This is a genomic window from Nostoc sp. NMS8 (assembly GCF_017115045.1).
GTDB lineage: Bacteria > Cyanobacteriota > Cyanobacteriia > Cyanobacteriales > Nostocaceae > Nostoc.
The window spans coordinates 1-57671 of record NZ_JABXKK010000119.1 but is presented as its reverse complement, the minus strand read 5'-3'; the positions used below and the strand labels follow the sequence as shown (position 1 = coordinate 57671).

The following is a 57671-nucleotide window of genomic DNA, read 5'->3' as shown; positions in this document are numbered from 1 at the left end:
TTTATGAGAAATTACAGACTGATATCAAACTAGTATTTAAATGTTCTAGCAAAGAAGTTGAGACTCAATTAGAGACTATTAAATGTTTAATTGGTAGATATAGTTTAAAAGAAGGACAGTTGGTAGATCAACCAGAAGTTCAAATAACTGAAAAAAATTCCAATTTTGAAATAAAGAGAAAACATTCAATGAAAACGATTGCAATCTACCACAATAAAGGCGGCGTTGGTAAAACTACTGTTGCAGTAAACCTGGCGGCAGCATTACGTAAAAAAGGTAAAAAAGTACTTCTGATTGATATAGATTCTCAGGCAAATACTACTTTTGCGACAGGATTAATAAAATTTCAATTTGATGAAGATGATGATTTACGCGAACAAAATGTATCTTGTTTATTAGAATCATCAGATTTCAATTTTATACCAGAAATTATGCGTCAGTCTCATTATTTTAATAATCCAGAAATAGATGTGGTTCCATCACACATTAACTTGATTGATAAGCAAGATACACTAAATAAAATAGCCGTAAGCAAAAGTAGGCTGATTTCCAAACTCAAAACAGTAGAAACTGATTATGATATTGTAATTATTGATACTCCCCCATCAAGAGATTATTATGCTGAAGTTGCCCTTATTGCTTCTGATTATTTAATAATTCCTTCAGATTTAAAACCATTTGCAAATCAAGGTTTACCAACAGTCAAAAACTTTCTAAAGCAAATTAATGAATTCAGAGTACTTATTGGGAAGCAACCCATTAACATAATAGGAGTTCTATCTTCTAAAATTTCTACTAACGCTAAATTTTTGCAGTACACTTTTCCGAGACAAAGAAGTGTTATATCTGATCGGTATGACTTACCTTTAATGGAAGCAGTTATTTATGATAGAACCTCTCTGTCAGAATGTATGAATAATACTATAACAATAGGAGATTTAGAATATCCAGATCCAAAATCAGTTATAAAATATGCAGAATCGAAAGCTAATGCTCAACAATCTGCTATGGAATTTGAGATGTTAGCCAAAGAAGTTTTAGAAGAAATAGGAGTTAGTTAATAATGAAATTTTATACTGTAGATGTAAAAAATATTACTTGTGATATACCTGCATCCAATTTCTCCGATGATGCTTTAAATAGCCTCGCTGATATGATTATAGAAAGTGGGGGAATTATCAGACCATTAGTTTTGAAAACTACAGGTTTAGAGACTTATGCAGTAATTGATGGATACTTTGAATATTATGCTGCTGTTAGAGCAAGAGAAAAAAAACCTCGTCAATGCGAAATGGTCAATGCCTTTGTAATTTCTCCTAAGAGTGAAGATGAAATATTTAAGCAAGTAGCTGCATTTAGGGGATTGGATTTTGATGAGAGATCAGAAATTAAAACTTCAATTAAAACAAATCATTCAGAATCGATTTCAAAAAATAATGAATTTAATTTGTTGGAAAAGCAAATTAATGATTTAAGGTCAGAATTGGCACAAGAGAGACAGAAACTATACGAAACTCTGAAATTGATTGAAAGTCAGATACCCAAACAAATTACACCACTAGATGCATTTAATAGTCTAAGTTTACTAGAACTGACTTTCAGATTAAGAAGCGCTGGTTTTACTGATAAAAAAGCTATTCAGGTTGCTGAAGGTGTGGAAAAAGAGCGTAAAAATAAAAACTTTGAATCTTTGAAAGATGTATTAACAAGAGTAAAAATTGCCAGTGGCAAAAAACAGATTAAAGGTATAAGTAGCGATAAAATGGTAGATATTGTTGATAGCTGGACACGGCTATTGTTCATTTAAAATTTAGTTACATCTTAATTGCAAGAATAATTCGGGGCTAATATGGATAGTCTGGAATCTAAAATTTTTGAAATTTTGAAACGTGGCACTCCCTTAAGGGCAGTAAAAATTGCTGATATATTGGGAGTTGAAAAACGGGAAGTCAACCATTACTTGTATTCTTCATTAAAAAATATGGTTGTCCAAGATAGCGATTATAAATGGTCATTGAAGAAAAATGAAATAGGTAATAATCAGCGTATCCCAACTCAACCACAAATACCTCAAAATCAATCATCAAAACCCATAACGCAAAATAACGTCTACAGTTTTACCAAAAAAGAAATTCGACAAGATACTCCGATTCAACCACCAATTAGACCAAATCAATCCTCTGAACCTGTTAAGCATGAAAAACTGGATCAATTTCGTCAGCAACATTTTCAACCAAACTCTCAAGCTCCATCCTCACAACCTATAAAGCAAAGTAATCCTTACGAAGTTGTCAAGAGAGAAGTTGCTCAATTATCTTCCGAGGAAAAGGTAAAAATTATAGAAAATGCTTTTAAACAAGATAGATATGCAGAGCTAGAAGATGAGCAGATAAATGCTTTGCAATCAATTTTAGAAGAAGCTAGGCGGGAAGTGAATATAACCAATACAGCTTATACACAAGGAAAACTAAGCTTTTGGAAGACTAACTCTTTAGCGATCGCACTTGTATCCATAGCTTTAACTCTTGGTACATTATTCTTAATTACTCAACTTACATCCAACTTAACTTACCAACTTACCCCAACTATTCCACAAAATAGGTAGATTTGCAAATCCCTTTGCGATTTCGGCCTCTTCTTCTCCACAGGGAGCATCCCACTTTTGCAAATTGACTAAGATAACAGATTGTCATTGCGAATGAAGCGAAGCGGAATGAAGCAATCGCAAGGTCTAGGTGTTGCGATTGCTTCGCTCCATTTCATTACGCTCGTAATGACAAAATATGTTTTTACACATTTGGGATGCTCCCTTTCCACATGACGTAAAAGTCAGTTGCACAATTATGTCAATCTCTAACCCCGCACCTGTCGCAGTGCATTAAACGCCTTACCTCGCAACCCAATAGGTAACAACGATAAACCTAAACCAGTCCAAGCTTTAGGAGTTGAAAAAGACTGTCCTGCTAAAACTAGCTCTCTGCCTTTTTGCGTTTCACCCTTTTCAATTAAACGTAAACCTAATAATAATTTTGTTTCAGTTAGACGATTTTTCCTGATTGTCTCTATTTTTTCAGACTCAAACTTATAATTTTCTAAATACCGGATTTTATCAAATAAATAAGGAATAGCTCGATTGATACCTTGCTGCTCTGCATGGTAGCGATATTCCATCAATAATTCTGGTAAATAATAGCCCTTTTTTCCAGCTAAAGCCAGACGCACAAATAAATCATTATCCTCACAATTTTGCAGATTTGCCTGCATATATCCTAATTCTTGCAATGTTTTACGGCGAAATAATGTTGCCCCAACTTGAAAGCTTTGCTGAATAAATACCACTTCCAACAAATTATTTACAATCCCTGCGGGTAAATTATTCCTACCCCAGCGATGAGAATTTTCTTGAGTTTTTGCCTCATCTCGTACATTGTTAATATCAATTATCCAATGGTCTGTACCAACGAAATCAATGCTAGAGTCTTGAGTAAGAATAACTGCGGTACTTGCGAGAAAATTGGGTGTTAGCCGATCGTCATCATCAAATTTAATAAAATATTCACCGCTGGCTGCATCAAAGCCAGAGCGCATATTATTACTTTTACCAATATTTTGCAGATGACGGATATATTTAATCCGCTCATCTGTGTACTGTGACATCAACTCAGGTGTGCCATCCTTAGAACCGTCATCACAAACAATTAGCTCAAAGTCTTGCTCAGACTGATTAAGTACACTGTCAATAGCATAAGGAAGGAGATGAACACGATTAAAAGTAGGAATGCAAACAGTAATTTTAGCCATACTATCTACTAATAACTGGGTGAAGATGAAGCTATTTTAGTTATGGATGATACTAATATTAATATTACGCGCTGTTTGTCTGCATTGGTAAAACTCGTGCTGTGGTATAGCTTCTCCCAAAAATGCCCCGTGTCCTTGAGATTTCGACTAAAACACATGGCAAGGTAGATAAATAACAACAGACTATCAAAAAATCATATCTCAACCCCCGATATCGAAGCTAAAATTGCAATTTTAGAACTGAGGTTGCTTCCCTCAATCAGCAACTTCCCGTTTCTCCTATTACTTGGTGGAAAACCATTCTAGAGGCAAAAATTTCATAATATTTGTTACTTTCTTTAAAGTTTTTAATTCTGGTATATCTGGTTTTAATTTTTCTGCGATCGCTAAATTTGGTTCAGCTTGTAAAGGTTGAAAATTATATAAATAAACAAAAGCTAAATAAAGATATGTGTAAGGATTTTCAGCATCATATTTAGTTAATTCTATTAAATTTTGGATTAGTTCTGGAACTTGCCGCCGTAAAAGTTGTGATAACACTAGAGTGTAACGCCAATTTAAATTATTTGGCTCTTTTTGTAGATGATAATTACCTGCAAATTCAATTTGTTTTAAATAATCTTGAGTAGGATCGTATTGATTGAAATTACTTATCTGTACAAATAGATTATCTAATTTTCCCTGTTGTAACTCTTGTGCTAGTTGTGAACTCCGGGTAACTAAATCTAAAGGTGGCGATTTTTCTACTGTTCCTACATTTGTCACATTTACAGTAATATCTGGAATATTTAAAGATGTGATTTTATTGTTTCTCCTATCTAAATAGAGTGCTGATAGTTGATATTTTCCTAGTGGTAGTGTTTTGGGAATAAATGTGGCTAAGTCCTCTTTTACCCGGAAACTTCCTTCTGGGTGACATTTGATGCCACAGTATAAATTACCCAAGCCAATGGCATGATCGTGATACCAATATGATTGGTCATTTTGCCATTTTAACAGTAATAGTCCATTTTGCAAATCATCCCATGAACCTGTTATTTGATAGGTTACAGGGTTATTTTTATCTAAAATTACTTGCTGAGAAATTTCAACTTTTTCTAGATTAATTCCAGACTCAGTATTACTTATTTTTTGAACAACCACATAAGGATTTTTGCGGTGATATAATCGCAATTTATCTCTACCAGGTAATATCCAATCACCCTGTAATTTCAAATCAGTAGAAGATTCCACTAAAGATTTTAATTTCTGTTTAGTTTCTCCACTTTCTCCCGGCTCATTTGGTTCATTCTCTCTGGTGACATACCAAGAGAAATATTGTAAATCTTGCTCTAGGCGAGATAAGTTTGTTGTTAATTTTCTGCCATATACGCGAAAGTCTGCTAATGTCCCAAAATAATCTAAAGTAAACTCATTTATCTGAGGTGCTGAAACGGGAATTATCCCTAAATTTGACCTTAAATATACATCTGTTTCGTTGATTTTATTTATTAGTTTATCCAGGGGATATTTCCTAGCATCATCATTAGGTAAATGTTTACCACCCCATGTTTGAATTAGGGGTAATGGAAACAAATTATTGAGTAAAATTATGCCACTTAACACAATGGCAATTAATCTTAATATATCAAAATATATATTTTCAATTAAGTTGAATAAATCAGCAAATATTAAACTAATTATCGGAAAGCATGGCAGAATAAATCTAATATCTTTATTTGTGCCCAAAGTACAAATTATATAGCTACTGAGTAAGGTAACTAATAACCAAATTCGAGCCGATTTATGAAGATTTCCTGAAATTAAATCAGTATTAAATCGATATTTAATCAGATAAACCAATAAAATACCAATACTCACAGACAATATTGGTAAACCAACGCTTTCTGGAATCATCTGTGGATAGTATAACCATCCAGCAATAGTTGTAGCAGAAGGATCGCCCTCCCCTTTTCCGACTTTGTTAGCGTTTAATGCCGATGTAATAATCGTTAACCAATTTACGCCATACCAAAAATGACAAATTAACCAAGCTATCATCAAAGATAAGCAAGTTTGAATTAGCTTGGTTAATTTACGTTTTCTAATAAAACTAATTAATGTCCAAATACTAGGAACTAAAATAAAAATAATCCCTGTAGGTTTAGCCAACATGATTAAACCTATTCCTATGCCCAATACAATAGTTAAACTCCATGATGGAAACCGAATATAACTATCTTTCCAAATCGTCAGAACTGTGAAAGTTAGGATAACAATTGCTGTCAAACCATAATCTATTAAATAATCTGTCCGCATAATTCCCAAAATAGGAAATAACAGACAAAATATGCTGGCGGTTATGCTAGTTTTTCGGTTTTTAAATAAGAAATTCCCTAAATGATACACTGAAAGTATAATCATCGCAGTGTACAATAAATTGACCAAACTTGCTTGGTCAGATCCCCGTCCAAACAACATCAAAAATGGTACTGTGCAAATATATACGAAAGGAGCGCGATAACTTGGAGTTAATTGCCACAGAGATAACCACCAATCTCCTGAGAAAATATTGAAGTTTTGAAAAACTTTATAATGATACAGTGCTACCGTTAAATGTGCGCTTTGATCGTAGGCTGGAATCGATTCATCTAAGAAAAACCAAGTTCTATCTATAGCTAATGCTATCAGCCAAATTATTAAGAGGATGATATAGTCTTTTCGTTGCTGATAATGGTTAAAATAGCTCATATTTATTCACTCAAAAACAAATACCAATTATATATCTGTCATGTATCGCCGTTTAACTAACGATTGCCACAGATAACAGAAAGGCTTCTAGCACTGGGCATCAGTAAGGGCGATAGATCGAGTTTCCAGTAATTTGGTTTGCGCTTATCGTAGGCGATCGCACTCACACAACTTGACTGCGCTGCACCAGTCCAAAATAGGCGGCGAAAGAAGCGATCGCAAATATAGCCATCACACTAGACATGGCGATCGCTGTATGACCATCATAAAGAAATGCTACTAATCCACTAGCGACAGCACCAGCCAACATCTGCATAAATCCGACTACAGCAGCAGCAACCCCAGCACTTTCTGGGACTGGCTGAATTGCACCGTGCATCGCATTGGGTGAAATAATCCCCCGACAGAAGGTATTAATTACTAATAATGGCATCAGTGTTATTACTTGAGCAACACCACTCACTGACACAATTACCAGGGCGATCGCTGATGCTGTAGCAGTCACTAATCCCACAGTCAACAAACGTGAAGGTAACACACCTTGAATACTCAACCGTCCATTTAAGAAAGAGCCTGCCATAATACCGAAGGCGGTGGAGGCGAACAACCAACCGTAAGTTGCGGTGGAAACATCAAAAACGTTGAGCATCACCAGGGGAGAGCCAGCAACATAAGCAAACATACAGCCAAAGTTAAAAGCATTAACAAGGGCGTAACCAAGACAGATTGGGTTGGTGAGAATGCGCCCGTAATTTTTAATTAAGCGAACTGGTTGGATAGCATCTACATCACGATGCCCTATAGATTCACTTAGTCCTAGAGCAATAGATAACACTAGCAATAAACCTGCGATCGCAAGTGTCCCATAAATAGCCCGCCAATTAGCCACCATCAGCACTCTACCGCCGATTGTCGGTGCAATCATTGGTGCTACACTCATCACCAAGTTGACATAAGAGAGTTGGGCGCGTGCAGTTGCACCCTCAAATAAATCGCGGACAATCGCCAATGTCATCACCATACCAGCACCAGCACCAGCACCTTGAACCAAACGCCAAGCGATGAGACTACCGATTGATGGTGCAACAGCACAGGCTGCTCCTGCTAGCGTGAAGAGTCCACAGCCAAATAGCAAAACTGGTTTGCGTCCAAAACGATCTGAGAGGGGGCCAAAGACAAGTTGGGCAAGGGCAAAGCCAAGCATGAATAAACTCAGCGTTAACCCTACAGACCCAGAAGATGCCCTTAATGCCTCGCTAATTGTCGGGAAAGCTGGTAATCCCATATCGATTGATAGGGGTGGTAGAGCCGAGAGTGCCCCTAAAAATACAGTGAAGCTCAAGGTGTTAGGTCGAATTCGCATTCTTTTAATTGAAAATAGCTGTAATACCTTGAATGATGACAGAGGGATGCTGTTTCTGGTTATCTGGCTACACTACTATAGCAATGCAGATATCACTCTGGGCAAAGATAAGTAGATAAACAAAATTAATTGCGAATGCAGTGTACCCCTACAGGGATCTTGCTATGCGGTAGTGTCTCCAAGAGTTGCGAAATGTACTCCTTTCGGAGAACTTACATTTTAAGTCAGGTGAAGCCCTACAAAGTATCCGAGCATCTGTATTGATCGTTCTCTTAGCAATCGCTAGCTATGCCCTTCTTCCACATAACAGGCTCCTTACCTCTAATCGGAATCTGCCAAATTTAAACACTCTCTCTACATTATCAGCAGCAATATGTCAAGTGTTCGGTAAAAAAATCCGATAGGATTCGCTGTCCATCAAAATTCTGAAACCCAGCCACATCAGCACAAAGGGGAAAATCTTGCTAGCATAACGGCTGAGTACCAAAGCGATACCAGGTAGACGAGTTAGATTATAAGACATAAACAGCCAGCAAAAAACAATGAAATAGCAAACTGGTACGATTACACTGAGATTTTGGATTGAGCTAGTGGCAAACAGAGGGATATAGATCCCAAGATTGTTGCCGCCGTTGGAAATAGTTACCGCAGAGACGCGATAGGTCTGGGGATCGCGAACTACGTCCCAGAGCGATCGCTTTCTAGAATCAAATCCATGAAATTTAGAGTTTCTTTTCAGATTGGCTGACTTATCTTCGGCTGAATCATCCTTATTTAGGTTGAGCAAATTGTTCAAGCCAATGAGTATCGGCAAAATCCCCAGTAGACCAGTCCAAGTTGACGGAATTGCTAGACCTACCAAGAACCCAATGAAACTTACTATCACTAAAGCCGTGAACCCCAGAATCTCACCAACTACAACATGCTGAGGACGAAAAGTCCGATTAACCTCGCTAAAAAAAGCAGTCAGATAAATATTGTCGTCAAACGTTGTTGCCACAGCCGTAGCTAGCCCGATCTTAATTGTTGCAATTAACCAATCCATCACCAATCCTCACTCAACACCTATCTGATAACCGAAACTAGCGATCGCTCAACCTTTGTAGAGAATTACCACAATATCGATATGATAATGTGAGTATCGCATATTAGGTGTAACTCAGAGCAAATCTGGTAGCTTATACATATCAAGCGGTGCTTTGACTTTATCCCCCATCTCCAATTCATCCAACAATTGCCATCACCTATATTTATCTATTTATTAAAGGAGTCATTATGATTAGCCGTTTGATTGACCTTCTGCCTAGATGCACAGGTCAAAACATCTTACGGTCGTTCAGATCAACCACTCGTAGATCGGCTACCTATAGGTTTGCAGTTCTATTTTCCATCGGACTTGTCTCGATTTTGGTCTTACCTCTAGTTTTTGACGGTCATGCTATTGCTGCTTCTGAATCTGGTAATCAGTTCCAACTATCCAAAAGCTCCACAATCCAATTGCTGGAAACCGTGGGACTGTTTACGGGGGGGATAATTTTCTGTATAGTTTTGGATCGCTGGTTTTCTCAGCGTTCTGCTCAATCTAGCAACACGCCCTTAGCAGAGCAAGCGCGGCGGCTCAAGCAACTCAAAATTGGATATCCAGAGGGAATGACAAATCTGGAAGTTCTCCGCGATCAAGGCTTGCTGGAAAACCGTTTGCGACCTTATGGGCTGATTATTACCTGGACAAGTTTTTTATCAGCCTCTTCTCTGATAGAAGCACTAAGCAATGGGACAATTGATTTCTGCGGCGGCGGTGCCACAGCCAGCATCTTCTCTCAAGCGGCAGATCATGTATTTGTGCGGGTGGCTAAAGAAAAATATACTGCTCCCAAAGGTCAAGCAATTTTAGTGCCGGAAGATTCACCAATTCAGACACTAGCAGACCTGAAGGGTAAAAAGATCGCTTTTGACAAAGGCTCAAGCGCACATTATATACTTGTGCGATCGCTGGCAAAAGTCGGCCTCGATTTTAACGATATCGAGCCAGTTTATCTTACACAACCGGAGGCGCTGCCGCGATTCCGTCGGGGTGAACTCGATGCTTGGGTGATTTGGGTTCCCTACACAGCAACCCAAGCCCGAAGCGCTTATCCAGGGCGATCGATTGCAGACCTAGAAAGCATATTTGGTGACAAAGCCTCCGTGGAAGTTCCCACCTATTACTATGCAATTCCCGAATTGGTACGCGACTATCCCGACTTACTCAAGGTGATTTTAGAAGAGGTAAACGAAGCTGGAACTTGGGCTAATAAACAGGAATTAGAAGCTGTTCAACGATTGGCAAAACACCATGAAATCGATCCATCTATTGTAGAACTTTTACAGAAACATAGTGGCGAACGCGCTATCATTCCGATTGACGACCAATCGCTCAATGCTTTACAACATCAGGCAAATATATTTAGAGATTTAAATCTAATTCCTGAGCGGGTGAATGTGAAAGATGGAACCTATAGTTTGCAGACTAAGCAAAACTGGACTTATTAATCTGATTTTCATACCTTAACCTCGTCCATTTTGAAACCTGGAGTTCTTAGGGAGAGTACATTATTTGTTCATGCCTTGAGTTATGAGCTTTAACTAATTCCAAAAAACTATGGTTTTCAAGGTAGACGCGGTTTAATTTAACTGACACGATCAGCTGTTCCATATTTAAATTGCATCAGATGGGCACTCATGTTGCCCACCCCACAAGAGTTATGTTTAATTCGATTATGCAAATTAGATGTTTTTAGCTTATTAAATGCGAAGTAATAAAAGACCACTTCTTAAAACTTCATTCCACAGAGACAATTTTTGAACTTCTAGCAAAGAAAGAGGCTGATTTATAGATAAAGGTAGCTCTTTTTGCAGATATAGTTGCCACCAGCCGACATCATGCCATTCACTAAATTTATATCCAACTCTGCGAAATACACCTACAGGTGAAAAACCGACAGCTTCATGCACAGCAACACTTGCTGGATTAGGTAAAGCGATCGCAGCAAAAACATTATAAAATCCTTGGAGTTGCAGCAACCCAAAAAGGGAAGTATACAAAGCTTTAGCAACTCCTTTTCTGCGATGTTCAGCATTTACGTACACGGATGATTCTACAGACCATTGATAGGCAGCACGAGTCCGGTAGGGAGTAGCATAGGCATAACCTAAAAGCTCACCGTTAATTTCACACACTAGCCAAGGCATCTGCTGTTGATAGTTATTAATGCGTCCTTCAAATTCCGTTTGCCTGGGAGGCTCTATTTCAAAAGAAATTGCAGTTTCCCGCACAACTGGCGCATAAATTGCCAGCATTTTTAAGGCATCACTTTCATGAGCTAGTCTAATTAGAGCCTTCACAGCAGATCCTTTTTGGGTTTTAATTATTATGGAATAGGGAATAGGGAATAGGGAATGGAAGAATTAGCCCCGCATCTTGATTTAAAAAGGATTGTTTGAACTTTGCCAATGCTGCTAGAATGCATCGATGTCAAAAAAGCAACATTTATTAAATAAAAAACCCGGCTGGTCTTTGGATGAGCGAGATCCAAAGTTCATAGAATCTCTGATGCCTGTGTTTGGCTTTTTCTATCACCACTATTTCCGAGTTAAAACTAGTGGCTGGGATAATATTCCACCCCAACAAAAAGTTCTATTTGTCGGTTCGCACAATGGGGGACTCGCAGCACCCGACATGGCAATGGTGATGTATGACTGGTTCCGACGATTTGGTGTAGATCAACCCGTTTATGGTTTGATGCATCCCAAGGCTTGGCAGGTTAGCACGCCACTAGCGCAACTAGCCGCCAAGGCTGGAGCAATTATCGCCCATCCGAAAATGGCTTATACTGCCTTACACTCTGGAGCTAGTGTACTAGTATATCCTGGTGGAGCCGAAGATGTCTTCCGACCGTTTTATTTACGTAACAAAATCTATTTTGCGGGACGGCAAGGATTTATCAAGTTAGCGTTACGGGAAAATGTGCCGATTGTGCCTGTGATTTCCTGGGGCGCTCACGATACACTCATTATCATCGCTGACTGCTACAAAGTTGTGCAGCAACTCCACGAGTGGGGGATGCCTTGGCTATTAGGTATCGACCCAGAAGTTTTTCCAATCTATCTCGGACTGCCTTGGGGATTAGCAATTGGCCCATTACCCAATATTCCATTGCCAGTGCCCATATATACGCGGGTTTGTCCGCCAATTATATTTGAACGCTACGGTCGTGAAGCAGCTAGCGATCGCTATTATGTCAATGAATGTTATGAATTAGTTGTTAGTCAGATGCAGCAAGAGTTAGACCGCTTAGTGGAACTAACTGCTAATGCCAATTCTCTTTGAGTAGTTATTACTTAGAGAACTCATAACTCATAACTGTTTTCCTAACCACCGCTAACTGGTGGAATCAGCACAACTTCATCCCCATCTTGTAGTAGTGTATCTGGTTCGACAAATATCAGATTAATCCCAAACCGAGTTATATCGCGCCATTGGGAGAGTTCAGGGTGTTCAGCTATGAGGTGATCGCATACTGATTTAACTGGCATACTATTAGGAAATTCCAGCACCAACTCCGAAACCCTAAAGGCTTCTTGATAAGCAGCGAACAACTTGACGGTAACGGTGATTGCAGATTTAGACATAGAACATACTTTGGCAGTACGAGCAAGTTTTTCAATACTTGACAAGCACCCTGAACTGTTGGGGTTAATTATACATTACTAACTGCATGATTTCATATCATAATCAAGTGCGGTGAATCACTTATGATTACCGTATCTGTGCAAAAATCCCAAAAGCCTCTTTCCCCCTGCTCCCCGCCCCCTGCGCTTTAAATGATAAGTCTTTAGCCGGACATGATATCATGTCCATTTCAGTCCGGCTTGAGCCAGAATTAACCCACGCGCAACGGCGTGGGATTGAAGCAAGACCGACAATTAATTGTTCCCCTTTTCCTCTTCCATGACTATTCAGCATTGAGGATTTTTGGTACTTTGAAAAATTCGCCTTCCTGTTCAGGCGCACCATTGAGAATACTTTGTCTGTCAGGGTAGGGTTGCAACTCATCCTCTCGTGTGATATTACTAACATCAATTGCCCGTGTTGTTGGGGCCACGTTAGTGACATCAAGTTCATTCAGTTGTTCAATATAGTCCAGAATACTTCCCAACTGAGTAGTGAATTGTTCTTCTTCTTGTGGAGTCAACTCTAAACGAGCAAGATTAGCTACCTTGTGAACTTGTTCTTGGTCAATCATATTTTTTAGTGGGGAGTGGGGAGTGCAGAGTTAGGAGTAGATGATTTATAATTCCTAACTCATCACTTTTAGAAGAATACGTCAATTTGCGATCGCCCGGTGGTTTTCAGCCAGTTTTGGGCTTCGATGTAGTTATTGGGAGCCATGCGAATAGCACGAATCCAATAGTCTGCGGCTTGGTCAAAAAGTGCTTCGCCAGCCTCGTTATCTCCAGCTTCTTTTTCCTTTTCGCCTTGGTAGTGATAAATCACGGCGATATTGTTCAAAGCTTGGGGTAGGCGTGGGTTTAACTCAATTGCCTTGTGATATAGTTCTAAAGCCTTTTGGTGGTCGCCATTGCTGGCATAGATTAGCCCCATATTGTAGAAAATATAGCCGCGATCGTTAGTATCTTCCTCTAGTGTTAGAGCTTCTTCATAGTATTCCAATGCCTCAGCATATTCCCCTTCCGCCTGGGCCGACATACCATCTCGATAATAAACAAACGCTTCTTTAGCTTTTTTGTTAGTTGGCAGGATCTTCAAAATGATATCCGCCATCACTGTAAAGGATTTGTCAACAAAATTATCGTTTTTCTGTGTTCTTGGCATATTTGTCTCTGGGTATTGCGTATTGCGTACTGGGGCATTGGGCATTGGGCATTGGGCATTGGTTATTTTCCTTGTCTCCCCAATTCCATAATTCACTCAATAGCTAATTTAACTGATTTGCGGGGGCATTCTCCTGACTGAGGGGTACGATACATTCTGAACTATTATGCCGAGAGTTGTTTACCAAGGTGCTAACTGGATATGCAGTCATTGCTGGCGCTGGATAGGGACGCAATAGCTGCTGTAGGGTTTGGGGCGTTTGCACTTGGGAATCTAGCCATAAATCGTAATCTTGTGGCTCCAGAATCACTGGCATCCGCTCATGAATGGGTTGGAGTAATTCGTTAGCTGCCGTTGTCAAAATTGTACAAGAGATTATTTCTTCGTTAGCAGGGGTTTTCCATCTCTCCCACAAACCGGCAAAGCCGAAAGGTTGCCCATCTTGGAGACGAAAATAAAATGGCTGTTTCTTACCTGGTTGGCGTTGCCACTCATAAAAGCCATCAGCTAGCACTAAACAGCGTCTATGCTTGAAAGCCGAACGAAAAGATGGTTTTTCGGCAACGGTTTCTGCTCTGGCGTTAATCAGCTTTGCCCCGATTCCCGCATCTTTCGCCCATGACGGAATTAACCCCCAATGCAACTGCTTAAATTCACGCTTTTCGCTTTCGGGATTTTGTAACACTGTTGCCACCATTTGCGTAGGTGCGATGTTATATTCAGCTGCTAAATCTGGAACTGACTCCACATGGAAAACTTGAGATAATCCTGCTGCCAACTGGTTTAGCGTAAATCTTCCACACATACTTTTATTCTCGACCACTGACTAAATTAAACATCTCAATCTAGAAATAAATAATACTTTTTTTTATTTTCTCAGATAATTTTATGTAGTACGTTCAGATGCTAAATACAAAAAAAATATCCGGTTTTGGGAAAATCTTTTGGTAAGATATTGTATTTTGAACCTTTACTTATTAGCATTTTCCTAACTGTATTTTAACATGGAACTACTGCGTCTGTACGATTTTTTACCTTCTGGCAATGGTTATAAGATACGTCTTTTATTGACACAACTAGGTATGCCTTTTGAGAGAATAGAGCTTAATATCTTGAAAGGTGATACTCGCACACCAGAATTTTTAAGTAAAAATCCCAATGGGAAGATACCTATTTTAGAAATCGAGCCAGAGAAATATTTGGCAGAATCAAATGCCATATTGGTGTATCTGAGTGAAGGCACAGAATTTTTACCTTATGACCGCTTTTTACGAGCGCAAGTGCTGCAATGGTTATGTTTTGAACAATATAGTCATGAGCCTTTTATTGCTACATCAAGATTTTGGATTTCTATTTTAGGTAAAACTGAAGAATATAGTCAAGCTATCAAGCAAAAACGTGAACCAGGTTATACAGCACTTAACTTGATGGATAAACATTTAACTTCTCACACTTTTTTTGTGGGCGAGCGCTACACAATTGCTGATATTGCCTTATTCGCTTACACTCATGTAGCTGATGAAGGCGGGTTTGATTTAACACAATTTCCTGCAATCAAAGCTTGGATAGAAAGAGTCAAATCCCAACCAAGCTATATCAGTATTACACAAGCGTAAAAATTCGATTTTGCAAGTTTTTGTCTCTCGTTTCTTGGCCCTAGTAGAGGATTTACTGGGTGAGATATAGCCTCACATTCAGGAGGAAGTAGAGTCTTCTAAAAAGGTATTGTTAAACAGCAGTTAAGTATCTGTATCAATTTCTATCAGCTTTTGCCGAGAAGACAAACCTGATTTAATTCTGATATGAGATTTGGGTATATCAAATTTATCTGCTAATAGTTTAATTAATTCTTCATTAGCCTTACCATCGACTGGGGGCGATTTTAAATACACAGTTAGACTACCATCAGATTGTTCTTCAATCTTTTGCTGTTTTGAATTAGGCTTAACCTTGATTCTTTTTTGCATAACCTATTCTGTATAATTGTTGCAGCCACAACCAACCTAAAACAGAACCAAATAAATAATGAGGAAAATCCCACCAAACAAAGGTTGTACCAAGTAACAATTTACCTATCAAAGTAGCGCGAATTTCCTCTAATAGTGGCGGATGCCAAAGTTGCAAGAATTCTAGTATACAGGTGATGACAAAAACCCATATAGGAATTTGGATTACAGCCGCTCGACTTCTGAGAAACCAAAACGCGAACAGACACCAAAATATTTCGTAAAATACAGCCGCTCCGTAGTCGTTAAACCAGTGATGGGCAGGCCCATTATAATACTTAAACAAAAAGCCCATCGGTACAACGATGAGTACAGAAATAATAAGAAATATTGTTTGGTTACGATATCGAAGCATTTTCTATAGGCTAGAGACTAAGCAAAATTTTAACAGCCCGAACAACTAGAAGTCTTGACTACACAAACTTAGGTATAACTTTACTCTTAAGCAACGCTTAGGTGAATGTAAATTTTAGTCTATAAATTCCTCTTTAAGCTCTTATAGCGGTTCCCACTCAAATGCGGTACAAAATTACATCGCAAGGTGTAGGGGCAATGCATGTAGCATTGGTGTCAACTTAACGTGAAACCGCTTGTCCGCCGGGAATTTCAATTCCCGTCTCATAGCTAAAGTCATCTAAAGATGACTAAATACAGCGCTTCCCGCTATTATGCAATACAATTTTCTCCTTGTCCCTCTCTTAGCATAGCTTTCAGCTTTGAGAATGTACCTCATAGCTGCCGTAAGTGCTGTATCGCCAAAAATTTCCAGTGGACTGAAGTAGACTTAAGCCTAAAAGCCAAAGAAATTTATTTCCGGGCGGGCATGGAAGCCAACAGTTAAGCTATTTCCAACTTAAGTTGACACCAATGTGCATGTAGACGCAAAGCGGCTTCCCGCAGATTTCCCCTACGGGTGTACCTCACGTGAACGAGAACTGCTATATGTCTATTTTCTTTGTGCCTCTTATCTCTAAAAGTAATTTATTTAACCGCAGAGGCACAGAGAACGCTGAGAAAAAAACAAAGATTTTACGAACTTGTTAACACACCTTGTTTTTTGCTTCTGACTGTGTGATACTTTCGTTTAAATTCACAAAATACTGTATCTCTATTAACTTACAGTATTTTTAAAAATATTATGCAGTTGAAAATAATTATAAATTGCTTAGACTGGGCGCTCATTTTGCCCACCCCACAAGAGTTATATTTAATTAAATTATGCAAATTAGATGTTTTTTAGCTGATTACTCAGGAATTTTAAATGCAAGAACGAAGTTTATTAAAGCAGCGAGGAGAGGCATAAAATAATGAAATTCAAGCAATTTCACTCTTGGAGTTTATTGATTGGATTAGCACTGCTAACCTTTGTATTCGTGGCTTGCACTTCTAGTAATCAAATAGCTTCAAAAGTTCCAGAAAAAGTAACACTTGCCTATCAACCAGGAATCAACTATGCAAATTTACTAATTGTCAAACAGCAGCAAATTTTAGAACAGCAATTTCCACAGACAAAGTTTGAATGGAAAGAATTATCGAATGGTGCAGCAATTCGGGATGGAATTCTTGCAAATCAACTACAAGTTGGTGCAGGTGGCGTTGGGCCATTTCTTGTTGGTTGGGACAAAGGTGTAGGATGGAAAATTTTAGCTTCACTTAATCATAGTGAGTTTTGGTTGGTCGTCAAGAACTCGAACATAAAAAGTTTAAAAGATTTTAAGCCAGGGATGAAAATTGGCTTACCGTCTCCTGATTCTCTTCAAGCAATTGTACTACGTCGGGCAGCACAAAAAGAACTAGGTAATGCTACAGCCCTCGATCAGAATATACAATCTCTCGCTCACCCGTTAGGGTTACAATCTCTATTGAATGGTCAAATTGATGCACACTTTACAACACCACCTTTCCAATTTCAAGAAGTTGAAAAAGGTGGTAGAGTCATTCTCAAGAGTTCTGATGTTTTTGGTAAGATTAGTGCTGCCAGCATCTTTACTACGGAGAAATTCTACAATCAATATCCTGAATTTGGCAAAGCTTTATATACTGCGATCGCAGATGCTACTAAACTCTTGAATGACAAACCTGATGAAGCGGCAAAAATTCTCTCACAGATAGATGGTGCTAAAATCTCAGCAGAGCAATATAAAAAGTGGATTACCGATCGGGCTGTAGAATATGGTCTTGAGCCAAGAGCTTTCCTGAAATATGGAGAATTTATGCATGAAATAGGTATGCTAAATCAGCAGCCTAAATCAATTGATGAATTAATTTTACCGACGCTTAAAGGCGTTGGAGGAGATTGAATTCATGGCGAAATTAGAGCCGTTAATCATAGCAAACAGTGTTCAAATTATCTACAAAGAAGGTAAGCATCGGTTTACAGCTGTAGAAGATGTTAGCTTTGCTGTGAAACCAAAAGAAAAGTTTGTAATTATTGGCCCATCCGGTTGCGGAAAGAGTAGTTTGCTAAAAGCGATCGCAGGTTTTCAGCCCATCAGCAGCGGCGAATTGTTGATGAAAGGCAAAAAAATCACTTCTCCAGGGCCAGATAGGATGGTTGTTTTTCAAGATTTTGAGCAACTCTTACCTTGGCAAACTGTACGGCAAAACATCGTTTACGCCCTCAATATTACAGGTAAAGCAGCTAGCACCGCTAATGAAGAGGCTTTACACTATCTCAATTTAGTTGGAGTCTCAGCAGCCGTAGATAAATATCCTCATCAACTATCGGGAGGGATGAAACAACGGGTAGCGATCGCCCGTGCTTTGGCTGTGAAACCGCAAATTCTGCTCATGGATGAGCCTTTTGCTGCCCTAGATGCCCTGACACGTACTCAACTCCAATACGAAGTCAACGCTATTTGGCAAAACACAGGCGTTACGATTATTTTAATTACTCATTCCATACAAGAAGCTGTGTACTTGGGACATCAAGTTTTAGTGATGAGGCCGGTACCTGGAACTGTGAAAGAAATTGTCGATACAACGCAGATTGACGATATTAACAGCAAAGAATTCGCCAATATGGCCGCCCATCTACGTAGTTTACTGGGTGCTGATTCCCGTAGTGATACTAAATCGGCAAAGGAAGTATTGTTTCAGGAGTAATAGACTGGGGACTGGGGGGTAGGAAGAGTTTTCTTCTCGTGCATAAGCATAGCTCACCGGAGGCATTGCTGCGCGAACAAAACTTGGGTGTTGGTCTGAATCCCCAGAACAATTTTCCCAGTCCCTTCTTCAACTAATAAAACTGTTTAAACTCTCTAAAGTACTATTGAGAACAGCACGATCAATTGAGTAGTATCTTGCTTGCCCTTTTTTATAGTTCTTCGCCAAACCTGCTTCCGTCAAAACTTTTAAGTGGTGACAAGAAAGAGACAAGCTAATATCCAACTGCTCGGCAATTTCTGAACAGCTAATTTCGTCAGTACTCAAGAGTAAATCTACTAATCGCAGGCGTGTTGGATCTGAAAGAGCCGTGAAGATTTTCGCACGGTTTTCGTAATTTCTTTTCTCAATCATCCCCATATCATAGCAAGCTCCGGCATTTTACTCAAATACTCAAACAATCATTTGACCATTTTGCCAAAATTCTGTTATGCTGAATACTCTAATGGTTAAATAAGTATTTAACTATAATCATCTAGTACTGAAGATTCCTGACGAGATCGACGTTAACAAATATCAACTGCTACTTTGAGTCAAATGGCAACATAGCTGAGGCGTGTTGTAAGTTTGCTGACGCCGTTAGATGTAATTGCGATCAATTGCTGAGTATTGAGCGTTAATTACACTCCAACTCAACTCTAGGGGATTTTAATCTGTCTGAACTTCTTGAACAAGGATGTAAGCAATGAGTAGAGACAATCGTTTTTTCTCTGACCTGAAACACGTTGAGGCAGAACTGAACTACCTCACCCCGATGGCAGAAAAGCTTGTCAACTATGCCTATGAACCCCCAGCAGGGGTTCCCCGCTCCAACGGAAAGTATGAGACACACAAAGTTCCAATCCGTAATGCACGGGAAATTTCAGATAAAGTATCCTTAGAGCGCCAAGGCTTCGACTTTACCGCACATAAAAGTAAAGTCAGTGATTTCTATGATGAAGATGAGATCCGCAGCGTCTATTATCCTGAAGCCAAGCAATTATTGAAAGAGTTGATAGGTGCAACAGAAGTACTGATATTCGATCACACTCTTCGTAACGCTGAAATTTCGCAGCCAGGCGAGAACGAAATTAGGGAACCAGTCAAGCGCGTGCATAATGACTTTACAGCCAATTCTGGCTATACTCGCGCTCGCAAGGTATTGACAGAGCAGGGAATAGATAACATCGATCAAGCGCTGCAAAAAAGGTTTGCACTGATTAACATTTGGCGACCGATCGCACCAGTCCAGGAATCACCATTGGCAGTGTGCGACGCTCTGAGTATTGCACCTACAGACTTGGTGGCGGGCGATCTCTTGTATCCCAATTACGCTGGTGAAACTTACTCAATCACCTATAACCCATCACATCAATGGTTTTATTTCCCGCAGATGCAGCAAGACGAAGCGCTATTTATTAAGTGCTTTGACTCCGCAGAAGACGGACGGGCTAGGTTTGCCGGTCATACTGGCTTTGATGACCCTACTAGCCCATCGGATGCTCCACCTCGTCAGAGTATTGAGTTAAGGACGGTAGTTTTCTACCCCGAATAGATTAAATGACTAAGAGGCAGGGGAGCAGGGAGCGGGGGGCAGGGGAGAAAGATTCTGGAATTCACCTGCCAGAAGGGTTTCAGAGCCAATAAATTTATTTATGGGGTTTTCCCCCTGCTCCCTGCCCCCCGCCCCCTTTCCTCTTCGTTGACGTCAACGGTCAATATTTTTAACTGCGCTTAAGTCTTTATCCTCGCTGTTACTGCACACAGGATAGACATAAGCGCGGTTTTTTGGGTACTTCTGAGCCTCTGGTTGTTCCGACTGTCTAAAATACAGTAAATAAATACTACGGTAAATCTATCGAGATAGTGTATGATATTTTCAGTTGCGATCGCTTCTTATGGAATTTTGCTATCAAGTGCAAGAAAAATTCCACAGGAAAAGGATAAATGCGAACACGACTCTATAAATCAAACCCTGGAGAATCTATATGGGCTACAAACATATTGAAGTCAAACAAGTAGCTGGTTTCATCGGTGCTGAAATCGGTAACGTAGACCTTTCCCGTCCTTTGAATGACGATCAAGTAAAAGAAATTCGTAAAGCACTATTAAAGTGGAAAGTCGTATTCTTTCGGGGACAGAACATCGATCATGCTGCCCAAGTTGAATTCACATCCCGTTTCGGCGAAGTGACTTTCGCGCATCCACTCGGAGAGCCTGAACCAGTTCCAGGATTTCCGCAGCTCAAACCTGTAGACCGTAAGCTGTATGAGAAGCAGTATGGTTTTCGCACTGGAGGCCCTTGGCACACAGACGTAACAGCGGCAATCAACCCGCCAGCAGCGTCAATTTTACGCGCGGTTAATGTTCCTAGTTTTGGTGGTGATACCCAGTGGAGTAATTTGGTTGCAGCTTATGAGGGTTTGTCAGCACCTCTACGAGCGCTAGCAGACACATTGAAAGCTGAACATCGCTTCAATGGGGGCGGGTATCAGCCCAGTAACAACAAGTTCTCCGAACGGATCGCTGTTAATCCACTAGTTTCCATCCACCCAGTAGTCAGAGTTCATCCTGAAACTGGTGAGCGGGCGTTGTTCGTTAACCCTGGTTTCGTCTCCCACATTGTTGACGTGTCACCACAAGAAAGCAAGCTGCTGCTTGAGTTGTTCTTCAACCAAGTTACCAAGCCTGCTTACACCACTCGCTTCCGTTGGAACAACGGTGATATTGCCTTCTGGGACAACCGCGCTACCGTGCATTTAGCACCTCAAGATTTGGATCATTTGGATATTGAGCGTTTGTTATATCGCACCACTATTACTGGTGATGTTCCAGTTGGGGTTGATGGTTTCCGCTCAGAAGTGGTTCACGGTGAAGCGTTCAGTTCCGAAGTACCAACCGTCTTCAAGCAAAAAGCCCAGAATCTAGAAGCACAACCAGTACTTTCATAAGCTAAAAAATACTAAATTGGGCTGCGTCAGATGCAGGCAGCCCGGTATTAGGGACTTCCCATAAAAAATAATCAAGCTTTATTCCAGAGCCTTTGTAGAGACGTAGCAGTGCTACGTCTCTACATTCTTTTTCACAGATGTTTATGGATATCTTCTGCTACCTGCACCCACTACACCGATTTTGTGGCGATAAGAGAGTTCAGCACCGAACCAACCAGAAAGACTAGTCAGCGTACCGACAACAACCGATAGTAACAGTCCCCAAGGTAGTATTCGGGATTCAGCGTCACCCAAGCGTATGAGAAAGTTGACGAGTGATAAAACTAGTAAAGAAACGTTAAGTATCAAATGTGCCCAGCCGGCGGTGCGCTTGCGGACTCGTTCAATTTTGAAAAAGTCGCTAAGACCGATCGCAGCAGCGAGTAAACCTCCAGCTAATCCGAGTCCGATTAACCATAATGAAGCCCTAGCCCAGAAGAAATCACCAGTTAACCAGTAGCCAATGTCACTTCCCAAGGCTGCGGCTAAAAAAGCTATGGGAAAGATCACACTCAGGGGATGTAAAGGATGTCCGGCGATCGCAACTGTGCTAGGTACACCGCTATCAAGATACTCACTATCGTTACTTTCAATAACTGGTGGAATATTTGGAAAAGGTGTTGAATTTGTTGGCGTTGTTTCTGTAGTTTCCATTCTTAGTATCCTGAATTTATGAGCGTTATATTTTTAAGCTGAAGGAATTTTTTCAATATAAGCTTCAGCTTGTAAGATTAGTTTGCCTAGTTCTACTTTTAGTTGTTTGACTTGCAGACTCATACCTTGTAAATCAAAGTTACTTAAATTCAAAATTTCGCTAGTTTCATCGAGCAAAGCTTTTGTCAAATCTGGTGATATTTCCTCAGTTTCGCCATACTCGACATTTTCCAAAGCAATACTTTTTCCATTGGCGCCGATCCTGGGGACTGCGGAAAAAGCAACTTGCTGATTTTCACCTGTTTCTACTAATTTTATACTCGCATTTAGTACCACTTTACCATCACCCGGTAATCGAAAATCTATATTTTGAGGTTCAATAGTCCTGAGTTGCCCGTTAATATGTATCTTTTGACTTTGCAGTTGCGATCGCACATATTCGGAGTTGAAGGCACGATTAATATCAGCTTCGGTTAATACAACCAGTGTATGAGCTTGAGTAGGTTTAGTCAGTTCAATTTTGCCAAAAGCCACGCTTAGAGGATTAATAGCAACACCAGTCATTTGCATTTCCAATTCCTCTATACGAAGGTCTTTTTGCATAACCAAACCTTTACCTTCGATTGTGACTGCATCCACCTGTCCCTGAATCAGTTTCAGCGGGTCTGTGTTGATGTTTACATCTAAATTTTCTACTTCATCTAATTGGCTAGATAATCCTATTTCTGTCGCTTTATTCAGCGCTTGCTCTCCTAATCCAGGATTGTCTGGCATTATGTAAGTTAACTCCTAATTTTAATAGTGCATACTTGAGTAAATTTAATAAACTAACGGCAGAGTTTTATCTATCTGGCGATGGAATATAGATATAAATGTTGTCTGTCTAATTTCAAATTTAAATTTGACCTCTGTATCGCTTGTATTTTTAATTACTTCTATGCCTGGATTGATTTGTTATAGAATTGACATAAACTCTTTATTAGATTGAGTTCTCCTAACTCATGACACTTAAATCCTTTTATACAATGCTTTCAGAACGTTTTACCGTAGCCCTCATCTACGCCACCCAACTGCACGCCAACCAAGTTCGTAAAGGTTCAGGTGTACCCTACGTTGCCCATTTATTAGGTGTCGCTAGTATTGCTTTAGAATACGGAGCAAATGAAGATGAAGCGATCGCAGCTCTCTTACACGATGCGATCGAAGATCAAGGTGGCGACGCAACACGAGAAGAAATTCGCCGTCGCTTTGGTGACAATGTAACAGCAATTGTAGATGGTTGTACTGATGCTGATACAACTCCCAAACCCCCTTGGCGACAGCGCAAGGAAGCATACATCGCTCATATTTCTACTGCTTCCCCATCAATTCTGCTCGTGTCATCAGCAGATAAACTTTACAACGCCCAATCCATTCTCAAAGATTATTGTGTTTTGGGTGATTCGCTCTGGGAACGTTTTCAGGGGCGTAAAGAAGGGACTCTTTGGTATTATCGGGCGCTTGTGGATGCCTTCAGAAAGACTAAAACCACTATAATCATTGAGGAATTAGAACGGGTAGTTACACAAATTGAACTATTAGCATCTCAATAAAAAATTTTATCTATCCAGAATTAGCAAAAAGATTCGTAGTGAACTAGACAAATAGCCTTTTTACAGACACGATATAGTCATGTCTCTCACAAATAAAGTTTGGCTTTTAGGTTCTCTCTCTCGATAAAAAATCTTTCTCTCGGTAGATAGGTGTACTTACATTATTATGACTGCTATGTTACCAATATGACGATAGTAAGACAAAACACCCTAAATCCAAGCGTAAGTCCTTCAGTAAGTCCTCCAAAAAACTTGTCAGAAAAGTATATGGAAGCAGAGCGGATGCATGATGTTCTGCTTTTACTGCAAAACTTGATTAACAGTGAAGAAGCCACTGTAAAACTAATTCTGGATTGTCTTTATGATGTTGGTTCAGCGAATCTGATCAATCAAAAGTTTCGCCTGAAACCCTTAAATAAGGTGATGAAATTAATTGCTCGAATGTCAAAACCAGTTTTTAAAGTCATAGCTTTTAATTGGTTCAAAAAGAACTGTCCTCAATTGATTACTAATTGGCTACATAAGCAGGTTGCTTTTGAAAAGCCCCAAACTACACCCGAACAAGTAGCGATCGAAGTTGTGCAACTAGAACCTTATGCTATACCACAGACAGAAAATCTCAGCCAAGAGATTCAAAATCTGCGCTTTCAGATTAGATGGCTAGCTGGGATTTCAATAACAGCGATCGCTATTTTGGTAGTAACAGCCATTCGGTTAAACTGAAACCTATGAATTATTAATATTATGCCTCTGCCCAAACCGATCTTGGAGGACATAGAAATACATCTGCTTTTGGAAGGGGTATATCAGTACTATGGTTATGACTTTCGGAATTATGCTATTTCCTCACTCAAGCGCCGCATTCAGAACTTCGTACAATTAGAGGGGTTAGCAAATGTTTCTATATTACAAGAGCGATTACTCCACAATCGTGCCTATTTGGAACGATTTTTGCTTGCTTTGACGGTGAACGTCACATCAATGTTTCGTGATCCCAGCTTTTATAACACCTTCAGAAATCAAGTTGTCCCCTTCTTACAAACATATCCATTTATTCGGATCTGGCACGCTGGCTGCTCAACAGGTGAAGAAGTATACTCAATGGCAATTTTACTGCAAGAAGAAGGACTTTACCACCGTTGCCGCATATATGCCACTGATACAAATGAGAAGGTATTACAAAATGCTAAAAGTGGGATTTTCTCGCTGAAATTGATGCAAGAATACACTCAACTTTATCTGAAAGCAGGTGGCAAAAAGTCTTTTTCAGAATATTATACCGCAGCTTATGATAACGCGATTTTTCGAGCATCCCTAAGAGAAAATATTGTTTTTGCCCAGCATAATTTAGCAACTGACAGTTCTTTTAATGAGTTTAATGTCATCCTTTGTCGTAACGTCCTCATCTATTTTAATCAAAAACTTCAAAAGCGAGTACATGAACTGTTTTATAATAGCCTTTGCACCTTTGGTATCTTGGGTTTAGGAAGACAAGAATCTATCAGATTCACCTCTTATGAGCAGTACTATGAAGAGATAATCAAGGGTGAAAAAATATATAAGAAAATTGCAGGTGCTTGAAGAGAATTATCTGGGTAGGAAACTGAATTAGGAATTACGAATTATCGTAAAATAATTAATCACCCATGCCCAAAGCATCAAAAAAATGTTATGAATAAAATTGTGCTACTTGTCAAAAGACAGTCTGTCAAACATTTTTTATTGTGTTCAGAAGATAGATTTAGCGATCGCTTAAGGTAAATTACACATTAAAGTCTTAAAGGAGATTGTCGATGCAGCTTCTCGAATGTCCTCCTGTTGCAGTCATTGCTGGAGAAAATGCGGTTCACGTTTCTCAACTACCTTCTACATGGCAAGACATTGCTAGAGGAACCACGAGTGTCGGACTTTCCCAACCCCAAAGCTATGTTGAGATGGCGCAATTATTTTTGTATAAATTAGAACGTGGTGATGTTGACTTATTTAGCGATCGCCCCCAACTAGCTCACCTAATACCCTCATTTTCCCAGTTATTTGCACAACTGGCATGGGAAACCCTAGAATTTTTTGGACAAGACTTTCTTAAACACAGCTATCCGAACTTTGCAGAAATTCTCCGCGATCTGGAGTCAAAAGGGACAGAGTATGCTGATGAAGTGAAAGTAGCTCGCATTGGTGTAGATTTGTTCAATGAATTTGGTTATGACCTACCTGCCAGTTTCTATCACGTGCATTTAGCACCAATTTACCGCGATCATGTTTTTGAAGAACGTGCCTTGCGATTTGATCAACGCGATATCGAACACAAACGCGCTTGGGATGCCATACTCCATGCAGGTAAGGTGTTTGCTATCCAAATGAAGGTACAAAGTATTGCTTCTAAATACGGTTTTACTTATCAACATGGTTGCGGTTGCAACTCTCATCTATCTTCCATTGATGTATCTCGTGGGGCGTTTGAATATGAATTGAGTCCCGAAAAGCGCCAGCGATGGATTCACAGTTTTATTTGGACTGCTTGGTATGAGTATGCTTTCTTTGCGATCGTACCTAATACGAGTTATTTGGTTTAACGACTCGCACCCCAATTGGTAATTCGTAATTTTGGGGTTTGAACTCAGGAGAATAAATAACCTCAATTCGGGAAAAGTCAGGTTTATTAGACTTCTTCCATAAGTGGGGTAAAAGATAAAGGTATGGCATTTTCTCTTACCCTTTAACCTGCACCCCACTTATGCAAAAGTAACTTTTGCAAGATGTCTATTTACTTGCTATCACAATCATTCGGCGGCTATCAAGCGCGAACGATTCACCATCGTAACCATAGCCCTCTACTTTGCTGAAGCCTGTTTGTAGGAGCCAATCGCGGATTTCGGGAAAGGTAAAATTGCGAACAAAGTAGTGACCACGCTGTACTTGTCCATCACGAATGATAATCCGCTCGGTATGGGTACGATTGGTAAGCGCATCGTAGCGCGTGCGTGCGAGCATATAATTCCCCTCACGCTCAGTAATTAACTCAGGCGTAAATTCTTGCAAGACGCGGCTAAAATTTTGAATATCAATTAGTAATTTGCCACCTGCTTTTAGAGCGCGATATGCTTGGGTTAAGACCGATCTATTTTCATCGTCATCGAAATAACCGAAGGCTGTGAAGCAGTTGATGATATAGTTGAAGCGATCGCTAAAGGGTAGAGAACGCATATCGCCTTGAAGGTACTCTACCTTAACACCGTTGGTAGCCGCATCTTGTTTTGCTTTTTCTAAGAAGAAAACTGTTGCATCAAGTCCAGTCACATCATAGCCACGAGCCGCTAGCTGATTAGCAATCCGTCCATGCCCACAAGCTAAGTCTAAAATACTCATCCCTGCTTTTAAATCTAGCAATCGGCAAATGAGGTCAACTTCGTGTTGAGTTCGCTCTGGTGTCAATAACGTTTCATAAAAGTAAAGATAATCTTCCTCGAACACGCTGTTACGATCAAATGTATTTACAACCATTTTGAATCTGATTTATAAAGTGAATTTTTAATATGGATGGGATGATACTTTTAAAGAGAATTTATTAAAGTTGCAAGCATTAATTGTCAACCTATCCACAGAAGTATTTACGGACAACTATTTACCGCAACAAAGTGTCCATTGTTTTACAAAATTTTACTATATATTGCAGCAATTATGCTTGACTGGATTTTTTATTTTGGAAAACCAGTCATAGTCTCAGCTTAGGTATTTTTGGAGAAGTCTAAAGAATATGACTCGATTACCTGTTGTTCTTTGGTTACGTCAGCTAGTTTTTGGCTTCAGCTTAAGCTGTCTACTTTTACTTTCAGGTTGTATTACAGATAGTTCTACTACTGGTAACACACTTACGGTTGCTACAGAACCTACATTTCCGCCTTTCGAGTTTCAATCTGTCAGTGGTGAGTTGCAAGGCTTCGACATTGATTTGATGAATGCGATCGCTCAATCTGCTGGCTTGAAAGTTAAGTATCAAAATATGCCTTTTGCTGGGATGATTCCAGCATTGCAAGCCCAAACTGTAGATGCCGCAGTTGCGGCAATGACGATTACTGCCGAACGAGCGAAGACAATTTCCTTCTCGCGTCCTTACTTCAAATCAGGACTAGCGATCGTTACCCGTACAGATAATCAAAGCATTATCAATTTCGCTAATCTTAAAAACAAAACCATTGGCGTGCAAATTGGGACAACTGGCGCACAGAAGGCTAAAAGTATTCCTGGATCTGAAATTCGTACTTTTAATGATTCACCTTTAACTCTTCAAGCATTAATCAATGGTAATGTCGATGCCGTTCTTAACGATCAGGTGGTGATCTTATATGGCATAAAGAGCGGCAACCTTAACGGACTCAAAGTGGTCAGCAGTCTGCTAACAGAAGAATTTTATGGCATTCCCACACCTAAAGGATCGCCCAACTTGCAAGCGATTAACCAAGGTCTAGAAACGGTGCTGAAAAATGGTACTTACGCTAAAATCTACCAAAAGTGGTTTGGTATCCAACCGCCACAACTACCAGAAAAATCACTCATCGAAAACCAGGCTGCGGAAAAAGGCGCATCCCAACTATTTACCTCACTAAGCATTATTTTTAAGTCCCTACCCACCTTGCTAAGTGGGGCTTTAATTACACTTGAACTCACAGCAATCTCAGTTTTGCTGGGTATGATCGGAGGTACACTGATTGGAATTGTTCGCCTTTTCCCCACTCCGCCTTTCCCCTGGATTGCTAGGGCGTATATAGACTTTTTCCGGGGAACGCCCTTGCTGGTGCAGATTTTTATGATTTACTTTGGGTTGCCTGCTTTCGCCCAAAGTTTTGGTTTCACCTTCACTTTAAATCGTTTAGCAGCAGCGGTGATTGCATTGAGTCTCAATAGCGCTGCCTACATTGCTGAAGTTGTCCGGGCAGGCATTCAATCAATTGAGCCTGGACAAGCAGAAGCCTCTCAATCACTGGGTTTAAGCTCAATGCAAACGATGCGCTATGTCATCTTTCCGCAAGCCCTCCGGCGAATGCTGCCACCTCTGGGCAATGAGTTCATTAGCTTGCTCAAAGACACCAGCTTAGTCGCTATCATCGGGTTTGAAGAGTTGTTCCGCAAAGGACAGCTGATTGTCGCTGACAACTATCGTTCATTTGAGATTTACGCCACTGTCGCCTTAGTTTATTTATTCCTTACCCTACTTTCTTCTCAAGTCTTTAGTCGCTTTGAGCGATCGCTTAATCCCATTAAGGAAAAGAGCAAGTGATGGACAATCTTAGTTGTGACTGCTCATGGGTCGAAAAATCAGGTAAGTTTTAAGAAATCGGTTCAAAAACCATTTGAGGAAGTAACACTTCATTTTGTAATTGTCCAACACCTAAAAAGCGAGTCTCTTCTTCATAAACTCGCACTATCCCAGTAATATCAGAATTTAGAGCAACTCGCTGACCTTGACACCATTTTTGAGCAGATGTTGTTGGTAAAGTCACGGACAACAAATGTTGTAAAGCTGCATCAGAGGCGAGAGGTTGAAATGTCCCGCCTTGCAGTTTAGTTTCTAAGTCAGTCAAAGTGAGACTATCTGTTAAATCGAAACCACTGCTTTGGGTGCGAATCAAAGCTGCAAGAGTGCCACCAGTTTTTAAGATTGCACCTAAGTCACGAGCGATCGCTCTAATATATGTACCAGATCCACAAGCGATCGCCACATCCAATTCAGGAAAATCCCCTTCTCTCCAATCCAAAATTTCTATGTGAAAAATTTCCACAGTCCGCACTGGAACTTCCACTATTTCACCTTTACGCGCTAAATCGTAGAGGCGTTTACCATCTACTTGAATTGCACTGTAATTCGGTGGTATTTGCTCAATCTTGCCTTCAAATTGCGCTAGTGCAGTTTTCACCTCAGCCAAACTCAATTCAGGACAAGCTTGAGAATTAATGATTTCACCTTCTAAATCATCGGTTGTAGTCTGCACACCCAGGCGAATCGTAGCCTTGTAAGCTTTGTTTTCTGGGAGATATTGCAATAGTCGTGTGGCTTTACCAAGTGCGATCGGTAAAACCCCTGTAGCTGCTGGATCTAAGGTTCCCGCATGTCCTACACGCTTGAGGCGCAATAATTTTCGCACCCGCGCCACGCAGTCGTGGGAAGTCCAGCCAAATGGTTTGTTTAAGTTGAGAAAACCTTGAAATAACACAAAATCAATACTTACAGCTTATAAACTCTATTAAATACTCATTTAATGCTCAAAGCATTAATGTTTAGTAATCAAGGCTTATTTCGGCATTATTTTATACAAGTTTACCAGCATTAAGCTATTCCCTAAGCAGAGACGCGATGAATCGCCGTCTTTACAATAATCAGTCTTATGAAGGTGTCGGTGCAGTCTTTGAAGTTTGTGAACCAGATAAATACGTGAACAAAAAAGTAAAAATGTATTATTCTTTAGAAAACGTCAGTGATTGCCAAAGTTCTGAACCTTGTGGAAAAACAATCGAAGAATGGTTGATTAGCAAAATAGAAATTCAAGATGAATAATTGCAAGATAAATTTTAAAATTACATATATCAAGTAGATAATGGGGATAGTTGAGGAATTGGCCATATCTTCGGTAAGCTAACTGTAACTTGAGTTCCTTTCCCCACTTCACTCCACAAGGTAATATTGCCGCCATGCAACTCGACACAACCTTTAGCGATCGCAAGCCCTAAGCCTGTACCAGGAATTGTGTCAACATTACTTCCACGACTGAAGGATTGAAACAAATTCTCTTGATCTGTCACTGGGATACCAATTCCCCGATCTTTGATGTAAAAGATTACTTCTGATTCTTTGCCAATTAGATGAAATTCTACAGTACCTCCATTTGGAGAGTACTTAATCGCATTGGACATTAAGTTAATAAAAATTTGCTGCAAAAGTCCGCGATCGCCCCAAAATTCCTGATGATTACCAGTAATTTGAAAAATTAATTCGTGGCGATCGCCTGCTGTTTCTCGCTCTTGTTCAATCAGATCAGAAAAAAATTGTAATAAGTCTAATGGGATTGGTTTAAACTGGGGTTTTTCCAGTTCAAATTGGTTAACCAGAAGCATATTATCCACGAGTTTGGACATATATCTTGCTTTCTGTTCAATGATTCCCAAGAACCGCTCTTGTTTAGATTCATCAAGTTGCTGGCTATGTTTTACCAAAGTTGATGCAGCAGCCAGAATTGAAGTTAGAGGCGTTCGGTACTCATGGGAAACCGTTGCAATGATTTGGGATTTAAATACATTGAGTTGCTTTTCTTTAGCAAGGGCCGCTTGAGTTTGAGCTAACAATTCCGCCTGTTGAATAGCGATCGCTAATTGCACCGAAACTTCATTGAGCATTTCTGCATCATCAGTTTGCCACTGTCTATCCCCAGAATTATGGTGAGCAATCAATAAGCCCCAAAGCTTAGGGGTTGGGTTCCCATTGTTGCTGACATTAATGGGAACCACCAGATTTGCCTTGGTATTAAATTGCTCTTTTAAGCTGACACAATTACACAAGCCAAGCTCATAAATGTAAGGGATTGGGGATTGGGAATTGGGCAGAACAGGCAGAGGGGCAGGGTGCAGGGTGCAAGGGGGAGAATGAGTAATTAATTTACCTCTTTCCTTCCTCTGCTCACTGCTCCCTGCTCCCTGCTCCCCTACTTTTTCCCAATCCCCTGCCTGATCGCACAATTCTACAGTGCGGTATGACTCAACTGATGAGGCGACTATTTTACCATCTGTATCGGGGGCGAACTGATACACCATGACGCGATCGCACTTCAGAAGTTCTTGTACCTCGGCTACAGCTGTATTTAAAATTTGCTCTAGGTTAAGAGACTGACGAATTCGTAAAGCAGTCGTCGCAATTAGGCGTTGTCTCTCCTGAGTTTTCTGGAGTTGGGCTTGCAAGCACGATTGCTTAATAGCATTGCGGACTGCTAGTTGCAGCACATCCTGTGTCAGGTGATGCTTGACTAAATAATCCAAAGCACCCCGTTTCATCACTTGTACAGCAACCTCTTCATCACCACGCCCTGTCAACATAATCACAGGGACAGAAGTCTTAAATATCTCCTGCTGCATCTGATCGAAGAGTTCTAACCCGCTCATATCAGGTAGGCAAAAATCCAGCAGAATCACATCGCAACGTACTTTTCGGCACAAAGCGAGTCCTTCCTCTGCACAGTCTGCCTCTAAAATCTGGTATGACTGGTGCGGATCTTTCAAAAGATACCGACGATAGATTTTTCTATCTGCTGCACAATCATCAATGATGAGTAGCGTCCGTATGTCCAACATAAGGTTATGAGGATCGGGGAGCTATATAGCTCCCTTTTATCCAGATTGTGTTTTTATTGCATAATTCTAAAATTAATATAAAATAAATATGAATAAAATCTAAATTCTTTAGGAATTCTAAAGCAATTAAACAAGGTAAGAAAAACAGGAAGATGGGGAAAATGCATCTACCACAGACAAGCAGACACAGTGACTCAAAGAGGAAAACGTCGCTGTGCCCTCCGAGCCGTCTCTTTAGTTATTCTTTGGTTCCTACTGTTTCATCAACAGAAAATAAATAAATTAATCCAACACTGACGGCGTATTGGCTTCAAGCCAGTAATCCACAAATGCCTGAATTGTCTTTTTTAGTTCCTGAGTATCCATCGGCTTTACCAGATATCCATTTGCGCCCTTTTGGTAGCACAATTCAATATCCTTGGGGTTAGATGATGTGGTAAAAACAACGATGGGGATTCCCTTGAAACTCTTGTCTTGCTTAAGCCGATCTAAAATGTCACGCCCATCAATACCTGGCAAATTGAGATCGAGCAAGATCACAGAGGGTCGTAATGCTACTTTAGGGTTGGGTGGGTCTTCGCCTTTGGTGTAGCCATCGTTCCCCAGTCGATAGAGGAACTCTAAAACCTCATCCCCATTAGTACAACGGTGTATGGGATTCTGGACGGACATACCCCGCATCAGACGTTGCAGCATCCGAAAATCTTCATTGCTGTCCTCAACAACGAGCAGCGGTTCATGAAGTTTTTTTATCATTCGTGGTCTTAAAAGAGCTTAACAAAAATACATATTTAGTCATTATCTTAAACTATTCCAACGTAAAGTAGAACATTGAGCCAACGCCAACGCTAGATTCAACCCAAATTTTACCGTTATGAAGCTCAACAATCTTCTTAACAATAGCTAGTCCTGCACCGGCTCCTCCACCGTATTTTTCCTGGGAATGGAGCCGCTTAAATAATCTAAAGATAGTTTCTATGTGATGCTGTGGAATTCCAATACCGTTATCGCGGATATAAAATATTGGGGATTGGGGATTGGGGATTGGGGATTGGGCATGGGAAGAGGCAGAGGGGCAGGGTGCGGGGGGCAGAGGAGAAAACTCTTTTCCCTTGCTCCCTGCTCCCTGCTCCCTGCTCCCTGCTTCCTGTTCCCTGCTCCCCTGCTCCCCTGCCTCTTCTTGAGAAAGGTAGCCAATCTCAACCCATTGGTCTGCTTTATCGTTGTATTTGAAGGCATTACCAAGCAGATTACTGAAGACTTCATTAACGAGAACTCGATCGCACAAAATAGTTGGTAAAGGGCGAGGAATGCGAATATCTACAACCTGAGAGTCTTGACGACTAGCGCGAAAAACCTCAAGCACTTGGTTGAGTAATTCGTTGAGGTCAGTTGCTTGCAAGCGTAGTTGTGCTTGTCCTAACTGCGATAACCGCAGTAGAGCATTAATCAAAGTTTCCATGCGTACAGACAAGGATACTACTGTTTGCAAGCACTCGATTCCGTCATCATCTAATACTTGACTATAGTCTTCTAGCAGCACTGTTGAGAAATTATAAATGCCCCGCAAAGGTTCTTTCAGATCGTGGGAAGCCGCGTAGGCAAAGGATGCTAGTTCTTGGTTGCTGCGCTCTAACTCCAGGTTGATTTTAGCTAATTCATCCGCTTTTGAGAGTACAATACCAACGATCGCATTCCTCAGAGCGATCGCACTGTCAAGTTCACAAGCTTTCCAAGGTAGAGAAGTTAATCTAACCGTTTCTTGCCATTGTTCAAAGGATTTTCGTGGAGATAGGCTAAGGCTACCATCTGCCTGGGTTTGAATGGATTCCTGGGGATTTCCTGCCCAGTGTACCGTTTGGAGAACTTCAGGGCGAAACCAAAGGATGTAATAGCGCCGGACTTTAGAAATCCGCAGCAGCAACAGCCCACTGGCAGTATCTTTAAATCTCAGGGCTTCTGGGTAAAGCTTGGGTAGAGAATCGGTAGAAAACAGGTTGTCACTAACTTGGGTATCCGCCCATTCAATTAACACCCGAACTTCATCAATATTCGGTGTTGCTTCCACAAGGGTAATTTCATTATCCAGACAAACTGCTGCTCCAGAGGCACTAACAAGATCGAGCAAGCGGATTTCCGGTTTAATTAGGGCATCGATAAAATTGTCTGCTTGGGAAATGGACTCAAGGAACTCTGACTGTAGCGATTTGAGCTTTACTTTATAATCCCATTCCGAATGACTAATTTTGTGTGTTAACTCTGAAGAGGCAATCTGTCCCAAAAATTCGCACATCTTGCGGACTTCGTAAGAAATATACTTTGGTGTTTGATGGTGGCAAGATATTAATCCCCAAAGCTTCTGCTCTTGAACAATTGAAATCACCAAAAGAGCCTTCACGCCCATATTTTGATGATATTCTGCACAACACCAATCAAAACTTCGTAGCACAGAGTAGCTTAAGTCAAGAGGCTGATGTGTCGTCGAATTTTCTGTTGGAACTAGTTTAATCGGTTCAGTAGTCAAATCAGGGAGAAATCGGAGAAAGCAGCGCGTGTATAACTCCCTAGCCTGCGCTGGAATGTCTGTAGCGGGATAGTGGAGTCCTAAATACGGTGATAAATCTTCGCGTTTGACTTCGGCAACCACAGAACCCGCTTCCGACTCGTCAAATTGATAGACCATCACCCGATCAAAACCGATGATTTTTTGGACTTCTTCAGCCACTAAATGCAAAAATTCTACCAGATTAGATGTGCCTTGCATTTTAGCGATCGCTTCACCCGCCAAAGTCTGAAAATCTAAGAAACTCAACTCAGATTCCGAATTGGTCGGTTCTAACTCCAGAATCACAGCTTCTTCTATCCGATGAGCAATAGCATCAAAGTATTTTTCCGCATTTAAAGTATTTATTAATACTTTAAAAGCATTAGCACTGCCAATTTTTTTCACCAAGCATTGCTTGACAATTTCCACTTGCCGATCATCAAGTAAATAGCTCAAAGGTTGACCGAGCAAATTTTCTGGCTCTTTGCCCAAATATGCTTGGGTATTGTTGCTAACTTGCAATATCTCTAGCTGAGTACTGAGTGCCAGTAGTACGCCATGAGATTGAATAGAGCCAGGTATGTGAATAGGTTTGTGATCGTGGTTAGTCAGGGCAGTAGCTTGGGCTGTAGTATATTCAGACTGGCTCATAACTGAACTTATGTAAAGCTGACTTTTACAATAGCGCAATTAAATGTGACATTTCTTTAAAATATATGCCCAGAAGTATGAATGCGATCGCATATCAATCTTGCTTGTTATGGTTTTTAAGTAACTATGACTGACAAAAACTCCCTAAAATAAGGCAACAGACGCAAACCTGGAAACCCAGATTTAAGCTGACTTTCTTAATTACCAATTACGAATTTGTATGTCTCTTGCTCCTTGGCGAAGCGCGATCGCTCATGCACTCCATCGCAACCGCAGCCTTGTTTATGCCCGTTACCTCCAACTAGCAACGGTACAGGCAAACGGTCGCCCCGCTAATCGTACCCTAGTCTTTCGAGGCTTTCTGGAAGATACAAACCAGCTAAAATTTATCACCGATGTCCGTAGCGCCAAAGTCGACCAGATACAGCAACAACCTTGGGCAGAAGTTTGCTGGTACTTCCCCAATACACGAGAACAATTCCGCATGACTGGTTGTTTGACCCTAGTAAGTGGTGATGCCGATCGGGATTTACAGTTAGCGCGGATTGCAATATGGCAAGAATTGAGTGATGCGGCGCGTTTACAGTTTGCTTGGCCTCATCCTGGTAAACCCAGAGTTGAAACCCCAGAAGCTTTTGCACCACCAGCACCCGAACCTGTGCAGCCAGTACCTAATTTTTGTCTCCTGCTACTCGATCCGGTAGAGGTAGATCACTTAGAATTGCGCGGCGAACCACAAAATAGATGGCTTTACCGCCGTGATGACCAGCAAGATTGGTCTAGCCAAACGATTAATCCTTGAATATTGTCAATTAAGAGTCAATACAGTTCAGATAAGCCTAAAACAATTGTAGAGACGGGGATTTATCGCGTCTCGAAAACCCAAAATTGTTACCAGTACCCCTTAACCCAAGCGTATTGAATTAAGAGTAGGAGTTTGAAGGTGCAAACCTGACATTTATGATTTTTATTCCTCACTCCTCACTCTTAACTTCTCACTTTTTTAAATGCCAGCACCATCTAGAAATTGCTGGATGGTCTTATCCTTGAGATTGCACCAGCGAGTATCGTTGGTTAACTCATCTTCTTGAGTGACTAAACGACCCACTAAAACAGGAGTTTTTTCAGAAGAGTGTGTGCGCTGAAGAGTTTGTATTTGTTCTTCCAGCGCCTCAATCCGGTCTACTAAAGCACGAATTACTTCAGCTTCGGAATCTGGTAAGTTATTGTGTTCCAGAGGTGCAACCCGAACTCCAGAACGATATATAATCCGCCCAGGCACGCCCACTACAGTACAGTCTGAGGGTACATCCCTGAGAACAACAGATCCAGCACCAATACGGACATTATTGCCTACTTGGATATTGCCCAGTACCTTCGCTCCAGCACCAACTACAACATTTTCGCCCACAGTGGGATGGCGCTTGCCACATTCTTTACCAGTACCCCCCAAGGTGACACCTTGGTAAATTAGGGCATAGTCTCCAACGATCGCAGTTTCACCAATTACTACACCCATACCGTGGTCAATAAACACACTTTGCCCAATTGCTGCACCAGGGTGGATTTCAATTCCAGTCAAAAACCGAGCCAGGTGAGAAATCAGGCGCGGAATCAAGGGAAGACCAATAGTATACAGCCAGTGAGCCAGCCTATGGAATAGCAGGGCTTGCAAACCAGGGTAACAAAATAAAACTTCCAACCAGTTACGAGCAGCTGGGTCACGTTCAAATATGATACGAAAGTCAGCACGCAGTATAGATAGCACGAGATAGCACCCTCGGAAAGCACAACAAGCTACTATCCCATATTATCCTCTCAGGTGTTACACGTAAAAATTGGGAATTGGGAATGGGGCATTGAAAAGAGGCAGAGGGACAGGGGGAAGGGTGCAGAGGAGGGGAATTTTCCCCCTGCTTCTTCCCCAATCCCCACTCCCCATTCCCTACTGCTCTACTTTCAGAGTGTAATCGCGCTTGACTCCAGGATTAAATGTACCTACCCAAATCCGATAAGTGCCACTTTTCCAGTTGCGATCGCTAACGCTAGCATCTTTACTCTTACCAGTATCATCGCCGCAACGAATCGTCGCTTGATCTGGGCCTTGAATCAGTAAAGTGGTGTCGTTGTTATTGCTATCCACTTGAATTGTCAGCTGAGAAAAGTCCTTTTCCAAAACCATAATGTGATCTGGATTGGGATCGGCAAAGCCAATACAGGCTTTTTGATCGCGATCGCGGTTACTTATAGCAGACAATGAATAAGAACCACCTGTAAACCCCTGCACTGTTCCCTGTGCTGGATTAAAATCTGCTGATAAATTCAAAGTAGCAAAATTCGCTGTCTCTGCGATTACAGGGGTAGCTGTGATGGCGGTAAGTATAGCTACCAACCAGCCACCGTTAAACTGAAGTCGGGGGCGACAGTATTTCATAGTAGCCCTCCAACAGGCTTTTAAATTAGTAGTTATATATACATATTCTAATGAAAAAATTCCAGTAAAATTTCAGTCGGGTGTGCCACATTAAAATGTGCCACAATAAAGGGTTTTGAAAGCAAACAGCTAATTGCTAGGCTGTCTCTTGATATCAACAGCAACTACGATTCCTCAACTAATGATTTAGATGTGATTATCTCTGTTGGACGTAGGGTTTTCTCTCCTAAATAAAACCCTCGACGGACGATTTTAGTAATTGTTTGGTCTGCTATATCATTTCTTTCTTCACGATCGACAACACGGCATAAATTAAAATCTGGTTGTGTACTTTGCAGTTCTATTTCTATAGGTAATACATGGCGCTTTGCTAGTATACTGAGAAACTTCCGATTAACCGCCCCTACAGATTTGGGTAAACGCTGGATAAACTCTGGGCTGGGATTGGAATTCTGTTCTAGATAATCCAGTAATGCTTCTAATGCATCACCAATTTCTAGCAGTTCTAAAAATAAATCTTCAGTGTTTGCTGCGGTTTGAGTTTGCTGTTCTCGCAAGGACTGTTGTAATACAACTTTGTCTTTTTTGAGGTTGTTAATTTCTTGTATGGTCAAGTCTCGCTGTTCTTGACTGATGATAAAATCAGACATTAGAAACCTCTTTTGATAATATTGGTAAAGTTTTAGTTGCCCAAGTTTTCACTTGCGGATGAGTATGATTACTCAAAAGCTGACAAAGCGCGATCGCTCTTTCTAACTGTCCAACCATTTTATACACTTTAATCAGCCACATTTGGGCTTGAATGTAATCTTGACTATTCCGGTCTGTAGAGCCTTGGCAGTAGTCTTCGAGATATTTGATCGCTTTGGGGTAACGGCCTTCTTTGCAAGCTGTAATGCCCTCGGTCAATAACTCTGATAGGTTCATCGGTAAAGGCTCTCGCTCTAGGCGTTCTTCTTGAGCAGATTGAGCGATCGCTTGCTCTAATCCATCAAATTCTGGCAATAATACGAGTCTAGGTGCTGGCTGAAGCAAAGCTGATAAATCACTATATTTGAAATGCTTGATAGTGGGCAGTATCGGACGCAAATAGTCGGCTATGATGCGTTCTTCTGGTTTTAGTAAGCTTTTTTGGGCTTTAGCAATGATATCCACAGGATGTTTTTTGTGCTTCATTGCCATTGCTACAGCTTTTGCAATTTCAGCTTTGGATGCTGCTGGGGATACACCCAGAATGTCATAAGGATTATATTCCATTAGATACCTTTAATTAACGAATCTTTAGGCTGTGGTAAATTTCTTGAAAAGCAGGTTCGTCTGGACAAAGTTCATAAGCCCAACGACCTAATTGCTGAATCAAATCAAAAGATAAATCGCGGTTTTGGATACCTTTAAGCAAGGTCTTAATAAAAAATTCAGCGACATAGTGAGGAATAGAGTTATGTTCTGAGTATTTGGCACGGCGGACGGCTTCATCAAAGCGATCGCATTTCATCAAATTTTGAATATCCTTCAGTTCTTGGCTAAACCTGTAAACTTCTTGGACATTTGGATCGTCTGGACAGAGTTCATAAGCCCAATAGCCTAATTGATAAATATCTTCAAATCCTAAATCCCGATTTTGGAACCCCTTGATTAATATTTCTACGCAAATGTCTGACACAATATTACGTAGACGTTGATGCTGAGATTTCTTAGCACGTTGTACAGCTTCTTCAAATTTATTATTTTTTAATAAGTTGTCAATTAATTCTAATTCTTGGTTAAATTCAATTCTCTGAATTAAGTCAATTACAATAGGATTTTGATTGTCAATTTCTTTTATTTTTTGTAGTTCTCTCAGGGCTGTTGCTGATGAAATTTGTTCATTAGCAATTTGTTCCCGTATTTGTTCTGCTTTATACTCAGCTAGATAACTTCTAGCGTCTCTACTTCCTAAAAGGTCATACCAAAACTGGGCAAACTCTAAATGTTCTTGAGATTCTGATATTGCTTGACGTTGCAATCCACAAAGTCTGTCTATTTCTTCTTGCCAATCCTTACTAGCTTGAATTTCTGGCTTTGCTTGCTTCAGAGGAATAATTGCCTCTCGCCATTTTTGTTGCTGTAGCTGATAGTAACCTTCATGATAAGCGACAAATTTCTGAGCAAATGCTGCGATATCAGAATTATCTGTGGTTGAAGGTTTAAGTTGAATTGCTCTTTGGTAATCTCCTTCTAAACAAGCAGCCATCGCTAATCCCCAATTTGTATAAAGGGAATTTAGAATTTTTTGGTTAGCATTTATCCTATTGTCAAAAATACCTTGCCATTCAGGAAGGTAATACTGATAACAACCAGGTGTGAGAAATATATCCTTTATTTTCATTCCCCACTTTGACGGCTCACCCATCAGGTTTAGAGATACGATTTCTAATCGGTAACAATCGCGTAAATCTAAATATTCAATAATACTGGTATCTTTCCAAGTATCTATTAATGCTGTAATTCGGCGTTTTAATTCCAAAGAAAGTGAGGCAAACTCTACAGGTTTATTTTCTAGCCAAGGCACGTCTTGAAGGCTAGGATCTTCAGTTATATTTGCCAACGCTGTTGAAAACGAAATTATCAAACTGTAAAGCTTTATAGGGTCAGCTTGAGCAAGATAATAATTTGCTGTTGTCCAATTATGTAATGTAGTAATATTAGGCTGTGAAATCCAGGCTTTTTCAGCTTTATCGGCAATAATTCTCCAGTTTTTCTCTTGCCATACTTCCACTTCTAAACGTGGCTGAATATGTTCCTTGAGATTTTTCTCGACTAAGGGATCGGAACCAAATTTTTGGATAAATTCTGTACTTTCTGTTTTAGCATTCTCCCAATTTTCAGCCTTTACCAACTGCTCTATATTCTGTAGTCTTAGCAGGCGTTGGCGTTGGGAAAGATTTTTGATAATCTCTCGTTGCTTGGCAATGTTAGGAGTATTCAGCCCAAGCCATTCTTTATAAGCTACTTGTAAATCTTCTTGTTGGGCGTAGGCAAATCCCCGTAAGTAAGCAGCTTGTTCTCCAGATATAGCTTCTAGGTGAGTTAGTGCGGTTGCCCATGCCTGAGTTTTAATTGCCACAAGTGCTAACCGGATTTGGCAGTATGTAGAATTGGGCAAGAGCAATTTAGCATTTTTATAAAGAGATGTAGCCGCCTTAAAATCACCCGATTTTTCTGCTGCTAGCCCTTGGCGAAACTGTTCTCTTCCTTTAAGTGTTTGTTGGAGTTTTTGGAGTAAATCAAGTCCGTCAGAGCGAGAAAAGTTAGTCAGAGCATTTTTTAAAAATACGATCGCTCCCTGTAATCTTCCTTCACTTTCAGCTTGTTGCACCTTTTGAAAAGCAGCATCATAAATATCTTCTTGTTGGACTTGGGCAAGACTTGCAGCGATCGCCTTTTCTAGAGACTCAGTAGAATAAAGCTTTTGTGCGTCTCGGTAAACTGCGATCGCGTTTTTATAAAACCGATTTTCTGCCTGAGACTGCGCCTGTGTCAGTAAAGTCAAAAACTGCTGTCGCCGTTGCAGTTCTTCTTGGTACTGCTTGATTACCCGCGAGATGCGATCGTCGTGGAGAATTTTGGTACAGCGCTGATAAATGGCGATCGCATTTGCCAGTATTTGCGTTTCTAAAGGGTCGCCCGTATCTTGCTTGAGAAGGTTTTTGGCATTAGCAGCTAGTTTATCCACTTCTGCCACTTGATAGCGCCACTGCTTTAGTTGCTGGGTAAGATTTTCTAACAGTTTCCCCAGCAGCAATTGACAAATTAAACGCTCCCAAAAACCTGGTTTTCTCGACCAGACAGCGAGAGCTTTTTCTGCAATCATTACTGCTTCTCGCAGGTGTTTGTTTTGGGCTAATTGTGCTGCTTTTTGGCTGGCTTCTTTAGTCTGTGGCGCTTGCTTCCAAGCATCAACAATGCCCACTCCCAATAAAGTTTTAGTTAAGGCATTAAAACTATCAAGGATGCTCATTAAGCGCCCTCCTTGCAGTTGGGAATTTTTAACACATCCCCTACGTCTATATCATTTTCCCGTCCTTTGAGTTGGGGGTTGGCTTTAACCATTACTTGCCAAGAGGTTCCCTTACCACAAAATTTTTGAGCGATCGCGCTGAGGGAATCTCCCAATTTGACAGTATAGGTAATTGGTTTTGGCAGTTCCTTAACTGTCACAGGGGCACGATTAACTGGTAGTTTTAGGCGATCGCTAATAACTGGATTGGGAGAAGAGACAGTTAATGTGTGTAATTGTGGTTGCAAGAATAAAAAACTGCCCATTGCTCCCAACCCAATGCCAATAATCAGTAGGAGTAAAGCAACTCCTAGCTGCCATTTGGTAACTTTCACTTGTCGCAGAGGATTTTCCACCTGCGGTAATTCTTTAAGCATCCGAATTACAGAAAGGTCAGTGTCGCAGTTAGGACAAGTATCACCTTCAATTTCTTGGTAATCACACACAGGACAGTTCAGCTTCATCTTCATCGCGTTAGCCCTGTGACAATGCTGTTGCTGGGTAACTCCTCATTTATCCAACGCTTGACATCTAGTTGCAATTCATTCCACAAGCGATTGGCTTCGTTTCCATCATCACTTTCCATAGCGCCAAGCATCCGAGAAAGTTTGTCAGACATGGCATTTGCTTGAGTCGGTGCAACCGCGTGGGCTTGACGGATTGCTAAAAGACAAGCTTGAATAAGCTGGACTTCATCAGGTAGATTGTCAAGTTCTCGTCTTGCATCTTCACTCTGAGATTCCATCTTGGAGAGGTTATTGGTGTTGATGGCATCTTGCAATTCTTGACTGAGTTTTTGCAATCGTTCTTGCTGTGGTTGGGGAATTATAGAGCCGCAAAGTTTAACTACGCGATCGCATTCATTCATTAGGTACTCGGCTTCTAGGCTTTCCTTAGACATGGATACCTGGAATTTTTTCAAGTTTGCACTAGCGCGATCGCGTAAATCGCTGCGTTCCTCTCGAGTCTTCGGATCGATGATTTGGTTAGTTAGTTGCACCACTGGCAGGGCTAACTTCAGCGCTTCTTCTACACCGATATGAGTTAGGTTTTGGTCATTGAGTTCTGCGATCGTTTCTTCTAATCCCTTATATATTTTCTCATCTGACCGCCCCCGCGAAAAGGTACAACTCACCCTTTCTGAAGGATCATTTTTCAATGTGGCAGTCATCCCTAGATCGTTATTTTTTTCATCTAACTCCAAGTTGACTAAAACTTCTGTCCCTCTTGGATAACATTGGTTTAAACCTAACCAAATATCTCCAATACTGTCATCTTCATATATCCCATCCAAATCTTCCCTTACTTGATCGGGGCTGAAAAACTTAAAGTGAATCAACCGTTGTCCATCAGCAGCAATTTTAAAAGTGTGGGATGTCGTCACTGGTAAAATATCACCCCGCTTAATCACTTGCTCTCTGCCATCCACCAGCTTGATAAAATAATCACGGGATACTGTAGTTACTTTGTCTGTTTGTCCAGCCGCGACAATTGCTGCACCCTCAGCCACCGCATACATCGGGCGGGGATGCACTACTACTTTATCGGCTCCAAAGGCTTCTCTGACTTTGCGTTGGACTACAGGAATTTGGCAAGAACCACCAACCAATAAAACTACATCTACCATCTCTAGGTGATGTTCAGCGTCTTCTAGTGCTTGGCGGCAAATTTGAATCGATCGCTCTACCAAATCAGAAATTATTTCTTCAAATTGCTCGCGAGTGATTTCTACTTCAATGGGAATAGCAATACCCAATTCGTCGAGTAATTGAGTAGCAGGAGCAATGCGAGATACTGTCGCAGTGCTTAGTTCAACTTTGGCGCGTTCTACTGCTAACTTCAAATCGGCGTTAAATCGCACCCGTTGATAGTGCGGCATTTTGGCAATCAAGCCATCAATATCAGCAATTCTTTCTTCCTGGGCAAATTGCTGTTTAACAAACTTGACGATCCGAGAGTCAATGTCATCTCCTCCCAACCATAAATCCCCAGCTTTTCCCAGTTCAATAAATGAAGTTCCTGCTGCTTGAATCACCGAAGCATCAAATGTACCACCACCAAAATCAAAAACTAAAATTGTTTTAAAATCATCCCCAGTTGGAGAAAAGCCGTAAGAGATGGCGGCGGCTGTGGGTTCAGGTAGCAATTCTAAGGGAGTGATTCCAGCTTTGAGTGCAGCTGTGCGGGTAGCATGGCGTTGTTTGTCGTTGAAGTAAGCCGGGATGGTAATAACTGCTTGATCTATGACTTCGCCTGTTTTACCAATTCCTTGGCGATAAGCTTGGGCATTTTGCACAACTTTTTTGAGAATTTCAGCAGAAATATCTTCTGGCTGATATTCTTTGCCTCCTAGCCATACTGCAATACCGTTGTCTGTTCCTTGACTCGGTTGAGCAATTTTGTAGCCAAATTCTGACTTTTGTTTCTGTACGGCTGGATCGCCAAAACCTCTTCCTATTAGGCGCTTGATGGAAACAACCACATTTTCAGGATTAGCCCTGAGTTGGTTGTAAGCTTGCTCTCCTACCAAAAATTTATTTTGCTCACAAGCAACGACCGATCGCGTCAGTTTTCTATCTGGGGGCGTGTTATCGTTAGCTGTCACCACTTCCACTTCTGCTAACTTAAAAGCAGCGACAGAATTCGTCGTTCCAAGATCAATGCCAATTGCCTTGCCCATTACCGATCGCTACCTGAGTATTGTGTAAATTATTTTTGATATATTTGATACTCACTGCCCCATCGAACCTAAATGTTTCAGCCAGCAGCTAGTACCTATCCAAAGATTACAAATACAAATAGCAAATGCTACAGAAAATCTACGTAAATATCAGGCAAAAGAAAATGCAGAAGGTAAAAAATGATTTTACCTTCTGCATTTGAAACTTCGTGAAAATCTCACGAATTATGGAGTTTAAAGAAAACGCCACCTTTGAGCGATCGCGTGTCAGTTCCATAACTACTCAGTGTGAGCGATCGCAGATTATTAAAAAATGGTTTACCTAAAATTTCCGCTAGTTTCAGAATCGGTACTTGACGCTCTAACAAATTCTGGCTCTTTGTCCAGTCAAGATATATATAGCCTTGGTTTGGTAAGGGAATCGCAGCGATACTATCTTTGAAGTTGGGATTGTCAATTATGGAATTATTCTTGATTGTGAGAATTTCATCCATCGTCTCTAAATCAGAGGTGAAAATTTCGTAATTTCCTAAACTTGTATGCAGTCCTCGCACTTTTGTTTCAATGCTAAAAGATTCTCCTTCTTTAACATCACTTTTTTTAGTAGCCGTAGTTAACTCTGTCCAAGCGGAGATTTTTTGCTGATCTATAGTTAACGGACTGATACTGAGTCCGTTGGATGAGGCGATCGCATCTAAACGAGTAACGCCTTTTTCTACACTCTCTGATTTTTCCACCACAAAAATCCAATGTGGCGTTTTTTGCTCTTTCTCAGGTAACAATGCTATGGCATATTCTCCTTGTACCCAACTGAAAATATCCTCTGGTAAGTTTATATTCCAGCGTTTTTGAACATCCGCCAAAGGTTTTGCTAACCGAGAAACCACATCTTCCCCAGAACCATATATAGTTGCTGTTGCTTGTCTCCAGAGTTTAGTTAAATCACTATCACCCAAATTACTCAAATTTGAGCCGGAAATTGCCAAACCTGCGGACGCTGGAATATATTGCAATGCTCCTACAGGTTTAGATAGCGGTGCAGATGGAGGGACAATTTCTGATGCAGTCAAAAATGTGGTTTCCGCCAGCAACCCTTTAGGATTCAACGCCAAGGATATGATTTGGCTGTTATAAAGTTGTTCTGATAACTCTAAGCCTTGCCATTTTGCCACGACGGGAAGATTTAAGAAAGCTACAGCTAAACCCCCTTTAGGCAGTTCTTTGGTAGCTTTTTGGTATTCAGGGGAGCTAGTCAAATTCAGATCGGGCGCTTGGACGTTATTTATCGCATCTCGTAACACTTTCGGATCGTTGGCAAACAATACAAAGCCTTCACCAACAACTGCACCTGAAAGTAAATCCTTCTCTGGTTGAGAATTGTCAGAAATCAGTTTTACGCCCTTATATTGTTCAACAGCTAAGTTTGCTCCACCTAACGCCCGTTTAGAAAAAAACAATTCGACAAATTCGCGGCTTTTCTCTGGTTGCTTGGTTGCTAGTGCCAATAGATACCCTGGCTGTTGTCCGTTTTCTAAATCCCGATCGATATCTAAGGTGGCGATCGCTAATGTAATTTCGTCCCCTAGCCAGGGTTGAATGTCTTGCTTATAATCTATGCCACTCTTAGCGAATAAGCTGGTTTTGAGTTTAGATAGTTCCTCTTCACGATCCAACGCCTGCAAACGATCGGGATTTGCCAATAATGAAACCATTGCAGGGGAAAGTTTAGACACGAATATGGCTGCACCAGGCTGTCTGGTAGAAGCAATGAGGTTAGCCGGATTTTTGGCGAAAAACCAGTAAAAGCTGGCGATCGCAATTACTAGCAGTGCGATCACCCCAGCGACGATAAAACCAATAACTGAACGTTGCCTATTCACATTCAACCTATTAAAAAAGACGGTTTACAGCCATTTAAGCAGAAAGACTAGCAGAATTAATCAACCCTCTTGAGAATGGATACTCATGCAAAGGCAGAGATTTTCTGTCAACATAAATAGGATTAGGACTGTTTATAGGGAATTCTTTTAGTCAACCCATGAACCAAATTAGTGTAGAAGAACTGGCACAACGTCTTTCTTCTAATGATACAAGTATTCAGCTAGTAGATGTGCGTGAACCCCAAGAATTGGCGATCGCTAGCATTGAGGGCTTTGTCAACCTACCTTTAAGTCAATTTGCCGAATGGGGAGATCAAGTACCTACCCTCTTCAATCCCCAAGCTGAAACCCTTGTACTATGCCACCACGGCATCCGCTCTGCCCAGATGTGTCAGTGGTTAACTGCTCAAGGTTTTACAAATGTGCAAAATATTTCGGGTGGTATTGATGCCTATTCCCTATTAGTAGATCCTTCAATTCCCCAATATTAGCTTTTGCTCAGGTGGAACTCACTCTTCCATCTGGCTTTTGCTATGCTGAAAACAGCAGTACATTATTTTAGACGCCTGCCGGAAAACTTGAAATGTGGACATTAAGCACATCGGCACAAAAATTTTCTGGGTCAAATCACAGTTGAATATTAAACTCTGCCAAAAAATACGTATCTAATAATACTTTTGTAATTGAAAGCTTGTGCAAAAATACGGTTATAAAAGGGCATGATGAGGGTACATTATGACTAGCAGATTTTACTAAAAAAATGAGCTACTACTTTAACCCTGCTCTTAGAAAATGTCGTATCTGTATAACCTTAAAAATACTTATCATAATATAGTTGTATAATCTAATATCTTAATAAATTATTAATATTCTCTGTTTTCGATTAAATCCACAAATCTGTTCAAAGTTTGATTAAAATTTGCCTTCAGCAAAACATACCACAATGGAAGTTCAGTTAACAAATCGACAACAGCATATACTTTGGGCAACGGTACGTCACTATATTGCTACGGCAGAGCCAGTTGGTTCAAAGGCTTTGGTCGAGGAGTACGACCTGGGTGTAAGCTCGGCGACAATTCGCAATGTAATGGGCGTTTTAGAAAAGTCTGGATTACTCTATCAACCACACGCTTCTGCTGGACGTGTACCTTCAGATTCAGGCTATCGCATTTATGTTGACCAGCTAATTACACCTTCTCTGCGTTCGCGCAGCATGTCGCAGACAGACGCTACGCGGACAGAAACTTTAGGGCGAGAAGTAGAGGTGGTACTGCAAAAACAGCTACAATGGCAAGATCGGAGTTTAGAAACCTTACTCCAAGGAGCCGCGCAAATTTTAGCAACCTTGAGTGGTTGCATTAGCTTGATCACTATGCCACAAACGACTACAGCGCTATTGCGACATCTGCAATTAGTACAAATTGAAGCCGGGCAGATCATGCTAATTGTAGTGACAGATGGCTACGAGACACATTCCAAATTGATGGATTTGTCGCCAACACCAGAAGAGACAAAGCGGGATTCAGAGGTAATCGATCGCGAATTGCAGATTGTTTCTAACTTTTTGAATAGTCACTTGCGGGGGCGAAGTCTGTTGGAATTACCCTACCTCAACTGGAGCGAACTAGATCAAGAGTTCCAACGCTACGGGGAATTCTTGAAAAATTCAGTTGCCGAATTGACTCGTCGGACTCTTGCACCCACTGCAACCCAAATTATGGTTCGGGGTGTGTCAGAAGTTTTACGCCAGCCAGAATTTGCCCAGTTACAGCAGGTACAAACAATTATCCATCTGTTGGAAGAAGAACAAGACCAACTGTGGCGATTAATATTTGAGGAACCAGAACCGGAGGAAGGTAGTAAACCAAAGGTAACAGTTCGGATTGGCGCAGAAAACCCCTTAGAACCGATACGCACCTGCACCTTGATTTCTTCCAACTATCGCCGAGGTTCAATACCCGTAGGAAGTGTGGGAGTTTTGGGCCCAACGCGCCTAGATTATGAAAGTGCGATCGCAGTAGTAGCATCTGCCGCTGATTATCTCTCAGAAGCTTTTAGTTATTTCAATCCTTGAATGCTAAGTAGTTAGGACTAGCTCTAGTCATAAGTTACGAGCGATCGCCACGAGAATAGGTAGCATTTTAGCAGTGCGATCGCCTGCCAAACACTCTCAACATCCAGGTATAAATATCCAAAATGAGTAGAATTCTAGACTAGAACTAAAAAACCCTTGATATAAAAGAGACTCTCGTTTAGCATTGATAAAACGAAGAAAAAATTGCATAAATAGGAAACGGGGCATTGGGCATTTGTTATTAATTATTCTCCCCAGCCTCCCCTACTCCCCACCCAGCACGGGCTAAACCTTAGCTATCCGCTATCCGCTAACAGCACTCAGCACTCAGAACTGTTATGAGCATCACACTTACAGGTACAATCGAACGCCGTGATATTGGTACAGGCGCATGGGCGTTAGTCACAGAAGAGGGTGTTACTTACGAAATCCTCAGAGGGGCTGATAAAGAATTACTCAAAGCCGGACAAAAAGCAAAAGTTAAAGGACAGGTACGCGAAGATGTCATGACTATTGCCATGATTGGCCCTGCCTTAGAGGTCAAATCTTTTGAGGTAATTAGTTCTGATTAGCTGTGGAATTGAGAACCTCTTGCAGACGGCTTCTAAACTCCCCTTTAGGATGACCTCCCTTTACCTCACCCACAATCTGAAATTCCCCTTCTGGAGAATTGCAGAGGATGTAAGTAGGCCATCCCATTTCTGATTTATCGGGATACTGAGTTAATAAAATTTTGCGATACTTGCGGTAAGCAGCCGTATCTTGCATCTTGACATCAATAAACTCTAAACCCAGTTCTTCAGCCACCTTTTTGTCATAAAAAGACATTTTGTGGCAGATGCCGCACTCTTCTGAAGAGAACTTAATTACAGCTAAACTCATGGGTTGGCTACTCTTTGATTCTAGACAAAGTTTTTTAGCATAATGCTATGAGATATTACCATACAGTTGGTCATTAGTGTCAACTTCAGGCTGAAACCCTAATTCAATATTTTTCCTCCTTCTCTGCTTCTAGTGGCATGTCAAGCTTAACAATAGTGCATTAGACGTAGGTTGGGTGGAGGGGAGCGTAACCAAACACATATCAGGATGTTGGCTTTGGCAAAGCCTCCAACGCCACTACGCCAAAATATCAAGTAGGATGTGTTGATCACTCCAAAGCTATTCACTGTCTGGATTTAGGCTTGCATTCAACATACCAAAATCAAGATTTTTAGAAAAAATAAGGTGCGTTATCTATCTTGGTAACGCACCATCTATTAGCAATTGCAGATTAATAAATCCACATTTTTTATTCTTCTGGCTCTAAATCGACTTCTTCGTCTTCATCTTCTTCACTGGCTTTAGCTACAGAGTTAGCAGAAACAACAGCGCCTTTATCTAACTTTTCACGCACCAGTTTCTTAATTTCTTCAGCAAATTCAGGCTTTTCTTCTAGATACTTAATAGCGTTGTCTCGTCCTTGGGAGATATTATCGCCATTGTAACTATACCAAGCCCCTTTGCGGACAATAATGGAAGTTTCTTCTGCCAAGTCTACAATACAACCCAAAGTAGAAATCCCTTTACCAAAAATAATGTCAAATTCCGCTATTCTGAAGGGCGGCGCTACTTTATTTTTGGCGACTTTGACTTTAACGCGATTACCAAATTCATCTGTACCTTTCTTCAAGGTTTGAATTCGACGAATATCCAAACGCACCGAAGCGTAAAATTTCAATGCATTACCTCCAGTAGTAGTTTCTGGGCTACCGTAGGTAACACCGATTTTTTGCCGCAACTGGTTAATGAAAATTACTGTACAACCAGATTTACCAATGTTGCCCGTAATTTTACGCAGGGCTTGGCTCATCAACCGCGCTTGCAAACCAACGTGAATATCACCCATATCGCCTTCAATTTCAGCACGGGGAACCAATGCTGCTACTGAGTCTATAACTACAATATCAACCGCAGCAGAGCGCACAAGCTGATCGACAATTTCCAAAGCTGATTCGCCGGTGTCAGGTTGGGAAATCAGCAAATTGTCAATATCTACACCCAAGGCCGCAGCATAAGTAGGGTCTAGGGCGTGTTCAGCATCAACGAAGGCAGCAATACCGCCATTTCTTTGCACTTCGGCGAGGGCGTGTAGTGCGACTGTAGTCTTACCGGAACTTTCCGGCCCATAAATTTCAATTACCCGACCTTTAGGTAAACCACCACCCAATGCTAAATCTAGGGTGAGCGCTCCACTGGAAATTGTTTCCACCCGCATCCGGGTAGCATCGCCCAGGCGCATGATTGCTCCTTTACCAAAGCTGCGCTCAATCTGGTTGAGTACCATAGTCAGCGCTTTTTGCTTGCCAGAAGTATCGGTGTTGATAGCCATTCCTGTCTCTAATGCCTCTTAATATATGGTTTTAAGGAGTGTTGGTGTCGGAGTTTGAGTAGAACAGATATACTATTTTAACCAGAAAATTCTGGAATAGGACTTCTCAAATCAAAAAAAGGGTGTAACAAGATCGTAACTCGATCGCTACCAGATTAGGGTAGTCTTCTCGAAGTAAGGCTGAGATTTTGTAGCTATGGAAAGGCAAAGAAAGCTTTGACAACAATAAGATTTTATTATATTTAAGGCGGTTATTACCAAAAATCATGAATTTCAGCCTAATAAAGTACTTTACTCCATCCCAAATCGAACCGTAGTCGAATTTAAGTAACTTTATAGTCATATACTTTACTATATCAGTATGTAATTATATTGAATATTCTGCTTTAGTTAATTGTGAAAAAAGCTTATCTTTGTCCTAAAAATTCAGTCCCAAAGCCACTAAATCATAGTGCTTCCACTGTGAACAGCAAAACAAGTATCAAATAAAATGATACTTACTGTTGCCATGAGCAAAGACAAATGCCTGTAGGACAACCTGAATTTGTTTTCAACCCTGAGCCTCGTTGCCCAGTGATACTATTACTCGACACCTCTGGCTCTATGGATGGTCAGCCGCTCCAGGAGTTAAATAGAGGGCTTGTTGCTTTCAAGCAGTCAGTACAGGAGGATGGACTAGCCTCGCTAAGAGTTGAAGTTGCTATTGTCACATTCGGCGGCTCTGTAAGGTTGGTTCAAGACTTTGTGACCATTGACCAATTTGTACCACCACAGCTAGAAGCTACTGGTGTAACTCCTATGGGGGAAGCGATCGCCTACGGTCTAGATTGGCTCGAAGAGCGTAAGGAAACTTACAAAGATAATGGTATCCAATACTATCGACCCTGGATTTGGCTAATTACAGACGGTGCGCCTACAGATTCTTGGCAGAATGCAGCACAGCGCGTAAAAGATGCAGAAAGGAATCGGAAAATCTCCTTCTTCGCGGTTGGTGTGCAGAATGCAGATATGGTTACTTTGAGCCAAATTACCCCAGATGAACGCCCAGCTTTGCGGCTGAATGGTCTGGACTTCAAATCAATGTTCCTCTGGCTGAGTCAGTCAATGAAACAGGTTTCTAACAGCAAACCGGGAGGAACAATGGTAGCTTTGCCATCTTTGGGATGGGGTCAAGTATCTAGTTAATTGTGAGGATGTCTCATGAAGTGGAAAGCTATACCAAGTTTTGTAGAAGGAACAAGCCATAAAAAGCTTGAGATCCCCTGCCAAGACTACGGAAACTATAAAATTTTTAACGATGTGATTGTGGGCGCTGTTGCTGATGGGGCTGGCAGCGCCAAATTTTCTCATATAGGCGCTCAACTAGCAGTTGAGAAAGCCCTCTTACACCTAGAGACATGGATTATTAGGCTCAAGCAAAAGAAGCCAAATTGGCAGCAACCAATTCCAGAGGAACTAGCCAAGAAAGTTTTTAGCGGTACATTAAAAAATGTAGTCAATGCTCTGAAGAAAAAAGCCTGTGAAAATGACTATTTATTCAACGATCTGGCTTGTACTCTGTTAATATTTGTTGCTACTCCTGATTGGATAGCTGCAATGCAGATTGGTGATGGTTTCATTGTGGTGCGTTTTGAAGACTCAGAGTATCAATTACTCTTTCAACCAGATAAAGGAGAATACGCCAACGAAACAAATTTTGTAACATCATCAAGTGCCCAGTCTGAGATGCGGGTGGTTGTGCTACCCGGTAATCAGAAGTTTATTTGTGCCTCAACAGATGGACTTGAAAGGTTAGCAATTAGCTTTCGTGATTGGAAGCCTTTTGCTGGCTTCTTCAGCCCATTTGAAGAAGGGCTAAAAATAACTAATAATCTAAAACAAGAAGCTAAAGATATTGAAAACTGGATGGCATCACAAGAGGTGAACGCCCGCACTGATGATGACAAAACTATGCTTTTGTGTCTTTATGATGGGGATACTCAGACAATAAATAACTTAGATAAACAATTGATAAACTCAAAAGATTTGAACACTGAACTTACAACAAAGCAGCTAAGTAAACCTCCACTTACAACCATTATCGACTCTATAAAAAATTTTATACTACCCTAGTATGACAAAATACAGTGACAGTAGAGGTCGGAGTATCTTATTAATCAAAAGGCTGGCTAGTAGTGGGGAAGGAGAAGTTTGGGAAAGCAATCGTAGTGGATATTTAGCAAAAATTTATCACTCTATTACTACTGAGCAAAGCAATAAACTGCAAGTAATGGTGGCTAACCCACCTGAAGATCCGACTCGGAGTCAAAACCATATTTCTATTGCTTGGCCACAGGATTTACTCAAAGATAGTAAGGGTAATTGTATAGGCTTTTTGATGCCAGCTATCGAGAAATCAGAGGAGCTTATTTATGTTTATAGTCCTCAACATCGCCGGAATAAAGCTCCAACATTTAATTGGTATTATCTACATGCGACTGCGTACAATTTTGTGTTAATTGTACAATCACTTCATGCTAAAGGTTATGTGATCGGTGACATAAAGCCGCAAAATTTGTTAGTGAATGATCGGGGTTTAGTTTCTATCATCGATACAGATTCGTTTCAGGTTAATGACCCCAAAAGTAAAAAGGTCTATCGCTGTCCTGTTGGCTCAGAAGGATTTATCCCACCTGAACTAATTGGTAAAGATTTGTCAGCTATAGCTCAAACTAGATATCACGACCGCTTTCGGATAGCAATAATAATTCATCTTTTGCTTTTTGGCTATCACCCATACCATCACGGAAAGTGGACAGGTTTTGGGAACATACCAGAGCCAGAAGAATGTATTCGTCAAGGTTTCTGGCTATATGGTCAAAATAGTCCGTTCCAATCAGCTGAAAATACAATTCCCTTGAATATTGTCCATCCAGAAATTAAAAAGCTATTTTTAAGATGCTTTAATGATGGGCATATATCTCTCAGTTCGCGTCCAAGTGCAAAAGAGTGGTGTGAGGCTTTGCAAATAGCAATTGCGGATTTAACATTATGTAGTCAAGTCACAAATCATTCATACAGTAAAACTTACGGTAAGTGCTACTGGTGTGAACGTGTAAATAAGATTGGCTTAGATATTTTTCCGTCAGTGTCTAATTCCATAAAACCACCACAAATACAATCTCTACAAGAAATAAAGATAAAGGAGTATTACTTTTATCTAATAAATACCTATCTTCAGTTTTATCAAAAAATATATAACAAGAGTATAAATAATATATCACCTCAATTACAGCCTTGGATTAAGCTATTAACCGGAGTTATCATTATTACCATTTTAGCAATAATTTGGGGTGTTAGCGAACTACTAAAACCCGTACCAAACCATGAGCAAGCAAAAATAATTATCCCGGATACAGCCTTGCAAATAAACGCAGACAGTCTTGCTAAATCCTACTATGATGAAGCGCTGAGAAAGGTAAGTAGAGGAGAATACGAAAAAGCAATTAGTGAATTTACTCAAAGTATTAAAATTAGTCCTAATCAATATACTTATAGCCAACGAGGTGCAGCTTATCTAAAACTTGGAAATTATCAAGCAGCAATTGACGATTACACCCACGCTATTGAGTTTAATCCAAATTCTGATTATTACTACAATGAGCGAGCATCAGCTTATTATAACGAAGGAAATTTTAGAGAAGCAATTAATGACTTTACCCAGGCTATTAAAAATGCTCCTGACGATGGTCTTCAATATTTTAACCGAGGAAATGCTTACTATAAAATGCAAGATTATATGGAAGCAATTGAGGATTATAAAACAGCGCTAAACAAGGATTATGGCTCTGGTATTGTTTATGGTATTGTTTATCCTAAACTTGCCAGAGCATACTATAACCAAGGGCTAAAAAAGTCTAATTTAGAAGAAAATAACGAAGCTATTGGCTACTTGAATCAAGCTATTGAGCTTAATTCTAATGATGATAGCTTCTACTATGCGCGTGGTAGAATTTACCATAAAATAGAAAAATATCAAGAGGCAATTGAAGATTATACACAGGCTACTCGGCTGAGTTCTAGTAATGTCTATTATTATAATCAGCGAGGGTTTACCTACTATAGCCAAAGAAATTTTCAGACAGCACTCAACGACTATACTCAGGCGATAAAATTAAATTCTACAGAACCAACTTTTTATACTAATCGAGGTGGTGCTTACGAGCAACTAGGAAATATCCAAGAAGCAATTAATGATTTTCATAAAGCCGCTGAACTATATTCCCAACAAGGAAATACAGAAGAGTACAAGAAACGAATTAATAAAATTAAACTTCTTGAGTCACAATTAGCACTATAATACAAGGATTTACTTGTTTAATAATTTCTGAAAGAATATCCGTATCAAGTAGGGACTTTTCTACTTCATTCATCTGTTCCAGTATATCCTCTTTTTTCCATTGCCTCAGCAACAATTTCATCAACAATTTCTGGAACATCAGCATATAATCCCATTAAAGGATCGTTTTTCTCCTGAACTTCTGCTAAACGTTAAATTACGTGACTAATCAATTCTGATAGAGTTGATTGATTGACTATTGCTAGAGTTGTTGCTCGTTCAAAGGTGAGTCTGTCTAGTTCAAGTTCTATTTTTTCCATTATGGTTTTAAACTATATTTAGTGATTAATTTAAGTCTAATAGATTTTTTGGATATTTTCAGTTTGATTATTCAACACAATAGCTATCAATTAACGTTATTTGCTAAGATTTAATTAGGCTTTTGCTTTCGTATATCTTTGATGACTCTCGAACTTCCCGACTCTCTGATTCTCGATACAGCGCTTTCGGTATCTGGATTAACTGACTATATCCGCTTGCTGTTAGAACAAGATGAACAATTACGGCAAGTTTGGGTAACTGGCGAAGTTTCCAGCGCTAACCATCATCGCAGTGGGTTATTTTTCACGCTGCAAGATCCCGATCGCACCGCCGGAATTAAGTGTGTAGTATGGAATAGCCAATTGCCAAAACTCGCCCAAATGCCTGTTCCTGGCGAACAGATAATCATTTTGGGTAGTATTCGTCTATATCCGCAACGGGGAGAGTATCAGTTATCAGTTTGGCAAACTCTACCTGCTGGTGTTGGTTTACAGGCGTTACGCTATCAACAACTCAAAAATCGCTTGCTGGCTGAAGGGTTATTCGACGCGCAAAGAAAGCGATCGCTCCCCACTCATCCCCAAACGATCGCTGTCGTCACTTCACCAACGGCTGCTGCTTGGGGTGATATTCAAAAAACCCTGAAGCAAAGGTATCCAGGTTTACACGTTTTATTTTCCCCCGCAACCGTACAAGGTGAGCAAGCACCGGAATCTATCGTCAAAGCAATTGAACGCGTGGAAAGAGATGGACGCGCCGAAGTGCTAATTTTATCGCGTGGTGGTGGCGCGGTGGAGGAATTGGCTTGTTTTAATGATGAACGAGTGGTGCGATCGCTGGCTAGTTGTTCCATTCCTATAATTACTGGGATCGGCCATCAACGAGATGAATCTTTAGCAGATTTAGTTGCAGATGTATGTGTGCATACACCCACTGCGGCAGCAGAAATGGTTGTACCAGCACTTTCAGAGTTGTATATTGAGCATCGGCAGCGAGTTGTCGCTTTACATGAGGCGGTGTATGACTTTAGAGAAAATGCTGAGAATAAACTGCAAGTATTACGTAATCGTTTGCGACGTTTGCGGTTAGATCGGCAAGTGCAGCAGGAGGTGGAAAAGCTAGCTTGGAAGCGTCAGCATTTGGTGCAAATTACGACGGGGCGATCGCAGCAAGCAACGCAACATCTAGAATTATTGCGGCAAAAGTTGGCTAGTCTTGACCCGAAAGCGGTGTTACAGCGTGGTTATGCGGTGGTGAGAAGGGAAGATGGAGCGATCGCTCGTTCGGCGGCGGAGTTAGCTGTGGGAGAAGAGTTAGTGATTCAGTTGGAGCAAGGTGGGGTTAAAGTGAAGGTTATGGAAGTAAACGAACCGCAGAGGCGCAGAGGACGCAGAGAGGTTAATGGTTAAACGTAAGGGTGCTTCTAGTTCTGAGGAAAGTTGGAATTATGAAGCGAAGGTTGCTGAAATAGAGGGAATTATTACTCGCATTGAGGCGGGTGAGTTGGAATTGGAAGCTGTGTTTGACCAATTTGCAACTGCTGTAGAGTATTTGCGTCAGTGCGAAGGTTTTTTGCAGCAGCGACAACAGCAGGTAGATTTGTTGATTGAAACATTAAGCCAAGAGTAGAAGCTGGAGACTTTAGTAGTTCGCCAACCCAAAATTGCTGGGAGCAGGGGAGCAGGGGAGAGATTTGTACAAGTTCTTTTACCCCTGCCCTTTGGTTGCCACCACGCAAAGTTTGTGTGGTGAAGCACTAGTTTGAGTCTAGGCTAGTAGTGTGAATATAGGAGTTCGCTTTTTAAGTGAGTAGGACCAGCCCTTTCAAGGTGTCTGTTTTTAGGTACTATTTTTGGGATAGAATTTTAG

54 protein-coding genes (1 of these 54 running past the window's edge) are annotated in these 57671 nt (G+C 40.7%); 25 read left to right on the top strand and 29 right to left on the bottom strand.

The features are described 5' to 3' along the window. The 3 genes in view from HWQ39_RS32825 to HWQ39_RS32815 are tightly spaced (at most 42 nt apart) and all read left to right on the top strand, a layout consistent with a single transcriptional unit that may run on beyond the window. Positions 1-1061, top strand: partial view of an AAA family ATPase gene (locus tag HWQ39_RS32825; protein WP_292854156.1) — the 3' portion only. It extends 319 nt beyond the left edge of the window; 1061 of the gene's 1380 nt are visible here — the last part of the coding sequence; its start codon lies off the left edge, out of view; the stop codon is at positions 1059-1061. Between the two features lie 2 nt (positions 1062-1063). Further along, positions 1064-1807 carry a chromosome partitioning protein ParB gene (locus HWQ39_RS32820; protein WP_292854154.1) on the top strand — a complete coding sequence of 248 codons (744 nt, stop codon included), beginning with the start codon at positions 1064-1066 and terminating at the stop codon, positions 1805-1807. A gap of 42 nt (positions 1808-1849) precedes the next feature. After that, a complete protein-coding gene (locus HWQ39_RS32815; RefSeq protein WP_292854152.1) occupies positions 1850-2605 on the top strand; it encodes a hypothetical protein in 756 nt (251 codons plus the stop codon). A 248-nt stretch (positions 2606-2853) separates the two neighbouring features. Here the strand turns inward: HWQ39_RS32815 and HWQ39_RS32810 are convergent, their stop codons facing one another. From HWQ39_RS32810 to HWQ39_RS32795, 4 genes are all read right to left on the bottom strand, one after another. Continuing rightward, positions 2854-3801: a glycosyltransferase gene (locus tag HWQ39_RS32810; RefSeq protein WP_292854150.1), complete on the bottom strand. Its 948-nt coding sequence runs from the start codon at positions 3799-3801 to the stop codon at positions 2854-2856. A 282-nt stretch (positions 3802-4083) separates the two neighbouring features. Further along, on the bottom strand, positions 4084-6531 hold the full coding sequence (locus HWQ39_RS32805; protein WP_292854148.1) for a glycosyltransferase family 39 protein: 2448 nt from the start codon (positions 6529-6531) through the stop codon (positions 4084-4086). A gap of 163 nt (positions 6532-6694) precedes the next feature. Then, positions 6695-7894, bottom strand: coding sequence for a multidrug effflux MFS transporter (locus HWQ39_RS32800; RefSeq protein ID WP_292854146.1), 1200 nt, complete (start codon positions 7892-7894; stop codon positions 6695-6697). Positions 7895-8270: 376 nt separating this feature from the next. Then, positions 8271-8939, bottom strand: a complete 669-nt coding sequence (locus HWQ39_RS32795) for a cadmium resistance transporter (RefSeq protein WP_292854144.1) — start codon at positions 8937-8939, stop codon at positions 8271-8273. Positions 8940-9301: 362 nt separating this feature from the next. Here HWQ39_RS32795 and HWQ39_RS32790 point away from each other — a divergent pair, with 362 nt between their 5' ends. Then, the gene (locus HWQ39_RS32790) at positions 9302-10426 is read left to right on the top strand and encodes an aliphatic sulfonate ABC transporter substrate-binding protein (RefSeq protein WP_292854142.1); all 1125 of its coding nucleotides are present in this window, start codon (positions 9302-9304) and stop codon (positions 10424-10426) included. Positions 10427-10678: 252 nt separating this feature from the next. Here HWQ39_RS32790 and HWQ39_RS32785 read toward each other — a convergent pair whose 3' ends face one another. Next, a complete protein-coding gene (locus HWQ39_RS32785; protein ID WP_292854140.1) occupies positions 10679-11278 on the bottom strand; it encodes an arsinothricin resistance N-acetyltransferase ArsN1 family B in 600 nt (199 codons plus the stop codon). 127 nt (positions 11279-11405) lie between these two features. On the opposite strand from HWQ39_RS32785, the gene HWQ39_RS32780 reads away from it, so the two are divergent. After that, on the top strand, positions 11406-12263 hold the full coding sequence (locus HWQ39_RS32780; RefSeq protein ID WP_292854138.1) for a lysophospholipid acyltransferase family protein: 858 nt from the start codon (positions 11406-11408) through the stop codon (positions 12261-12263). 41 nt (positions 12264-12304) lie between these two features. Here HWQ39_RS32780 and HWQ39_RS32775 read toward each other — a convergent pair whose 3' ends face one another. The 4 genes from HWQ39_RS32775 to HWQ39_RS32760 all read right to left on the bottom strand — a co-directional run bounded on the left by HWQ39_RS32775 (position 12305) and on the right by HWQ39_RS32760 (position 14574). Continuing rightward, positions 12305-12565, bottom strand: a complete 261-nt coding sequence (locus tag HWQ39_RS32775) for a MoaD/ThiS family protein (RefSeq protein ID WP_292854136.1) — start codon at positions 12563-12565, stop codon at positions 12305-12307. Positions 12566-12888: 323 nt separating this feature from the next. After that, complete coding sequence (gatC, locus tag HWQ39_RS32770; protein ID WP_179064808.1) at positions 12889-13179, bottom strand: Asp-tRNA(Asn)/Glu-tRNA(Gln) amidotransferase subunit GatC; 291 nt, start codon at positions 13177-13179, stop codon at positions 12889-12891. Positions 13180-13247: 68 nt separating this feature from the next. After that, the gene (locus HWQ39_RS32765) at positions 13248-13769 is read right to left on the bottom strand and encodes a photosystem I assembly protein Ycf3 (protein WP_292854133.1); all 522 of its coding nucleotides are present in this window, start codon (positions 13767-13769) and stop codon (positions 13248-13250) included. A 103-nt stretch (positions 13770-13872) separates the two neighbouring features. Further along, positions 13873-14574, bottom strand: coding sequence for an SOS response-associated peptidase (locus tag HWQ39_RS32760; RefSeq protein ID WP_292854131.1), 702 nt, complete (start codon positions 14572-14574; stop codon positions 13873-13875). 199 nt (positions 14575-14773) lie between these two features. Between HWQ39_RS32760 and HWQ39_RS32755 the strand changes: the two genes are divergently transcribed. Next, positions 14774-15385, top strand: a complete 612-nt coding sequence (locus HWQ39_RS32755; protein WP_292854129.1) for a glutathione S-transferase family protein — start codon at positions 14774-14776, stop codon at positions 15383-15385. Between the two features lie 123 nt (positions 15386-15508). On the opposite strand, the gene HWQ39_RS32750 is transcribed toward HWQ39_RS32755, so the two are convergent. Next, positions 15509-15736, bottom strand: a complete 228-nt coding sequence (locus tag HWQ39_RS32750) for a DUF167 domain-containing protein (protein ID WP_292854127.1) — start codon at positions 15734-15736, stop codon at positions 15509-15511. Next, the gene (locus tag HWQ39_RS32745) at positions 15714-16130 is read right to left on the bottom strand and encodes a DUF2809 domain-containing protein (RefSeq protein WP_292854125.1); all 417 of its coding nucleotides are present in this window, start codon (positions 16128-16130) and stop codon (positions 15714-15716) included. The genes HWQ39_RS32750 and HWQ39_RS32745 overlap by 23 nt, the downstream gene beginning before the upstream one ends. A gap of 952 nt (positions 16131-17082) precedes the next feature. Here HWQ39_RS32745 and HWQ39_RS32740 point away from each other — a divergent pair. Both HWQ39_RS32740 and HWQ39_RS32735 read left to right on the top strand, forming a co-directional pair. Further along, positions 17083-18075 (top strand): ABC transporter substrate-binding protein, encoded by a 993-nt coding sequence (locus HWQ39_RS32740; RefSeq protein ID WP_292854123.1) that lies wholly within the window; start codon positions 17083-17085, stop codon positions 18073-18075. Positions 18076-18079: 4 nt separating this feature from the next. After that, a complete protein-coding gene (locus tag HWQ39_RS32735; RefSeq protein ID WP_292854121.1) occupies positions 18080-18880 on the top strand; it encodes an ABC transporter ATP-binding protein in 801 nt (266 codons plus the stop codon). 129 nt (positions 18881-19009) lie between these two features. Here the strand turns inward: HWQ39_RS32735 and HWQ39_RS32730 are convergent, their stop codons facing one another. Next, positions 19010-19294, bottom strand: a complete 285-nt coding sequence (locus tag HWQ39_RS32730) for a metalloregulator ArsR/SmtB family transcription factor (RefSeq protein WP_292854119.1) — start codon at positions 19292-19294, stop codon at positions 19010-19012. 331 nt (positions 19295-19625) lie between these two features. On the opposite strand from HWQ39_RS32730, the gene HWQ39_RS32725 reads away from it, so the two are divergent. Then, the gene (locus tag HWQ39_RS32725; protein WP_292854117.1) at positions 19626-20474 is read left to right on the top strand and encodes a CmcJ/NvfI family oxidoreductase; all 849 of its coding nucleotides are present in this window, start codon (positions 19626-19628) and stop codon (positions 20472-20474) included. Positions 20475-20907: 433 nt separating this feature from the next. Then, positions 20908-21870: a TauD/TfdA family dioxygenase gene (locus HWQ39_RS32720; RefSeq protein ID WP_292854115.1), complete on the top strand. Its 963-nt coding sequence runs from the start codon at positions 20908-20910 to the stop codon at positions 21868-21870. Positions 21871-22011: 141 nt separating this feature from the next. Here the strand turns inward: HWQ39_RS32720 and HWQ39_RS32715 are convergent, their stop codons facing one another. Together HWQ39_RS32715 and HWQ39_RS32710 are read right to left on the bottom strand one after the other, a co-directional pair. Beyond that, positions 22012-22563 (bottom strand): DUF2231 domain-containing protein, encoded by a 552-nt coding sequence (locus HWQ39_RS32715; RefSeq protein ID WP_292854113.1) that lies wholly within the window; start codon positions 22561-22563, stop codon positions 22012-22014. Between the two features lie 33 nt (positions 22564-22596). Then, entirely contained in the window at positions 22597-23337 is a 741-nt protein-coding gene (locus HWQ39_RS32710; protein ID WP_292854111.1) for a DUF2993 domain-containing protein, read from the bottom strand. Between the two features lie 251 nt (positions 23338-23588). On the opposite strand from HWQ39_RS32710, the gene HWQ39_RS32705 reads away from it, so the two are divergent. The 4 genes from HWQ39_RS32705 to HWQ39_RS32690 all read left to right on the top strand — a co-directional run bounded on the left by HWQ39_RS32705 (position 23589) and on the right by HWQ39_RS32690 (position 26728). After that, complete coding sequence (locus HWQ39_RS32705; protein ID WP_292854168.1) at positions 23589-24155, top strand: HD domain-containing protein; 567 nt, start codon at positions 23589-23591, stop codon at positions 24153-24155. Between the two features lie 267 nt (positions 24156-24422). Next, positions 24423-24878 (top strand): hypothetical protein, encoded by a 456-nt coding sequence (locus HWQ39_RS32700; protein WP_292854109.1) that lies wholly within the window; start codon positions 24423-24425, stop codon positions 24876-24878. A 21-nt stretch (positions 24879-24899) separates the two neighbouring features. Continuing rightward, positions 24900-25736, top strand: coding sequence for a protein-glutamate O-methyltransferase CheR (locus HWQ39_RS32695; RefSeq protein ID WP_292854108.1), 837 nt, complete (start codon positions 24900-24902; stop codon positions 25734-25736). 212 nt (positions 25737-25948) lie between these two features. Then, positions 25949-26728, top strand: coding sequence for a hypothetical protein (locus HWQ39_RS32690; RefSeq protein ID WP_292854107.1), 780 nt, complete (start codon positions 25949-25951; stop codon positions 26726-26728). 187 nt (positions 26729-26915) lie between these two features. On the opposite strand, the gene HWQ39_RS32685 is transcribed toward HWQ39_RS32690, so the two are convergent. Then, positions 26916-27656, bottom strand: coding sequence for a class I SAM-dependent methyltransferase (locus HWQ39_RS32685; protein ID WP_292854106.1), 741 nt, complete (start codon positions 27654-27656; stop codon positions 26916-26918). Between the two features lie 253 nt (positions 27657-27909). Between HWQ39_RS32685 and HWQ39_RS32680 the strand changes: the two genes are divergently transcribed. Continuing rightward, the gene (locus HWQ39_RS32680) at positions 27910-29430 is read left to right on the top strand and encodes an ABC transporter permease subunit (protein ID WP_292854105.1); all 1521 of its coding nucleotides are present in this window, start codon (positions 27910-27912) and stop codon (positions 29428-29430) included. A 49-nt stretch (positions 29431-29479) separates the two neighbouring features. Here the strand turns inward: HWQ39_RS32680 and truB are convergent, their stop codons facing one another. Continuing rightward, positions 29480-30364 carry a tRNA pseudouridine(55) synthase TruB gene (gene truB / locus HWQ39_RS32675; RefSeq protein ID WP_292854104.1) on the bottom strand — a complete coding sequence of 295 codons (885 nt, stop codon included), beginning with the start codon at positions 30362-30364 and terminating at the stop codon, positions 29480-29482. Positions 30365-30504: 140 nt separating this feature from the next. Here truB and HWQ39_RS32670 point away from each other — a divergent pair, with 140 nt between their 5' ends. Then, positions 30505-30705, top strand: coding sequence for a hypothetical protein (locus HWQ39_RS32670; protein ID WP_292854103.1), 201 nt, complete (start codon positions 30505-30507; stop codon positions 30703-30705). Positions 30706-30734: 29 nt separating this feature from the next. Here HWQ39_RS32670 and HWQ39_RS32665 read toward each other — a convergent pair whose 3' ends face one another. From HWQ39_RS32665 to HWQ39_RS32655, 3 genes are all read right to left on the bottom strand, one after another. Next, positions 30735-32489, bottom strand: a complete 1755-nt coding sequence (locus tag HWQ39_RS32665) for an ATP-binding protein (protein WP_292854102.1) — start codon at positions 32487-32489, stop codon at positions 30735-30737. 282 nt (positions 32490-32771) lie between these two features. Continuing rightward, on the bottom strand, positions 32772-33245 hold the full coding sequence (locus HWQ39_RS32660; protein WP_292854101.1) for a response regulator: 474 nt from the start codon (positions 33243-33245) through the stop codon (positions 32772-32774). A gap of 52 nt (positions 33246-33297) precedes the next feature. After that, positions 33298-35685, bottom strand: a complete 2388-nt coding sequence (locus tag HWQ39_RS32655; protein WP_292854100.1) for an ATP-binding protein — start codon at positions 35683-35685, stop codon at positions 33298-33300. Between the two features lie 220 nt (positions 35686-35905). On the opposite strand from HWQ39_RS32655, the gene HWQ39_RS32650 reads away from it, so the two are divergent. Then, entirely contained in the window at positions 35906-36487 is a 582-nt protein-coding gene (locus HWQ39_RS32650) for an Npun_F5749 family FMN-dependent PPOX-type flavoprotein (protein ID WP_292854099.1), read from the top strand. Positions 36488-36688: 201 nt separating this feature from the next. Here HWQ39_RS32650 and cysE read toward each other — a convergent pair whose 3' ends face one another. The 8 genes from cysE to HWQ39_RS32610 all read right to left on the bottom strand — a co-directional run bounded on the left by cysE (position 36689) and on the right by HWQ39_RS32610 (position 46718). Continuing rightward, the gene (gene cysE / locus HWQ39_RS32645) at positions 36689-37453 is read right to left on the bottom strand and encodes a serine O-acetyltransferase (RefSeq protein WP_292854098.1); all 765 of its coding nucleotides are present in this window, start codon (positions 37451-37453) and stop codon (positions 36689-36691) included. Positions 37454-37630: 177 nt separating this feature from the next. Next, a complete protein-coding gene (locus HWQ39_RS32640) occupies positions 37631-38119 on the bottom strand; it encodes a hypothetical protein (protein ID WP_292854097.1) in 489 nt (162 codons plus the stop codon). Positions 38120-38283: 164 nt separating this feature from the next. Further along, on the bottom strand, positions 38284-38769 hold the full coding sequence (grpE, locus tag HWQ39_RS32635; protein WP_292854096.1) for a nucleotide exchange factor GrpE: 486 nt from the start codon (positions 38767-38769) through the stop codon (positions 38284-38286). Beyond that, complete coding sequence (locus HWQ39_RS32630) at positions 38762-39376, bottom strand: molecular chaperone DnaJ (RefSeq protein WP_292854095.1); 615 nt, start codon at positions 39374-39376, stop codon at positions 38762-38764. The genes grpE and HWQ39_RS32630 overlap by 8 nt, the downstream gene beginning before the upstream one ends. Positions 39377-39389: 13 nt before the next feature. Beyond that, the gene (locus HWQ39_RS32625) at positions 39390-42119 is read right to left on the bottom strand and encodes a peptidase M, neutral zinc metallopeptidase site (protein WP_292854094.1); all 2730 of its coding nucleotides are present in this window, start codon (positions 42117-42119) and stop codon (positions 39390-39392) included. Then, positions 42119-42622, bottom strand: a complete 504-nt coding sequence (locus tag HWQ39_RS32620; protein ID WP_292854093.1) for a LysM peptidoglycan-binding domain-containing protein — start codon at positions 42620-42622, stop codon at positions 42119-42121. Before HWQ39_RS32620 ends, HWQ39_RS32625 begins: the two co-directional genes overlap by 1 nt. Before the next feature lie 2 nt (positions 42623-42624). After that, the gene (locus HWQ39_RS32615) at positions 42625-44838 is read right to left on the bottom strand and encodes an Hsp70 family protein (RefSeq protein ID WP_292854092.1); all 2214 of its coding nucleotides are present in this window, start codon (positions 44836-44838) and stop codon (positions 42625-42627) included. A 218-nt stretch (positions 44839-45056) separates the two neighbouring features. Then, positions 45057-46718, bottom strand: coding sequence for a DUF3352 domain-containing protein (locus HWQ39_RS32610; RefSeq protein ID WP_292854091.1), 1662 nt, complete (start codon positions 46716-46718; stop codon positions 45057-45059). 158 nt (positions 46719-46876) lie between these two features. On the opposite strand from HWQ39_RS32610, the gene HWQ39_RS32605 reads away from it, so the two are divergent. The 3 genes from HWQ39_RS32605 to HWQ39_RS32595 all read left to right on the top strand — a co-directional run bounded on the left by HWQ39_RS32605 (position 46877) and on the right by HWQ39_RS32595 (position 49364). After that, on the top strand, positions 46877-47209 hold the full coding sequence (locus tag HWQ39_RS32605) for a rhodanese-like domain-containing protein (RefSeq protein ID WP_292854090.1): 333 nt from the start codon (positions 46877-46879) through the stop codon (positions 47207-47209). Positions 47210-47661: 452 nt separating this feature from the next. Further along, positions 47662-48792: a heat-inducible transcriptional repressor HrcA gene (gene hrcA, locus HWQ39_RS32600; RefSeq protein WP_292854089.1), complete on the top strand. Its 1131-nt coding sequence runs from the start codon at positions 47662-47664 to the stop codon at positions 48790-48792. Positions 48793-49130: 338 nt separating this feature from the next. Continuing rightward, the gene (locus tag HWQ39_RS32595; protein ID WP_292854088.1) at positions 49131-49364 is read left to right on the top strand and encodes a hypothetical protein; all 234 of its coding nucleotides are present in this window, start codon (positions 49131-49133) and stop codon (positions 49362-49364) included. Here the strand turns inward: HWQ39_RS32595 and HWQ39_RS32590 are convergent. Continuing rightward, positions 49351-49674 (bottom strand): thioredoxin family protein, encoded by a 324-nt coding sequence (locus HWQ39_RS32590; RefSeq protein WP_292800934.1) that lies wholly within the window; start codon positions 49672-49674, stop codon positions 49351-49353. The genes HWQ39_RS32595 and HWQ39_RS32590 overlap by 14 nt on opposite strands. 409 nt (positions 49675-50083) lie before the next feature. Beyond that, entirely contained in the window at positions 50084-51163 is a 1080-nt protein-coding gene (gene recA / locus HWQ39_RS32585; protein WP_292854087.1) for a recombinase RecA, read from the bottom strand. A gap of 522 nt (positions 51164-51685) precedes the next feature. On the opposite strand from recA, the gene HWQ39_RS32580 reads away from it, so the two are divergent. The 5 genes from HWQ39_RS32580 (at position 51686) to xseB (ending at position 57431) form a co-directional block, all read left to right on the top strand. Then, positions 51686-52348, top strand: a complete 663-nt coding sequence (locus tag HWQ39_RS32580; RefSeq protein WP_292854086.1) for a VWA domain-containing protein — start codon at positions 51686-51688, stop codon at positions 52346-52348. Between the two features lie 15 nt (positions 52349-52363). After that, positions 52364-53275 carry a PP2C family serine/threonine-protein phosphatase gene (locus HWQ39_RS32575; RefSeq protein WP_366932323.1) on the top strand — a complete coding sequence of 304 codons (912 nt, stop codon included), beginning with the start codon at positions 52364-52366 and terminating at the stop codon, positions 53273-53275. 1 nt (position 53276) lies between these two features. Continuing rightward, positions 53277-55502 (top strand): tetratricopeptide repeat protein, encoded by a 2226-nt coding sequence (locus tag HWQ39_RS32570; protein ID WP_292854085.1) that lies wholly within the window; start codon positions 53277-53279, stop codon positions 55500-55502. Between the two features lie 440 nt (positions 55503-55942). Then, complete coding sequence (xseA, locus tag HWQ39_RS32565; protein ID WP_292854084.1) at positions 55943-57211, top strand: exodeoxyribonuclease VII large subunit; 1269 nt, start codon at positions 55943-55945, stop codon at positions 57209-57211. After that, complete coding sequence (xseB, locus tag HWQ39_RS32560) at positions 57204-57431, top strand: exodeoxyribonuclease VII small subunit (RefSeq protein ID WP_292854083.1); 228 nt, start codon at positions 57204-57206, stop codon at positions 57429-57431. Before xseA ends, xseB begins: the two co-directional genes overlap by 8 nt. Positions 57432-57671: the final 240 nt, after the last annotated feature.

What these genes read in the sequence shown, in the direction of transcription:
- HWQ39_RS32715 (WP_292854113.1), bottom strand. Translation starts at nt 22,563, where the DNA reads ATGGAAACTACAGAAACAACGCCAACAAATTCAACACCTTTTCCAAAT.
- HWQ39_RS32650 (WP_292854099.1), top strand. Translation starts at nt 35,906, where the DNA reads ATGTCTCTTGCTCCTTGGCGAAGCGCGATCGCTCATGCACTCCATCGC.
- HWQ39_RS32625 (WP_292854094.1), bottom strand. Translation starts at nt 42,119, where the DNA reads ATGAGCATCCTTGATAGTTTTAATGCCTTAACTAAAACTTTATTGGGA.
- HWQ39_RS32605 (WP_292854090.1), top strand. Translation starts at nt 46,877, where the DNA reads ATGAACCAAATTAGTGTAGAAGAACTGGCACAACGTCTTTCTTCTAAT.
- HWQ39_RS32690 (WP_292854107.1), top strand. Translation starts at nt 25,949, where the DNA reads ATGCAGCTTCTCGAATGTCCTCCTGTTGCAGTCATTGCTGGAGAAAAT.
- HWQ39_RS32705 (WP_292854168.1), top strand. Translation starts at nt 23,589, where the DNA reads ATGCTTTCAGAACGTTTTACCGTAGCCCTCATCTACGCCACCCAACTG.
- HWQ39_RS32685 (WP_292854106.1), bottom strand. Translation starts at nt 27,656, where the DNA reads ATGGTTGTAAATACATTTGATCGTAACAGCGTGTTCGAGGAAGATTAT.
- HWQ39_RS32630 (WP_292854095.1), bottom strand. Translation starts at nt 39,376, where the DNA reads ATGGAATATAATCCTTATGACATTCTGGGTGTATCCCCAGCAGCATCC.
- HWQ39_RS32700 (WP_292854109.1), top strand. Translation starts at nt 24,423, where the DNA reads ATGGAAGCAGAGCGGATGCATGATGTTCTGCTTTTACTGCAAAACTTG.
- HWQ39_RS32615 (WP_292854092.1), bottom strand. Translation starts at nt 44,838, where the DNA reads ATGGGCAAGGCAATTGGCATTGATCTTGGAACGACGAATTCTGTCGCT.
- HWQ39_RS32720 (WP_292854115.1), top strand. Translation starts at nt 20,908, where the DNA reads ATGGGCTACAAACATATTGAAGTCAAACAAGTAGCTGGTTTCATCGGT.
- HWQ39_RS32795 (WP_292854144.1), bottom strand. Translation starts at nt 8,939, where the DNA reads ATGGATTGGTTAATTGCAACAATTAAGATCGGGCTAGCTACGGCTGTG.
- HWQ39_RS32665 (WP_292854102.1), bottom strand. Translation starts at nt 32,489, where the DNA reads ATGTTGGACATACGGACGCTACTCATCATTGATGATTGTGCAGCAGAT.
- HWQ39_RS32735 (WP_292854121.1), top strand. Translation starts at nt 18,080, where the DNA reads ATGGCGAAATTAGAGCCGTTAATCATAGCAAACAGTGTTCAAATTATC.
- HWQ39_RS32695 (WP_292854108.1), top strand. Translation starts at nt 24,900, where the DNA reads ATGCCTCTGCCCAAACCGATCTTGGAGGACATAGAAATACATCTGCTT.
- HWQ39_RS32815 (WP_292854152.1), top strand. Translation starts at nt 1,850, where the DNA reads ATGGATAGTCTGGAATCTAAAATTTTTGAAATTTTGAAACGTGGCACT.
- HWQ39_RS32640 (WP_292854097.1), bottom strand. Translation starts at nt 38,119, where the DNA reads ATGAAATACTGTCGCCCCCGACTTCAGTTTAACGGTGGCTGGTTGGTA.
- HWQ39_RS32760 (WP_292854131.1), bottom strand. Translation starts at nt 14,574, where the DNA reads ATGTGTGGAAGATTTACGCTAAACCAGTTGGCAGCAGGATTATCTCAA.
- HWQ39_RS32570 (WP_292854085.1), top strand. Translation starts at nt 53,277, where the DNA reads ATGACAAAATACAGTGACAGTAGAGGTCGGAGTATCTTATTAATCAAA.
- HWQ39_RS32800 (WP_292854146.1), bottom strand. Translation starts at nt 7,894, where the DNA reads ATGCGAATTCGACCTAACACCTTGAGCTTCACTGTATTTTTAGGGGCA.
- HWQ39_RS32755 (WP_292854129.1), top strand. Translation starts at nt 14,774, where the DNA reads ATGGAACTACTGCGTCTGTACGATTTTTTACCTTCTGGCAATGGTTAT.
- HWQ39_RS32745 (WP_292854125.1), bottom strand. Translation starts at nt 16,130, where the DNA reads ATGCTTCGATATCGTAACCAAACAATATTTCTTATTATTTCTGTACTC.
- HWQ39_RS32820 (WP_292854154.1), top strand. Translation starts at nt 1,064, where the DNA reads ATGAAATTTTATACTGTAGATGTAAAAAATATTACTTGTGATATACCT.
- HWQ39_RS32740 (WP_292854123.1), top strand. Translation starts at nt 17,083, where the DNA reads ATGAAATTCAAGCAATTTCACTCTTGGAGTTTATTGATTGGATTAGCA.
- HWQ39_RS32780 (WP_292854138.1), top strand. Translation starts at nt 11,406, where the DNA reads ATGTCAAAAAAGCAACATTTATTAAATAAAAAACCCGGCTGGTCTTTG.
- HWQ39_RS32805 (WP_292854148.1), bottom strand. Translation starts at nt 6,531, where the DNA reads ATGAGCTATTTTAACCATTATCAGCAACGAAAAGACTATATCATCCTC.
- xseA (WP_292854084.1), top strand. Translation starts at nt 55,943, where the DNA reads ATGACTCTCGAACTTCCCGACTCTCTGATTCTCGATACAGCGCTTTCG.
- hrcA (WP_292854089.1), top strand. Translation starts at nt 47,662, where the DNA reads ATGGAAGTTCAGTTAACAAATCGACAACAGCATATACTTTGGGCAACG.
- HWQ39_RS32710 (WP_292854111.1), bottom strand. Translation starts at nt 23,337, where the DNA reads ATGCCAGACAATCCTGGATTAGGAGAGCAAGCGCTGAATAAAGCGACA.
- HWQ39_RS32620 (WP_292854093.1), bottom strand. Translation starts at nt 42,622, where the DNA reads ATGAAGCTGAACTGTCCTGTGTGTGATTACCAAGAAATTGAAGGTGAT.
- HWQ39_RS32775 (WP_292854136.1), bottom strand. Translation starts at nt 12,565, where the DNA reads ATGTCTAAATCTGCAATCACCGTTACCGTCAAGTTGTTCGCTGCTTAT.
- HWQ39_RS32680 (WP_292854105.1), top strand. Translation starts at nt 27,910, where the DNA reads ATGACTCGATTACCTGTTGTTCTTTGGTTACGTCAGCTAGTTTTTGGC.
- HWQ39_RS32725 (WP_292854117.1), top strand. Translation starts at nt 19,626, where the DNA reads ATGAGTAGAGACAATCGTTTTTTCTCTGACCTGAAACACGTTGAGGCA.
- HWQ39_RS32670 (WP_292854103.1), top strand. Translation starts at nt 30,505, where the DNA reads ATGAATCGCCGTCTTTACAATAATCAGTCTTATGAAGGTGTCGGTGCA.
- HWQ39_RS32730 (WP_292854119.1), bottom strand. Translation starts at nt 19,294, where the DNA reads ATGATTGAGAAAAGAAATTACGAAAACCGTGCGAAAATCTTCACGGCT.
- HWQ39_RS32595 (WP_292854088.1), top strand. Translation starts at nt 49,131, where the DNA reads ATGAGCATCACACTTACAGGTACAATCGAACGCCGTGATATTGGTACA.
- HWQ39_RS32810 (WP_292854150.1), bottom strand. Translation starts at nt 3,801, where the DNA reads ATGGCTAAAATTACTGTTTGCATTCCTACTTTTAATCGTGTTCATCTC.
- recA (WP_292854087.1), bottom strand. Translation starts at nt 51,163, where the DNA reads ATGGCTATCAACACCGATACTTCTGGCAAGCAAAAAGCGCTGACTATG.
- HWQ39_RS32765 (WP_292854133.1), bottom strand. Translation starts at nt 13,769, where the DNA reads ATGCCAAGAACACAGAAAAACGATAATTTTGTTGACAAATCCTTTACA.
- HWQ39_RS32575 (WP_366932323.1), top strand. Translation starts at nt 52,364, where the DNA reads ATGAAGTGGAAAGCTATACCAAGTTTTGTAGAAGGAACAAGCCATAAA.
- xseB (WP_292854083.1), top strand. Translation starts at nt 57,204, where the DNA reads ATGGTTAAACGTAAGGGTGCTTCTAGTTCTGAGGAAAGTTGGAATTAT.
- HWQ39_RS32750 (WP_292854127.1), bottom strand. Translation starts at nt 15,736, where the DNA reads ATGCAAAAAAGAATCAAGGTTAAGCCTAATTCAAAACAGCAAAAGATT.
- HWQ39_RS32590 (WP_292800934.1), bottom strand. Translation starts at nt 49,674, where the DNA reads ATGAGTTTAGCTGTAATTAAGTTCTCTTCAGAAGAGTGCGGCATCTGC.
- HWQ39_RS32580 (WP_292854086.1), top strand. Translation starts at nt 51,686, where the DNA reads ATGCCTGTAGGACAACCTGAATTTGTTTTCAACCCTGAGCCTCGTTGC.
- grpE (WP_292854096.1), bottom strand. Translation starts at nt 38,769, where the DNA reads ATGTCTGATTTTATCATCAGTCAAGAACAGCGAGACTTGACCATACAA.
- gatC (WP_179064808.1), bottom strand. Translation starts at nt 13,179, where the DNA reads ATGATTGACCAAGAACAAGTTCACAAGGTAGCTAATCTTGCTCGTTTA.
- HWQ39_RS32660 (WP_292854101.1), bottom strand. Translation starts at nt 33,245, where the DNA reads ATGATAAAAAAACTTCATGAACCGCTGCTCGTTGTTGAGGACAGCAAT.
- HWQ39_RS32655 (WP_292854100.1), bottom strand. Translation starts at nt 35,685, where the DNA reads ATGAGCCAGTCTGAATATACTACAGCCCAAGCTACTGCCCTGACTAAC.